This is a genomic window from Vibrio sp. 10N.286.51.B11, from assembly GCF_041469245.1.
Classification (GTDB): Bacteria; Pseudomonadota; Gammaproteobacteria; order Enterobacterales; family Vibrionaceae; genus Vibrio; species Vibrio crassostreae_C.
In genome coordinates this window covers 397217-443589 of sequence record NZ_JBFRKI010000012.1, presented here as the reverse complement: position 1 = coordinate 443589, position 46373 = coordinate 397217, and the positions used below count along the sequence as shown (strand labels likewise).

The following is a 46373-nucleotide window of genomic DNA, read 5'->3' as shown; positions in this document are numbered from 1 at the left end:
TGAACGTTCAAAGTCGTGGCCTTGATGTTGCTGTACGTAACGCGAACGACGGTATCTCAATTGCACAAACTGCTGAAGGTGCAATGAACGAGACGACTAACATCCTGCAACGTATGCGTGATTTGTCTCTACAATCTTCAAACGGCTCAAACTCAAAATCTGAGCGTGTAGCGATTCAAGAAGAAGTAACAGCACTGAACGACGAACTGAACCGTATCGCGGAAACGACGTCTTTTGGTGGTAACAAGCTGCTTAACGGTACTCACGGTACTAAATCATTCCAAATCGGTGCGGATAACGGTGAAGCTGTAATGCTTCAACTGAAAGACATGCGCTCTGATAACGCTCAGATGGGTGGTAAGAGCTACCAAACTGAGAACGCGAAAGACAAAGACTGGAACGTTCAAGCGGGCTCTAACGACCTAAAACTGTCGTTCACTGACAACTTCGGCCAAGCACAAGAAATCGACATCAGCGCAAAAGCGGGTGATGACATCGAAGAGCTAGCGACTTACATCAACGGTCAACAAGATTCTGTTAAAGCGTCTGTTACTGAAGACGGCAAGCTACAAATGTTCACAGGCAACAACAAAGTGAGCGGCGATGTGTCTTTCTCTGGCGGTCTTGCGGGCGAGCTAGGTATTCAAGCAGCTAAAGACGTAACGGTTGATACTATCGACGTAACATCTGTTGGCGGCGCACAAGAGTCTGTAGCAGTAATCGATGCGGCCCTTAAGTATGTAGACAGTCACCGTGCTGAGCTAGGTGCTTTCCAAAACCGTTTCGACCACGCTATCAGCAACTTAGACAACATTAACGAGAACGTTAACGCATCTAAGAGCCGTATTAAAGATACCGACTTCGCGAAAGAAACGACTCAGATGACTAAGTCTCAGATCCTTTCTCAAGCTTCAAGCTCGATTCTTGCTCAAGCGAAGCAAGCACCGAACTCGGCACTTAGCCTACTAGGTTAATCGATTGAAAAGCCACGTTGACCGATAGTGTTGACGTTAGGCTTCCACAAATTAGCTCGTGGTGAGAGATGAGCGCTAAACAGACCCAGCTTCGGCTGGGTTTTTTATTGCCTGAAATTTGGAGAAGAGAGGGGAGTTGTGGTGTTGGTAGTTGATTGGAAAGCGAGATTCCCTATCACGTTCGTGCCTCACTGTAGGGAATGACGGGAGTTGGGTATTGGTGACTCTATAGCTAACTGTATAGAAGAGGTCGGTTTGAGTAACAATCACTCAGGCTTAAACCATAGTGTTTAATCGTCATCCCAGAATCGAACCGAGCGAGATGTCAGGGATCTCTGTTCGTGAGAGGCCCAAAGAAGAAGGGGATTTGTAGTTGTTAGGTATAAGGCCAAAGCGGCTGGTAATCTGGCATTAGAACTATATAGCAGGCACAAAAAACGCCACCCTTAGGTAGCGTTTTAATTAAAGCAGATAAGTAATCGAGATTACTTAGTTACTTTAAGAACTGGAGTTTCGCCAACAGTTACAGAACCAGAAAGCTTGTTCAGCTCTTTGATTTCGTCCATGTTAGAGATAACAACTGGAGTAAGCGTAGATTTTGCTTTCTCTTCTAGAAGCGCTAGGTCGAAAGTGATGATAGTGTCACCAGCTTTAACAGATTGACCTTCTTCAGCTACACGAGTGAAGCCTTCGCCTTTAAGTTCAACAGTATCGATACCGAAGTGAACGAAAAGCTCAACACCGTCGTCAGACTCGATAGAGAATGCGTGGTTAGTTTCGAAGATCTTACCGATAGTACCGTTAACTGGAGCTACCATTTTGTCGCCAGCTGGTTTGATCGCGATGCCGTCACCAACGATTTTTTCAGCGAAAACTACATCTGGCACATCTTCGATGTTTACGATTTCACCAGAAAGAGGTGCGATGATTTCGATTGCACCAGCATCAGCGCTGTCATCAGATACAAGCTTTTTCAGTTTGTCAAACAGACCCATTGTGTCATGCTCCTAACGTTTAGTTTTATTCTGTAGAATATACTATACCAATCTAACAAATTAGACGACTATTTTTAGCCGTCTAACGTTATTAAGCGATTGGCGATTACTGAGTTTTCTCAGCGATGAACTTTTCTACGCAAGCTTCAATTTCAGCAGCTGTTGGTAGAGATAGTGCTTCGTCAGCCATAGCTTTAACTTCAGCGAAGTTAGAGTTACGGATTACTTTCTTAACTTTAGGGATAGAGATACCGCTCATAGAGAACTCATCTAGACCCATACCTAGAAGAAGTAGCGTTGCACGCTCATCACCAGCAAGCTCACCACACATACCAGTCCACTTACCTTCAGCGTGTGATGCGTCGATCACTTGCTTGATTACTGTAAGAACAGCAGGAGATAGTGGGTTGTATAGGTGAGAAATCATTTCGTTACCACGGTCTACCGCAAGAGTGTATTGCGTTAGGTCGTTAGTACCGATAGAGAAGAAAGATACTTCTTTCGCTAGGTGGTGTGCGATTGCAGCAGCTGCTGGAGTCTCAACCATTACGCCGATTTCGATTTCTTCATCGAAAGCTAGGCCTTCAGCGCGAAGTTCAACTTTGTACTCTTCGATTGCTTTTTTCAGTTCACGGATCTCTTCAACAGAAATGATCATTGGGAACATGATACGTAGTTTACCGTGTGCAGACGCACGTAGGATGCCACGTAGTTGGTCACGTAGGATTTCACGACGATCCAAGCTGATACGTACTGCACGCCAGCCTAGGAAAGGGTTCATCTCTTGTGGAAGGTCCATGTATGGTAGGTCTTTGTCGCCACCGATATCCATAGTACGGATAATCACTGACTCGCCTTCCATTGCTTCTGCTACTTCTTTGTAAGCAACGTATTGCTCTTCTTCAGTAGGAAGCGCGTCACGGTCCATAAATAGGAATTCAGTACGGTACAGACCAACGCCTTCACCGCCGTTACGCAGGATACCGTCACAGTCTTTTACTGTACCGATGTTGCCACAAACTTCTACACGGTGACCGTCTAGAGTTTCAGCGTGTAAATCTTTTAGTTTTGCTAGTTCAGCCGCTTCTGCTTCGAAATCTGCTTTGATTTTCTTAGCTTCTGCTAGTTCAGCTTCAGAAGGGTTGATGATGATCTTGTTGTTCATCGCGTCTAGCACAAGCATGTCGCCGTTCTTAACTTGCTTAGTGATATCGTTAGTACCAACGATAGCTGGAAGCTCAAGAGAACGTGCCATGATTGAAGTATGAGATGTACGACCGCCGATGTCACAAGCGAAACCAAGAACGTAGTCTAGGTTGATTTGTGCAGTTTCAGATGGCGTTAGGTCGTAAGCTACTAGGATAACTTCTTCATTGATATCTGCTAGAGATACAATGTTGATGCCTAGAGCATTTTTAACGAAACGAGTACCGATATCACGGATATCAGTTGCACGTTCTTTTAGGTACTCATCATCAAGAGACTCTAGTGCAACAGCTTGCTCTTCGATCACAGTGTGGATCGCGTTGTCTGCGTGCATCTTGTCTTTCTTGATGAGTGCTAAAATCTCTTCTTCTAGCTCTTCATCTTCAAGCAGCATGATGTGGCCTTCAAAGATTGCTTCTTTTTCTTCGCCAAAAGTTTCAAGTGCTTTTTGCTTAACAACTTCAAGTTGTTGAGAAGATTTGTTACGAGCGTCAAAGAAACGCTGTACTTCTGCTTCAACTTGGTCGTCAGAGATAGATTGAGTGTTTAGGACAATTTCATCTTCTTGAAGTAGTAGTGCTTTACCGAAAGCAATACCAGGAGATGCTAGGATGCCTGAAATCATAGCCTTACCTTAGTTGTTCAACTGTAAACGGGAGAGTGTGTGACTTTAAGTCGTCGACTAATGTCGCGCTTATTCCTATCTATTTCGAACAAAGCCACTTTGCTATGCAAAATGGCTTTGAAAGAAGGAGACCGTATTAGTGTAGTTGATCCATAAGAGCAACTAGGTGGTCTACTGCTTGCTGAGCTTGAGGACCTTCAGCTGAAATAGTAACGTTAGTACCTTTTACTAGGCCTAAAGTTTGTAGTTTGAACAGGCTTTTCGCGCTAGCGCTTTTGCCGTTAGAAGTCACTGTGATGTCAGCGTCGAAAGATTTTGCTTCTTTAACGAACTGTGCAGCTGGACGAGTGTGAAGACCGTTTTCTGCTGTGATTTCTACTTGCTTCTCGTACATTTTATATACCCCAATTAATTTATTTTTTGTAAGTTTGTAACCAGATTAGCTTAACTGCTTTAGCCCAAATGCGCTAGAGGCTAGTACGCCATGTTCGTGTTAGAACTTAGACTGGTTATAAATTTTTATCCAGCCATGGTCGTCTTTTGCTGAGTACTCATGACTTTAAGAACTTGTTTATTGCTTCTTTTATTTTGAAGCGAAAAATAAAACAGACCCGATATTACCAAAGGTGGGGCAGGGATCAACAAAAAAGCCCCTAAACGGGGCTTTTTTGGACGAAAAATTGATTTGACCACATATTATTGTTGGTTCTCTTTTTCCGTAAAGATGCCAGCAAATAGGGCTGTGCTTAGGTAACGCTCACCAGAGCTTGGTAGTACAGTAACGATAGTTTTTCCTGCAAATTCAGGTAGTTCGGCGATTCTGTTTGCTGCTACAACTGCCGCGCCAGATGAGATGCCTGCAAGAATACCTTCTTCTTTCATTAGGCGTTGAGCCATCTCAATCGCTTCTTCAGAAGTTACCGATTCAACACGGTCAATAATCTCTAAATCTAGGTTTCCAGGGATGAAACCTGCACCGATACCTTGAATTTTGTGTGGAGCTGGTTTGATTTCTTCACCTGCAAGTGCCTGTGCAATCACTGGAGACTCAGCCGGCTCAACCGCGACTGAAGTAATCGCTTTGCCTTTTTCACCTTTAATGTAACGACTCGTACCAGTGATAGTACCGCCCGTACCAACACCCGCTACAAACACGTCGATTTCGCCGTCTGTTGCTTCCCAAATTTCAGGACCAGTCGTCTGCTCGTGAATCTGTGGGTTAGCAGGGTTGTTGAACTGTTGAAGTAGTAGGTACTTGTCTGGGTCTGAAGCAACAATCTCTTCTGCTTTAGCAATCGCGCCGTTCATGCCTTTTGGTGCTTCAGTTAGCACAAGGTTTGCGCCAAGCGCTTTAAGCAGCTTACGACGTTCTAGGCTCATTGATTCAGGCATAGTTAGCGTTAGTTTGTAACCGCGTGCTGCTGCTACGAATGCAAGTGCAACACCTGTGTTACCACTAGTCGGTTCAACAAGCTCGATACCTGGCTTAAGCGTACCTGCTTTTTCTGCTTCCCAGATCATATTAGAACCGATACGGCACTTAACACTGAAGCTTGGGTTACGAGCTTCGATCTTAGCTAGGACGTTACCTTTGCTTACTTTGTTAAGGCGGACTAGAGGTGTGTTACCAATCGTTAGGGTGTTGTCTTCGTAGATCTTGCTCATGCGATATTCCTTCATTTAATGACAGAACTAAACGTAGTATATCAATCACTTTACCGTCTAGTGTCTTTCGATGTTTGTTCAGCTTGAATTTAGATTAAACAAGTTGAAAAAAAGGTAAAAGGATTAAAAAGTTATATCATATAGATATGTAGCAGAATTGACGCCTATCTTTATTGAAATCAGAACTTCAAAAAGATAGGCGAAACTAGGAAGTGTAGAAAGGGTTAGAGACGAGAACTATAGACGAGAACGTAGAGCTTGGTCTTTAAACTCAGCAACCCACATTGCTGTCGCGCCACAAACGGCAACGGGCATCACAATCAGGTTTAAAATTGGAATAGTAGTGAACACAGAAACAAGCGCGCCAAAGCTGTAGCTCTTACCTTGTTTTTGTTTCAAATTGTTTCTCATGTCATCAAATTTGATTTTATGGTTATCGAACGGGTAGTCGGCGTATTGAATCGCTAACATCCATGCTGTGAAAATGAACCATAAAAACGGAGCAACGGTTTGCCCTAGTGCTGGAATTAACAAAAGTAGGAATAAACCGATCGCTTTTGGCAGAATGTAGACAAGCTTGCGCCATTCTCTCGCTAATATACGTGGGGTATCTTTGAGGACATCAAGTAAACCATCGTCATTAACTTTTTTACCGCTCAACAACTCTTCAACTTTTTCCGCGAGTAAACCGTTGAACGGTGCGGCAATGAAGTTAGCGAGCGTGCTAAAGAAATACGAGAATGTGGCCAAGACGGTTAACACAAGTAATGGCCATAAAATGTATGACAACCACGACAAGAAACTTGGCAATGCACCAATCCAACCTTCAATCCAAGTGTTTAGGTTGGAGAAGATATAAAACAAGGCACCACCAACGAGTAACACGTTCGCGATAAGTGGCATTAGTACAAACTTACGAATGCTCGGTGATAAAGCGATTTTTATTCCGAAAATAAAATAGCCAAAGCCGGAGCGGGGAACAGATTCAATAGTCATATTTAAATTAGGTCACATGTGAATTTGGTTAAATAGCAAACATGTCTAGTGTACTCGACCGAAATTAAGAAAAAAAGCGTGGTGAAAATCACACCATGTAAGGAACTAATTGTATTAAGTTGTTCTAAAACAGTGGCTACTTTTGATAGAGTAGTGAGATTAGCCAAATTAACCCAACTTAGTGACAGCGTGTTTATAGCTAGTTGACTAAGAAAGCTGAGAGCGAAAAATGCAGGAATTGCGATTTGTACTCATTATTGTTGGCGCATTAGCTATCGCCGCATTATTGTTCCATGGTCTATGGACGAGTAAAAAAGAAGGGAAAGCAAAGTTTGGAGATAAGCCGCTCGGTAAGCTTGATAACGACAGCTTAGATGAAGCAGAAACTATTCCAAACCGTTCATTCGCCCCAGAAGATGATTTTGAGATAATCCGAAAAGAACGTAAAGAGCCGGATTTTGCTGTTTCACCCTCTGATACTGATCCGCTGATCGACTCAGATCCGCTAACAGCGCCACAAGCGAAAGAAGCTTACGAAGATGATATCGAATTAAATGATCTTCCTTCTTTCAGCGTAGAAGACCCAATTAAGGTTGAAAGTGAACCTGAAGTGATTGAGGAAGAGAAGGACGTTGAGCCTGAAGTTCCAAGCTTTGAGTTGACTGACGAGCAAAAAGAAAACCATGCCGGCTTTAAAGTGCAGTACGGTTCGTTTGAAGAGCCTTCTGAAACAGTTGATGAGCCAGTCGTTCCAAACGAAACGCTTACTCAAAGAGAGCCCGTTGTTGCGAAAGAAGTCGTGACTCCGCAAAGTGCGACTGTTGAAGAAGCAAAACCAGATGAAGAACTTGGTTTAGAAGTGATCGTTCTTAATGTTCACTGTGCTGGAGAGATCCCATTCGTTGGGACTGAACTTTTCCGCAGCATGGAGAACAACGGTTTAACTTATGGTGAGATGTCTATTTACCACTGCTTTGCACAATCTACAGATGCACCAAAGGTTATTTTCAGCGTTGCAAACATGATGCAGCCAGGAACGCTAGAACATGATGATCCTGCTGACTTCACGACTAAAGGTATTTCGTTCTTTATGACGTTGCCTTGTTATGGTCAAGCTGATCAAAACTTCAATGTGATGCTGAGTGCGGCGCAGAAAATTGCTGACGATATGGGCGGAAACGTGTTGGATGAGTCACGCAACTTAATGACACCAAACCGTTTATCTGACTACCGCAAGCAAATCAGAGACTTTATGACGGCATCGAATGCCTAGCCGTATTGTTTAGCCTTGTAAATAATCTATATTTATAGAAAAGGGCTCCTAAGGGAGCCCTTTTTGATATTTCAATCACGATAGAGAATGATATGAAAGAATCGATTCAAGTTACCTTAGAGCAGTTAAGAGAAACTCTGCATTATCACGCCGTTCGTTATTACGTAGAAGATAGCCCTGAGATCCCTGATGTCGAGTACGATCGATTAATGCAGCAATTGCTAAAGATCGAAGAAGAGAACCCGGAACTAGTGACGGTAGATTCTCCGAGCCAACGTGTTGGTGGTCAGCCTCTCGATGGTTTCACTCAAGTGACTCATGAGATCCCAATGCTTTCTCTGGACAATGCTTTCTCTGATGAAGATTTGGATGCGTTCAATAAGCGAATGTCTGATAGAGCGCCAACCGCTAACCTCAAGACTTTCTGTTGTGAACCTAAGCTTGATGGCCTTGCCGTTAGCCTACTCTATGTGAATGGTATTTTAGTTCAGGCTGCGACACGTGGTGACGGTGCGACGGGTGAAAACATCACTGAAAACGTGCGTACGATCAGCTCTATCCCACTTAAGTTACAAGGTGAAGGCTGGCCGCAGCGTATTGAAGTTCGTGGCGAAGTGTTTATGCCAAAAGCGGGTTTCGATAAGTTGAATGAGATGGCGTTGAAGAAAGGCGAGAAAGTATTTGTTAACCCACGTAATGCCGCCGCAGGTAGCCTGCGTCAGCTTGATTCTCGTATTACTGCGAAACGTCCGCTAGCTTTCTACGCATACAGTGTCGGTGTTGTACAAGGCGCTGAGCTATCAAATAGTCACTACCAACGCTTTTTACAGCTTAAAGGTTGGGGCTTACCTATGTGCCCCGAGACTAAGCAACTGAGCTCTCTCGAAGGCGTGAAAGCCTATTACCAAGATATTATGACTCGTCGTGATGCTCTGGCTTACGAGATTGATGGCGTTGTTATCAAAGTCGACGATATCGCGGCTCAAGAAGTACTTGGCTTTGTTGCACGAGCGCCACGTTGGGCAATTGCTTATAAGTTCCCAGCTCAAGAAGAGATTACACTGCTCAATGACGTTGAATTTCAGGTGGGCCGTACTGGCGCTATTACGCCGGTTGCTAAACTGGAACCTATCTTCGTTGGTGGCGTGACAGTCAGCAATGCCACTTTACACAATGCCGATGAGATTGCGCGTTTAGGCGTGAAGGTAGGCGACAGCGTTATTATTCGCCGTGCAGGTGATGTTATTCCGCAAATTGTGGCTGTTGTACTAGATCGTCGCCCTGAAACGGCTAGAGACATTGTTTTCCCTGATGCTTGCCCTGTATGTAACTCTGCAGTAGAACGCGTTGAAGGCGAGGCTGTAGCGCGTTGTACAGGCGGTTTGGTGTGTCAGGCTCAACGTAAAGAAGCGCTTAAGCACTTTGTGTCGAGAAAGGCGTTGGATGTTGATGGTCTTGGCGTAAAGGTGATAGAGCAGCTTGTAGACCGTGAAATGGTAGAAACGCCCGCTGACTTGTTCAAGCTCAGCGCGGGAGTGATTACAGTTCTTGACCGCATGGGGCCAAAATCGGCGCAAAATGTAGTTAGTGCACTTAATAAAGCCAAAGACACAACATTGGCACGTTTCCTTTATTCGTTAGGTATTCGTGAAGTGGGTGAAGCAACTGCGATGAACTTGGCGCAACACTTCAAGACGTTGGAGTTGGTTCAAGCAGCAACCCATGAACAGTTAGTTGAAGTGTCAGATATTGGTGACATCGTCGCTAGCCACATCACAAGCTTCTTTTCGCAAGAGAAAAACAGAGCTGTAGTCGAGCAGTTGCTAGAGCTTGGTGTTAACTGGCCTGCAATCGAAGCTGTTGCGGATGACCAAGAGCTACCGTTAGAAGGTAAAGTCGTTGTGTTGACGGGTTCATTGTCGCAATTAGGTCGTAGTGAAGCGAAAGCCGCTTTGCAGGCTTTAGGTGCAAAAGTAACCGGTAGCGTGTCTAAGAAAACGGATATCTTATTCGCGGGTGAAGCCGCTGGTTCTAAACTGACTAAAGCACAAGATTTAGGTATCGAAATAAGAACAGAAGAAGATCTAATTGCACTTATTTCGTAAGTAAAACAAGGTAAAAAAAGCTCAAAGGCACTCCTTTCAAGGGAGTGCCTTTTTTGTTTCTGATATAAAAATGAGGGCTTTTTAATTGTTGAGAATTTTGTTCCTATACGAACTCTAAAATCAGGACAGTGACGCTGCTCAACATTAATGAAATACCATTGTAGTTGTATCAAAAATGCGAGTCATATCTATTTTTACAAAGTGATAATTACCTCAAGTTGTTGAATTTATTGGTATTGATTTTGTTTTGGTGAGGATTTTTCTATTTATCGATCTGGATCACTAAGTACCTATTAAATTTGCACCAACTCATATTTTTTTAGATGAAAATTAAGTTCTCATTGATCTTTTTGAGGGCGAAGTTAGTCTTAATGCCATGGATGCACATGATGTGTATAACCAGAAAGGAAATAGAGAATTCAGAGTTTAGGGTTCTCAAACAAGAAAAGGTATTTCTCTCTACGGCGGCCAACTTTAGGCGGGGAATATTCAAACAGCTATATCCATTTTTAGGAGTTTTATTCCATGGAAAACAAAATTTTCAAACGTACTCTACTAGGTGCATCCGTTGCACTTTTATCGACAGGCGTAATGGCGAAAGAAGTTGGTATCAACTCTGATTTCAACGTTGACGTATACGGTGTTGCAGCTATCTCTCTAGTTAACTACAACACAACTGACAACAACGACTCTAGTACTGGTTACGCTGTAGAGAATGAATCTCGTATCGGCTTCCGTGCTCATAAAGAGATGTTTGATGACGTATTAATCACAATGCAGATTGAATCTGGCTACGTAGATAGCACAGACTGGGGTCATGGCGGCGTTTCAGGCGGTGTGCTTGGTTTCCGTGATACGTTCGTTGGTGCTTCTGGCTCTTGGGGTAACCTGCGTGTGGGTCGTGTTCTTACTCCACTATACGAAATCGTCGACTGGCCATTCTCTAACCCTGGTCTAGGTTCTGTATTCGATTGGGGCGGCATCAACGGTCACTACGATCGTCAATCTAACCAAGTTCGTTACGATTCAGCTAAATTTGGCGGTTTCTCTTTTGCAGCTTCTGTTGGTCGTGACGATAACGACAACGGTGGTGGTGCAGCAACTCGTGACGCAAACTTTGTTGGCGCAAGTGCTAAGTACAGCTTCGAGAAAGTAACATTAATGGGTGCGGTTGAATCTGGTACTCGTGTCGTTGCCGCGTCTGGTGGTGATTGGTCTTTTGATGAAAACGGTAACCCAGAACAGGCTCCTGAAGTAGCTGGTTACGATGATGATACATTCGCATACATTGTTGGTTTCGAAGCTAGCCTACCAGCAGGTTTCGGTTTCGCTGCAGCATATAAAGGCGAAGAGCTAGATAACGGCATCCGTAAGCAAACACAAGATTCTTACTCAATTATTGGTCAATACTGGAACGGTCCAATCGGCTTTAAACTGGGTTACGCAGCGAACTTAGAATCTGAACTTAACGGTAATAAAGAAGCTAACTCAGATAGCAACACTATCTCTGGTCAGCTAATGGCTGTTCACAACGGTTTCGTACCTTACCTACGTGTTGCGGGTCGTACTGTTGGTGACGCTGATACAGATATCGTAACTCGCGTTGGTCTTGAGTACGGTTTCTAAGCTAAAGTTATCAGCTTAAAAATAGTTAAATAAAATCAAAACGCTGGTAAATTATTTTGCCAGCGTTTTTCCATAGTGAACATAAGGAATTAGTCATAATGAATAAAGTTAGTGTAGTTGTATTATCATTATTTTTGGGAGCTTGTAGTTCACTCGATTCAAAAAGTAATTTTGCAGATTCAGTGGCGGATGTGCAGCCCAAAGGTGGTTACATTAAAGTAACCGGTCAATCTTACGTAGCAGAAAATAGAGCAAATGTAGGCGCAGACATTCTCAAGTCGTCGCTTTACTTTACATACAATAAAGAAGTAACACCAAATACTGCCCCAGAATCTTCAATTACTATGGACGTGAGTTACTTCCAAAGTTACAAAGAGTACGAAACGGTTAGTTTTTTTGGTAAAACGATAGAATTAGAAGATAGACAAGTACCAAGAGAAAGCTGCAGCGAGCACTGTACTAAGACTCAATATATTAAGTTTCCATTAAGTGACGCTGATATTCAGCAAGCAAGACAAAAGAATTTAGAATTTACGCTTGAAGGCCAAAACTCAGTCATGAGCACGACTTTTATCGTACCAAAGGCGTATATCGACACAATTTATAACGGTGCAAATAATCATACAGCTATCGCGGTTGCTCCAGTCGCGGCTGTTCCAGTAGCAGCAGTAGTTGCTGAAGAGCCAAAAGCATCACAAGCACAAGAGATGGTGAATTACTGGTATGGTGAAGCAACCAAAGAAGAGCAATCTGCAGTAACAGATTGGGCATTCAAGAACCGTAAGAACGCTAACCCAGCATTACTAGAAGGCTCAAAAGAGATCGAAATGGTTTCATACTGGTTCAATAAGCTAGACAGTGAAGAAAAATCTCAAACTATGATTTGGTTGTTAGAACAAGAGTAAGTTTCTAACGCTACACCCTAGCTATGTTTTTCAGCCGCAGTATTGTATAACAGCAGTACTGCGGTTTTTCATTTTAGGCTTACAGGTAAGATTGTGAATATTGGTGAAGTAGCGAAGCGTGTTGGTACAACAGCGAAATCCATTCGTTTTTACGAAAGTAAAGGCATGATGAGCCCACCGCACCGATCAGAAAATGGTTACAGGCAATATGGCGAGATTCATATCGAACAGTTAGAGTTCGTTTTGAGAGCTAAAATGGTTGGTTTCACTCTCGATGAGTGTAAGTCACTGGTTGAGTTGGCAATGAATCCCAACAGACAAAGCTACGAAGTAAAGAAGAAGGCTACTCAGAAGTTAGATGAAATAGAGTTGAAGCTTGCGGAGTTAAACAAGATGAAGGTGCAGCTACAATCTTGGGTACATGACTGCCCTGGAGATACTTCAACGGAATGTCCTATCTTGAATAATCTATCTGGCCGCAGTTAGGTTATTCCAGTTCTAAATAATCGTCAGGCAGCAATTTCATTACTAGCCTGACTTTAATCACCTATCACAGTACCTATCACAGCACCTTTCCGCCGTAATGTTTACAGATCAACAGTGGTACATGAGTGACTGCGTTACCATCTGAACACTTAACGATAGGCCCCATGTTTCCGTTACCAGGAGACTGACTGCTCGCTAGAGCGCTTCCAAATGACAAGCTGAAAATAGCCGTTAGAATTATTAAAAAATGTCTCATACAAACTCCATTAGGTTTATCTCTAATTGAGATAATTGAAAGTATGGACAAGGAAAAGAAAATTTCAAAAATTGGACGGACTTAACATTTTTAATGATTATAAATAAGCGAGAGTAAGGTTAACTATTCATATATATATTGGGTAAGAAATCTGGCTTTCTTATACCTTTTTAGCTCAATCAAACTTTTTAGCTTTACGAAATAAGAACTTATTTTTTTTTCAATTCAATCTATCGCAATGATAATTCGAATATTATTAAGGTTCAAAAATAGAAAAAGCCTGCATTTATTGAAAATGCAGGCTTCATATAGCTCTTGTTTATAAAGGTTCTATTATTAGAACGATTCCGTCTAAAGCGACAATCTTAATTTCGGTTCCAGATGGAATATCTTGACTGGCCTTTGCTGACCAAGAAGAGTCACCGAACTTAATTCGACAGCTACCTTTCTTTACGTCTTCACTTAAAATAACGGTTTGACCTACCAATTGCTTTTCTCTTTGGTTTAACTCTCGCCCTGCATCCGATTGCTTGTCATTCGAGAGTTGTCTTCTCCACCACAACCAAGTGGTAATAAGAGAGAAGCTAGCAAAGGACAGCCATTGCATCTGCCAACCAATTGGTAATGCTCCTAATAGGGCACCGACCAGCATGGCAGATATGCCTATCCATAAAAAGTAACCAGCGGTTCCAATTAGCTCAAGCGCTAACAATGCTAGACCAAACGCTAACCAATGCCAGTGGTTTACTTGTTCTAGTAATTCGACCATAAGTTAGTCCTTACTACCTTTGTCATTCTTATGTGCAAACATCTCCGCGATACCCGCTACAGAACCCATAAGGCCAGTTGCTTCGAGTGGTAGCATGATGATCTTGCCGTTTTCAGCTTGGCCTATAGATTTCAATGCGTCGGTGTAACCTTGTGCAATGAAGTAATTGACCGCTTGCATGTCACCTTGAGCAATTGCCGTTGATACCATTTCTGTCGCTTTAGCTTCTGCTTCTGCGGCACGCTCACGGGCTTCTGCTTGCAATATTGCCGCTTGCTTCTCACCTTCTGCTTTCAGGATCTCTGATTGCTTGTGGCCTTCTGCTTTCAAGATCTCAGCTTGTCGTACACCTTCTGCTTCTAAGATATCAGCACGTTTATTACGCTCGGCTTTCATCTGGGCATTCATCGCAGCAGTAAGGTCTGCTGGTGGCTGTACGTCTTTAATTTCGATACGGGTGACTTTTACGCCCCAAGGGTTTGTCGCTTCATCAACGATGTTCAGTAGCTTGGTATTGATCATGTCACGCTGACTCAGCATCTCATCCAGTTCCATCGAGCCAAGCACAGTACGGATATTGGTGAGGGTTAAGTTACGGATCGCATGTTCAAGGTCATTCACTTCATAAGCTGCCTTAGGCGCGTCGATAACTTGAACAAAACAAACCGCATCGATAACCACATTTGCATTATCTTTGGAGATGACTTCTTGTGCTGGGATGTCGAGAACACGCTCCATCATGCTGATGCGCTGTCCAACTTTATCAATAAATGGAATGATTAAGTTAAGACCCGGTTTAAGGGTGTGTGTGTATCGCCCGAAGCGTTCAACGGTCCAGTTGTTGCCTTGTGGAACGGTTTTTACGCCAGCGAAGATAAATAACAGTGCGACGGCAGTAAAGACGCCGATAGTAATCAAGGTATCAATAGGCATACAAAATCCTTTGCAAGTTTGAGTTTTTGATAGTTCAGTATTGATACTGGCTCATATTTAAATTCTGAGCAAATTTATAAACGAGAAATGGGCCATAAAGCATTGATTTTATGGCCCATTTTACATTCTATTATGCGATAAACTAATTGATTGAATTGTCAATTTTCGATGTTTAATCTACGGCTTTTTAGGTTTAACTAGTAAAGCAGAGAGTACAGTTGTCGACGGTACTTACTGGCAACTGGGTTACCTTGTCCAAGCGCACTCAAGATGTCCATGAACTCTTTCTTCATGTCACCATCGAGAGCATTAAGATCTTTGGCTAGGAAAGACCATAATAGATCCATAGCTTCTTCACTGCGGTTCACTTGGTGATATTGCAATGCTAATTCAGATGCTGTTTTAGCGTCGCTCGGATTTTGCTGAAGAGCGGCTTCTAATGCTTGTATTTCAGGGCTGTCTGCTGCTTGTTTATGAAGTTCAAGCTTTGCAACTAAGCCTTTGTAGTAGTTGTCTTGGTACTCAAGAGGGATAGTTGCTAGCTGAGTTTCAGCAAGGTCAAATTGTTGTGTTTCTAACAAACACTCTGCGATCGCCAGTTTTACTTCACCTTTATTCGTCAGCTCTGCTGGAAGTTGCTGCATTGCTGCTAGTGCCTGTGTGTGCTCGCCAGCTTGCATTTGCTCAAGAGCCTGACGCAAAGCAAGTTCATCTTGGCTAGGAAGGTGTTTGCTGAGCATATCGACAATAGCTTCTATGCTTTGAGGGCCACCGAGCCCATCGACTGGCTGACCATTAACAAACAGTGCAATAGTGGGCAGTGCTTGAACACCAAACTGGCTAGCAATAGCTTGCTCTTGTTCGCAATTGAGCAGGGCTAAGGTGAAGGCACCGTTGTATTGCTGAGTTAAAGTTTGCAGTTCAGGAATGACTTGGGCGCTCTCTTGGCTCATTGGTGCCCAAAAATGGATGAGTACAGGGGTCTGCATCGAACCTTCTAATACTTGACGAAAGTTCTGCTCATTAAGTTCAACAATATGCGGAGATTGCATTTACGTTCCTTGAGGTTTGTTTTGTGGATACGTTGCAAATATGGGGGGGTTAGTCGGTAACTTCAAGATCTAACTCGGTTATCTCGGATAAAAAGAACCAAAAATAGAAAAACGCTATGCTTCGATGTTGATAGAGTTGTTATCTCAACATGGAAGGCATAGCGTTATCATCGAGGTAGTCAGTGAGGCGTTGCGTGAGATACTCAAAACAGTATAAACAGCGTAATTGCCAGACCCACACCTACCCAATTAAGGCGGTTTAAAGTCATGAGATTTCCAGAGTAGAACCATCAATTGGGAATAACTGATGGGATAGGATAATCATGACATCTTATTGTTACGGAAAAATTACATCGTTACATTAAAGTTTGCGACTCTGCATTCAAAGTTAGTAATTTATGCAGCTTTTCTCAAAATAGGGTCTAGCAAGCGACTCGGTAGAATCCTTTTCAATACCGCGAACACTTTAGTCGGGGTCGTAACTCGGTATCTTAGCTTGGGTTTGTCGGCGGTGAGAGCATGGAATACCGGCTCAATACAACTTTCTGGAGGCAGGACAAAAGCGTTATTCGATGATTCTTTCTCGAGTCGATCTTTTTGTTGTTGGTAAGCGTCTTGGTGGGCGCTGCCAGAAATGTTGATCCATTTATTGAACGCTTTCAAGGCATTGGTTCTAAATTGAGTCTCAATTGGCCCTGGTTGCAGTAATGAGATCTGTATACCGCTGCCATGCAGTTCTAATCGTAAGGTATCTGTCCAACCCTCAATCGCGAATTTAGAAGCATTATAAGCACCACGATACTTCATGGCTGCAAAACCTAATACGGAACTGTTTTGTACGATTCGACCTTCGCCACGCTCGCGCATGTGCGGAAGGATCTGACAGACGAGATGATGCCAACCAAAGAAGTTGGTTTCGAATTGTTCTCTGAGTCCTTGGGTCGGTAAGTCTTCTAGTGCCCCTGCTTGACCGTAAGCACCGTTATTGAATAATCCATACAATCCATTAGGTGCGAGATCAATAGCAAGCTTGGCGCCATGCTCAATACTTTCTTGGTTGGAAAGATCTAATTGAATACAGGTGAGGCCTTCATCTTGAAGGCGTTGAACATCTTGTGGATCACGACAAGATGCAATGACATGAAAACCACGCTTTTGAAGTGCATGAGCACATGTATAGCCAATACCTGTTGAGCAACCGGTAATCAGAATCGACTTGTTCACACTTAATCCTTTATTAGAGTCTCTATCGCTCTAGGGTAAAGAATTAGTCTTGATGTTGTAACAAGTTTTTTAGTGCTGGCTCGATTCTTGAGTAACTAAAGATGAATCCCATCTCAGTGAGTTTCTTCGGCTTGGAGCGAATGCTGTCAAATAGCAAACAAGATGATTCCCCCATGAGAATCGACATTGCCCATTTCGGCGTGAATAAGAAATGCGGTCGGCCTAATTGTTTCGCTAACGTGCTGCTGAACAGTTTGTTGGTCACAGGGTGAGGGGCACACATATTGAATTCCCCTTGAGCGTGGGGGAGTGACAACAAGTGATTGATGGCTCTCACCATATCGAGAATGTGAATCCATGGCATGTACTGCTCACCTGAACCTATTGGACCACCGACGCCGAGTTTATAAGGCAATAGCATCTTCTTGAGTGCGCCGCCATTCTCGCCAAGTACAACCCCTGTTCGCAGTAGTATCACGCGTGTGCTTTCTGATTGTGCTCGCTTGGCTATCTCTTCCCAGTGGGCACAGACTTTATGAGGAAAGCTTTCATCTTCTACTTGCAGTGACTCGTCAAACGGGTGCTGCTGTTGATCGCCATAGTAACCCACGGCTGAACCGCTAATAAAAGCGTGTGGCGGGTTGCTACTGGCATGAATTAATTCGACCAGCTTTTCAGTGATGTGCCAGCGGCTGTTACAGATCCTCTCTTTTTGTTCTGTACTCCAACGCTTATCGGCAATCGGCTCACCCGCGAGGTTGACCACCACATCAAAGTCATTGAGATCACTGAGCTCATCAAGGGATTGAATGTAATGAAGGTTGTTCTGGTTGAGGTGATTTAGGTTTTGCTTCGCATTTTCAGGACTCCGCGTCAGCAATGTCACGTCGTCAGTGTTCCAACTCTTGACCAATTCAGAGCCAATAAATCCAGTACCACCCGTTAACAATATCTTCATACCAATCTCCCTATTAAACATAATTATAGACATGGCTTGTTTTTAGTCGCCAATCAATACGAAAAAATCACTATAACGATCATAAGGTTTCAATCGTGTGATGCCCAAATTACGCCTTTTTCAATTTACAAAGGAGTGAAATTAAATTCATCAAGTCAGGATGTGTACCGTCATCACACTTATGCACTTTACTCGGATATGTTACCAACTGCGTAATATTTGTCACATAAGCAATGATAAGGATTTGCCATGATTATTATTAATTCATAATCAGCGACAAGGAATTGCGATGACGGCGGTGCTTGCTTTGTTTCGATCCATGTTAGGTAGCCTGAGGGATCTATTGCCAATCGTGGCGGTAATCGCTTTCTTCCAGCTTGCTGTCTTACAAGAGCCACTTCCTCATCTTTTATCTATTCTGACTGGCTTAGTGCTCGTCGTTTTTGGACTCACTTTCTTTATCTTTGGCCTTGAAATGGGGTTGTTTCCAATTGGCGAATCGATGGCTCAAGCATTTGCCAGAAAGGGGAGTGTGTTCTGGTTATTGATCTTCGCTTTTTGTTTGGGTTTTGGTACCACCATAGCCGAGCCAGCGTTAACCGCAGTCGCTGCCGAAGCCGCAGAAGTGGCAGCTGAGGGAGGTGTAATCCCCAATACGTTAGATGAAATGGAGCAGTATGCCAATGGCCTGCGCTTTACTGTGGCACTGTCAGTCGGTATCGCTATTTTACTCGGTGTGCTGAGAATCTTAAAAGGTTGGCCAATCCAGTACATGATCATCGGTGGATATATTGGAGTGGTCGTGCTCACTGCATTTGCTCCGGAAAACATCATTGGAATTGCGTATGACTCTGGTGGAGTAACGACATCGACGATCACCGTCCCATTAGTAACTGCGTTAGGGGTGGGTTTAGCCTCGGCAATTAAAGGGCGTAATCCGATGATAGATGGTTTTGGGTTGATCGCGTTTGCTTCGTTGCTGCCGATGATGTTTGTCATGGTGTACGGGATGGTGGTGACATGATCAGTGTTCAACAATTTATCGACACCTTTCTCGGCACTGTGATGGATGTGATCCCGATTGCGATCATCATCTTCGGTTTTCAGTTGGCGGTATTACGAAAGCCAGTCAATAACCTAGCCAAAGTGCTGATCGGTTTCTTCTACGTCATTCTTGGCTTATCACTCTTTTTGATGGGATTGGAACTCGCGTTATTCCCTCTAGGGGAGACGATGGCAATGCAACTCACCGAGCCGAGTTTTTTGACTGAGTTTAAGATCAGTTCTGGTCTTGCTTTGGCTTGGTTTGATTATTACTGGGTCTATCTTTTCGCGTTTTGTATTGGTTTCAGCACCACGATAGCCGAGCCCTCTTTGATTGCTGTAGCGATTAAGGCGAACCAAGTTTCCGGTGGCAGTATCAGCGTCAATGGGCTGAGGATCGCCGTGGCATTGGGCGTTGCTATCGGTATCTCACTGGGCAGCTACCGTATCGTTGCGGGTGACCCGATCCACTACTACATCATTTTTGGTTATGTCGTCGTGGTCATTCAAACCTTTTACGCCCCAAAACTCATTATTCCATTGGCCTACGATTCGGGTGGCGTCACTACATCAACGGTGACAGTCCCTTTAGTGACGGCGCTCGGGCTTGGACTCGCTTCAACCGTACCAGGAAGAAACCCTGTTATTGATGGCTTTGGGTTGATCGCCTTTGCCAGCTTATTTCCCATCATTTCAGTGATGGGCTATGCCCAAATAACACAATGGTTAAACCGTTTACACACCTCTAAGGAGAGCAAAGATGCGCTTTAAACTTATCTTAGCGTTTGTAGAAGAGAGCAAGACCGACACTGTGCTCGATGCCGCGCGTGATGCGGGCGCGACTGGAGCAACGGTGATTAACAACGCCAGAGGGCAAGGCTTAAACCAAAAAACCACCTTCTTTGGCCTAACGCTAGAGGTACAAAAAGATGTGTTGCTGTTTGTGGTTGAGGAACACTTAGCGAGGCATATTCTTGAAACTATTGGCGAAGTCGGTGAGTTTGACCAGGAGTCAGGACAAGGTATAGCGGTGCAGATCGATATCGAAGACGCAGTCGGGGTTGCGCATCAAGTCGAGACGTTAACAAAGGTTGTGGAGGATGAGCTATGAGTACCAGTGAAAAGATCCGAGTAGGCGATGTCATGGCCAATACGTATGTGATTATCGATGGGCTAACCACAGTGTTAGAAGCGATAGAGATGGCTAAAAAGCACAAAGTGAAGGCAATCATTGTCGATAAACGCCACGAAGATGACGAATACGGCATCGTATTGATGAATGACATTGCCAAGAAAGTACTGGCTAAGAACCGATCTCCAAAGCGAACCAATGTTTATGAGATCATGACCAAGCCAGCGCTAAGCGTGTCTGCTGAGATGAACGTAAAGTATTGCGCTCGCCTGTTTGAACGCTTTGGTATCAGTCGTGCGCCAGTAGTTCGTGATAACAAGATAGTCGGTATGGTTAGTTACAATAATATCGTGATCAATGGTATGGCGAGAGATGACGTGTAGCATTTAGATACGTACAATAGGCTCATAAATTTTATGGAGAAGTACGTGTGAAATTATTTTTTGCTTCAGACCTACACGGTTCGCTGCCAGCAACAGAAAAGGTATTAGAACTCTACCAAGCATCTGGTGCGCAATATTTAGTTCTATTGGGTGACATTCTGAATCATGGACCAAGAAATCCGATTCCAGAAGGATACAACCCGCCGGCGGTTGCAGATAAGTTGAATGCGTTTTCTCAAGAGATCATTGCCGTTCGTGGTAACTGCGATAGCGAAGTGGATCAGATGTTGTTGTCTTTTCCAATGATGATGGATTACTCGTGGGTGCTATTAGAATCAGGCCAGCGTATCTTCCTAACGCATGGCCATTTGTACAACACCAATAAACGCCCTGCGTTGAAGGCGGGCGATATCATTGCACACGGTCATACCCATATTCCTGTCGCCGAATACCAAAATGACATCTTTATCTTTAATCCTAGCTCGGTGACATTCCCACGAGAGGGACACGCGGCGAGCTATGGCATCTATGAAAACAATACCTTCAAAGTCATTAGCCTTGAAGGTGATGTTCTCGTGAGTGGCCAGCTTTAAACCATTAGATCGGCGGTGAAAGGGCTTATTTTGAGTCTACGTGGCCAAGGTCTCTGTCTGGAGCAATGATGTTTCGCACTCTTTGCTTCAGAACTTTCGCCTCAGGAAAGCCGTCATCTGCTTTTCTTTCCCAAATCTGCATACCATTACAAAAGATTTCGAACCGACCTCCTGTGTCTGGGTGCAAGCTCACTTGCTCAATTTCTTCGCTGAAGGTATGCAGTAGCTCTTGGCATAACCAACTAGAACGAAGCATCCAATTGCATTGACGGCAATAGTGTATGGTGATTGTTGCTTTAGCGATGGGGGAAGCTGTTTGATCTGACTCTGTACTCATGGGTAATCCTTTTAAACGCGAGTAAATTCTTAATACCAATATCACTGTATCAATGAAAATACAGATGCTAAGGGTAATAAAAAAGGAGCATCATGCTCCTTTTTTATTGCTATGCAGTAAATAGCTATTCGATCTTAGTTCGAAAACAATACGGTAGAACCATGATTTAAGCTAGTCAGTAGCAGTGCCTTCGGGTTAACAATGTCTATGCGGCGGCTTTGCTCTGCGTCCATCTTAATGACTTGAGTGATAAGCTCTAGTTGCTCTTCTGAAAAGTCTTGGCGCTGAGCCGAAGTCACATCTTTAAACTCCGTTGGCGAAACCAGTAAGTAGTTGTCGTTAATATCCCACTGACCCGTTTCAGAGATGTTGATGACATTCGCAGGCTCAGTTTGATTACCGTAAAGTCTAACCACTGACATTCTCAAATATGTACCATTTGGCAGGTACTTCGCATTCGATGATAGTTCAACTCTACGAAGTGGGCCGATTGAGTCAGCTTGCTTGTTATCGCTAATCAGCGTCACCATCTTAGATTGCCATTCATGCTGAGTGAGCAAGCGCTCTACTTTTGCATCGCTGCCCCAATACAACCAACCACTCAAAAATGCAGATAGAACCAGTAAAATAATCGATACTTTTAATTTCATGTTACTGACCACCGTTACAAATGTCGTTTACATCCGACTGGTTTGCGTAAATTCTTAGAGTTACATTTTCGCTTGAGTATTCTTGCGGGTGAATGTAGTTGAGGGCAAGGTTATTGGTTTGCCCACCTGTTGCAATCACTTCAGTCGGCTTTAGCATGCCAGTGTGATTCGTGTTGTAACGTAATACACACTTCTCTATCGCTGGCAGCCAACTGCTAAGATCTGGGTGGTTAATCGGTGATTGAACCTTTACGCCATCTATTTCAGCCAATGTTTTGAACTCGGACTCTGCCGGGTTGGTAAACGTCAAAACGAGAATCGGCATGATGAAGGCGGCAAGCAGTAACCAAAATGTTAGCCACTTATTGGTGTTTTTAGCGGGAGCCGTAACAGGAGCGGTTGCTGGTTCTACTGCCACTTTAGTTTGTTGAACTTTTGTAATTGGCTCAGGTTCAAATGTGTCAGTGATTGCTTGTTCAGTCGCTGCAGGCGTTGCAAACGTTAGGATAGGTTCAACGTCATTTTCTGCAATTTCAGCGGCTACTGGCTGATCATTTGATGACAGTGGCGCAGAGCGCTCAACGGTCGCAATAAATTGGTAACCGCGCTTCGGTACTGTCTTTACGAATTCAGGAGATTTAGTCGAGTCTTTGAGCATCTTTCTCAGAGTCGATACGGCTTGCGTTAAGCTTGAGTCATCCACCTCAAAGCCTTGGTCTCGCCAAACATACTCATGCAATTCATTACGAGTGATAACTTCATTAGGCCTTTCTGACAGCATCAAGAGAATACGGCTTTCATTGCTACCAAGACGTACGACTTCACCGTCGCTCATTTGATCGACAAGTGAATTGCTGTTTGGGTCGAATACGAACCGTTGTGCGAGAATAAACTTTGTGCCGATATTACTCATTGAATTCTTCTATTTTGGATTGTTTTGGGGGGCGAAATAGACAAATCTCAGGTGAAGTTCCGTTAATTCTTCACCAAATCATGGCTTATTTTATGTTCTTTTATATTTATCAGGCTCAAGGATAATAAAAACAGATAAAAAAAACAGTGTTTTTATGATTTTTGACCTTGAATTTACATTTGTCATCCTCATGTTAATGAACAGAAGAGTGGCATCAAGTGTTACGCCCCTATGATTATTCAACATAAAGTATAGATGTTTTGGAGTAAAAATGAGCGAAACGGCAACGCAAAATAAAGAGACTCGTGGCTTTCAATCTGAAGTAAAACAACTACTTCATCTAATGATTCACTCACTGTATTCAAATAAAGAAATCTTTCTACGTGAGCTGATCTCTAACGCATCTGACGCGGCTGATAAGCTTCGTTTTCAAGCTCTATCGAACGGTGACCTTTACCAAGGTGATGCAGATCTAGGTGTAAAACTTTCTTTCAACGCGGAAGCAAACACGTTAACCATTTCTGATAACGGTATCGGTATGAGCCGCGACAACGTTATTGAGCATTTAGGTACGATTGCTAAGTCAGGCACTGCAGACTTTTTCTCAAAGCTGTCTGAAGACCAAAGCAAAGACTCTCAACTGATTGGTCAATTTGGTGTGGGTTTCTATTCTGCATTCATCGTCGCAGACGCGGTAACGGTTCGCACACGTGCAGCTGGCCTGCCGAACAATGAAGCTGTTCAGTGGCACTCTGCAGGTGAAGGCGATTACACAATCGAAGACATCACTAAAGAGTCTCGTGGTACTGACATCGTTCTGCACATGCGTGAAGACGGTAAAGAGTTCTTAAATGAGTGGCGTCTGCGTGAAGTGATTGGTAAATATTCTGACCACATCGGTATTCCTGTTTCTATCTTCACAGCAGTGAAAGATGACGAAGGTAAAGACACCGAAGAGAAACATTGGGAACAGATCAATAAGGCGCAAGCGCTTTGGACTCGCAACAAATCTGATATCGAGAAAGAAGAGTACCAAGAGTTTTACAAGCACGTATCTCACGACTTTGCTGATCCACTAACCTGGAGCCACAACAAGGTTGAAGGTAAGAACGATTACACAAGCCTGCTTTACATCCCAGCGAAAGCACCTTGGGACATGATGAACCGTGACCACAAGAGTGGCTTGAAACTTTACGTGCAGCGTGTATTCATCATGGATGACGCAGAGCAGTTCATGCCATCTTACATGCGTTTCGTTCGTGGCTTGATTGACTCAAACGATCTGCCATTGAACGTGTCTCGTGAAATCCTGCAAGACAACAAGGTAACTCAGTCTCTTCGTGGCGCATGTACCAAGCGTGTACTGACTATGCTTGAGCGCATGGCGAAGAATGACAATGATAAGTACCTAGAGTTTTGGAAAGAGTTCGGCCTAGTATTGAAAGAAGGCCCGGCTGAAGATATGGCGAACAAAGAGAAGATCGCTGGTCTACTTCGTTTCTCGTCAACGGAAGTGGATTCTGCTGAACAAACCATCAGCCTAGAATCTTACGTTGAGCGCATGAAAGAAGGCCAAGATAAGATTTACTACCTGACAGCAGATAGCTACGCTGCCGCTAAGAACAGCCCACACTTGGAGCAGTTCAAAGCTAAAGGTATTGAAGTGGTTCTAATGTACGATCGTATTGATGAGTACGTAATGAACTACCTGACTGACTTCGACGGTAAACAGTTCCAATCGATCACTAAAGCAGGCTTAGACCTAAGCAAGTTTGAAGGTGAAGAAGAGAAAGAGAAGCAAAAAGAGACAGAAGAAGAGTTCAAATCTGTTGTTGAGCGTACTCAATCTTACCTAGGTGGTCGTGTTAAAGAAGTTCGTACGACCTTCAAGCTAGCAACGACACCTGCGGTTGTTGTGACTGACGACTTCGAAATGGGCACGCAAATGGCGAAGCTTCTTGAAGCTGCGGGTCAAGCGGCACCGGAAGTGAAGTACATCTTCGAGATTAACCCTGAGCACGCACTGGTTAAACAGATGGCTGACGAAGCAGACGAGCAAGCGTTTGGTCGTTGGGTTGAGTTGCTACTTGGTCAAGCGATGCTGGCTGAAAAGGGCTCAATGGAAGATCCGTCACAATTCTTGGGTGCAATCAACGAGCTACTAACAAAGCGTTAGTCTTTCGACTTTAGGTTAAGCCAACAATTACAATAAAAAGCTCGCAAATGCGGGCTTTTTTTATGAACGTCGTTGAAAATTGACCTAACGTGGTCAACGTCACCGTTATCGTCACAACAAATGTTGTCGATGCATTCTTTAGTCGTAAATTCAGCCAAATTGAATATTAATGTGATAGAATGCTCGACCTAATCAGCTGGGGCTAAGAAGCGACTATCTCCAGTTGTATGATTTTTAAACGTTATACCGAAACTTACCGTTTTGCTTCTGTTCACAGTTTTGCTTAGCCTCAATGGTTACTTAACGCTTTCTGTTCATCCTAAAAATGAGCAAGAATGGAGGGATAGTGAGCTTCGGTATAAATCATAATTTTATAAGAGGATTAAACATGCGCATCATTCTTCTAGGTGCTCCTGGCGCGGGTAAAGGTACTCAAGCTAACTTCATCATGAACAAATTTGGTATCCCTCAAATTTCAACTGGTGACATGCTACGTGCTGCTATCAAAGCGGGTACTGAGCTTGGTAAGCAAGCAAAATCAGTAATCGACGCTGGTCAGCTAGTTTCTGATGAAATTATCCTTGGTCTTATCAAAGAGCGTATCGCTCAAGATGACTGTGAGAAAGGTTTCCTACTAGACGGTTTCCCACGCACAATCCCACAAGCTGATGGCCTAAAAGAAATGGGCATCGCTGTTGATTACGTTGTTGAATTTGACGTAGCTGACGATGTGATTGTTGAGCGTATGGCTGGTCGTCGTGCTCACCTTCCTTCTGGTCGTACATACCACACTGTGTACAATCCGCCTAAAGAAGAAGGTAAAGATGACGTAACGGGTGAAGACCTAGTGGTACGTGATGACGACAAAGAAGAAACAGTTCGTGCACGTCTAGGTGTATACCACGATCAAACAGCTCCGCTAATCTCTTACTACGGTAAAGAAGCTGAAGCAGGTAACACTCAGTACCTTAAGTTTGACGGTACTAAGCAAGTTGCTGAAGTTAGTGCAGAACTTGAGAAAGCACTAGCATAATTGGCTAACAGCCAGTTTTAGAATTTGATATATTGGAAGCGACCTTAAGGGTCGCTTTTTTTGTTTCAATTTTTAGTACGATACCAATCTATATAACTTGATTGCACATGATTCAGAACGGTTCAGACCCGACGGCAGTGGCTAGCAATTGAGAGTGGATGTTGTGTATCTCATATGAAGAATGATTATTCAGACTTTCATTGAGGCGCAATGATCTTAAACTTATGCAGATTAGTATATTACTTTCCAGAAAATCACATATTGGTCTCAGGTATCTATGGAAAATAATAAAAAGCAGGGCGTTTTACTGGTGAACTTAGGAACGCCAGATGCGGCGACCCCCGCTGGCGTTCGTCGATTTTTGAGTGAATTCTTACACGACAAGCGAGTTGTAAACCTAACGCGTTGGCTTTGGTGTCCTATATTACATGGCGTGATTTTACCGATTCGCTCGCCTAAAGTTGCTAAGCTGTATCAGTCTGTCTGGATGGATGAGGGCTCACCACTGCTTGTGTACTCTCAAAGACAAGCTGAAAAGCTCCAGAAAAAACTAGAGATGCCTGTTGCACTGGGTATGACCTATGGCAACCCAAGCCTAAAGACTGGTGTTGAGCAACTGATGGAGCAGGGCGTTGAGGACATCATCGTACTGCCTCTGTATCCGCAGTACTCTGGCACAACCACAGCGGCGGTTTCTGATGGTTTAACCAAAGCCTTTAAGCAGATGCCAGTTATCCCGAGCTATCGCTTTATTCGCGACTACTACGCGCACCCAAGCTATGCAAAAGCATTGGCTGAAAGCGTCCGCAGTCATTGGGATAAAAATGGCAGAGCCGATCATTTAGTGTGTTCTTTCCACGGTATTCCGAAGCGACTGGCTGATGAAGGCGATATCTACCCTCAGCATTGTGAAGCGACAACAAAGCTGCTTGCGGCAGAGTTAGGTTTGTTAGCGGACGATATCACCATGACATACCAATCGCGATTTGGTCGAGAAGAGTGGTTGAAGCCATACACTGACGAGACACTTGAGTCACTGCCGAGTAAAGGCATCAAGAAGATCGACATCATGGCACCTGCCTTTTCGGTTGACTGTTTGGAAACGTTGGAAGAGATTTCAGACCAGTGTAAAGAGACGTTCATTGACGCTGGTGGTTCGGACTTTAGCTACATTATGTGTCTGAACGACAGAGACTCACACATCGACATGATGGCTGAACTAGTGGCGTTTCATCGCTAACTGATATGGCGATTGAATAGATAACAAAAGGGCTGCTCATTGAGCAGCCCTTTTTGATCTTGATGTTTCTTCTTGAAATCGATCTAGCTATTAAGCGACCGAAGTTTCTGCTTTTGGTTCTGCTTCAAGCGTCATGTTGGTTTCTACACCATGCATCCATGATACAAGCTTACCAGCACAAAGCAGCAGTAATATGGCACTCACCGTTGCTGTGATAGCAATACCACTGAAGATTGACATAGCACCAAGCTCACCAACGTGAGAACCGACCAGGCCTGCCACGTAGTTTGCCACCGCATTGAAGCCAAACCATGCACCCATCATCAATGATGCTAGGCGAAGCGGAGCTAACTTAGTGACCAACGACAGGCCAATAGGCGATAGACAAAGCTCACCAAGGGTATGGAAGAAGAAAGCACCGACTAGCCATAGCATTGATGTTTTCACGGTTAGGTCACCGCCTTGCTCCATTACCGCGCCCATCATGCACACAAAGCCCAGTGCTAAGAAGAACAATGCCATTGCAAACTTAACAGGAGAGTTGGGTTCACGCTTACCCAGTTTCACCCAGAACGCAGCAATGATTGGAGCAAGTGTAATGATGAAGAATGGGTTCAAAGATTGGAACCACGCAGCAGGAACTTCAAAGCCACCAATCATACGGTCAGTATATTGTTGAGTGTAGATGTTCATTAGGCCGCCAGCTTGTTCAAAGCCCGCCCAGAAAACAATCACGAACAGACCCATGATAAGAATCACTTTTAGTCTGTCGAACTCTTCTTTGGTCAGTGGCGCTTTTTCTTCAGATTTGTTTAGTGCTTTCGCTCTTGCAGCAGCAGGTACAGAACCGATGTTGCCCAACCAAGACTGAGCCATTGTCACTTGCATGATCAAGCTAATAACCATACCAATACCAGCGGCTAGGAAACCTGCTTTCCAACCGAATGAATCGACAGCAGCACCTGAAATTAAGCCACCAAGCAGCGCACCTAAGTTGATGCCCATGTAGAAAATGGTGAAAGCACCGTCACGGCGGTTATCGCCTTCTTGGTACAGATCGCCAACCATGGTTGAGATGTTCGGCTTAAACATACCGTTACCACTGATTAGCAGAGCTAAACCAAGGTACAGCGCGTTCACTTGGTCTAAACCGATGAAGCCGTTAGGTAGAGCCAGTGTAAATTGGCCAAGTGCCATCAATACACCGCCAATCATAATTGATTTACGCTGACCTAGGTAGTTATCGGCAATCCAGCCACCAATTAATGGTGTGATGTAGACTAAGCCGGTGTAAATACCGTAGAGATCGAGTGCGTCTTTCGTTGACCAACCCAGTCCACCGTTGAGGGTAGTGTCAGTCAAAAATAAGACAAGGATGGCACGCATCGCATAGTAAGAGAAACGTTCCCATAGCTCTGTGCTAAAAAGTAGAAATAGGCCTCTAGGGTGGCCAAAGATGTTGTGGTTGCTTGGCATAAGTTTTACTAATTTTAGGTATTAAAAGATTTTATAGTCATTCATGTATACACAGTGGGATAAAAGTCTGCAATAGACTTATTTTATGGTCACGATAACTTGGTTTAACTAAGATGTTGATATTAAATATCTTTATTTTTAATGTTGCCCATTTTAGATGTGCTGCAAACTAATTTTCCAGATTTGAGTTGGTTGGTTAATAACCTTCATTAAAGTTGTGTTGAATTAAAATCTTTAGATATATTGCTCTGGTGTATCATTTTGAGTTTGAAGGGAGTGGCATGCGCATTAGGTGGGGCATACATATGCTTACAACAATGAGTCTTTTGATCTCTAAATGATCTCTGTACAATGCTTAACCATTCCGACACCTATAACTTTTTGTTGATAAATTGGTCTGCTACGCATTATTTTTCGTTAGCAACGATTCATTTTATTAATGGTGATTTAACCGTTTTAGGCATGTGGTAAAATATCTAAAAATATAAAATGGCTAGTCAAATGAAACGTTGGTATTTGCTTTACTGTAAGCGTGGTGATCAAAAACGCGCTCAGCAGCACTTAGAGAATCAGGGGGTAGAGTGCTTTTACCCTCAAATAGAAGTCGAAAAGGTGGTGAGAGGGAAAGAAAAGCAGGTCAAAGAACCGCTGTTTCCGTCTTACATCTTTGTTCGCTTCGACTATGAGCAAGGTCCTAGCTTCACGACCGTTCGTTCAACACGTGGCGTTGTGGACTTTATTAAGTTCGGTTCACTGCCGCACGAGGTCCAAGGAGACTTGGTGTTTGAACTTAAAGAGTTTGAGAAGTGCTGCAGTAACGAAGTGGAAGATTGTTGTGTTGAGTTTGAATCTGGACAGGTAGTTAAGATTCAGAGTGGCCAATTTGCTGGGGTTGAAGCTATTTTCGATCAGAAAGACGGTGAGGCTCGATCGATTATGCTGGTGAAAATGATCAGCCAAGTCGTTCCAATCAGTATTGAGAACGAAGTACTACAAGCTCGCGCATAACTGCAGTAATAAAAATAGGCTTAAAACAAAAGGCGCATAATGCGCCTTTTTTAGTCTTTAGGATTTGTTCAAAACGCTCTAAGCGTTGTAAGCATCGTTGTGAACGGCTTGTACTGCACGGCCTGATGGGTCGACACAGTTTTTGAATGACTCATCCCACTCAATCGCTTTCGCTGATGAACAAGCAACTGAAGGACCACCAGGTACACACTCTGCCGCAGATTCTAGAGGGAATAGCTCCTCAAAGATTTCACGGTAAGCATAACCTTCTTTGGTTGTTGGCGTGTTGTAAGGGAAACGGAACTTAGCAGCTTCCATTTGTTGATCCGTTACTTTTGCTTCAGCCGTTGCTTTCAATGTATCAATCCAATCGTAGCCAACACCATCAGAGAACTGCTCTTTTTGACGCCATGCGATTGAATCTGGTAGGTAGTCTTCAAAACACTCACGCAGGATGTGTTTCTCCATCTTACCGTTACCGCACATCTTATCTTCAGGGTTCAGACGCATTGCGACATCGATGAACTCTTTATCCAAGAATGGTACACGGCCTTCAACACCCCATGCCGCTAGCGATTTGTTTGCACGAGCACAGTCGAACATGCTTAGAGCAAGCAGTTTACGTACTGTCTCTTCGTGGAACTCTTTCGCGTTTGGCGCTTTATGGAAGTACAGGTAACCACCAAAGATTTCATCAGCACCTTCACCTGAAAGTACCATCTTGATGCCCATCGCTTTGATCTTACGAGCCAGCAAGTACATTGGCGTTGATGCACGAATCGTCGTTACATCGTAAGTTTCGATATGGTAGATAACGTCACGGATTGCGTCTAGGCCTTCCTGAATAGTGTAAGTCATCTCATGGTGCACAGTTCCGATCTTGTCCGCAACTTCACGAGCAGCGATAAGGTCTGGTGCGCCTTCAAGACCAACAGCGAACGAGTGCAGTTGTGGCCACCAAGCTTCAGATTGCTCATCATCTTCGATACGCATTGCCGCAAAGCGTTTTGCAACTGCTGAAGTAATTGATGAATCCAGGCCACCAGATAGAAGTACACCGTAAGGAACGTCAGTCATTAGTTGACGTTTAACGGCTGCTTCTAGCGCTTCAGTCAGTTCTTCTTTGCTTGTGCTGTTGCCTTGTACCGCAGCGTACTCGTTCCAATCGCGGATGTAGTAGCGTTGAGGTTCAGCATCTTTCGAAGAGTAGAAGCTACCTGGAGGGAATTCACTGATCGTCTTACATACTTCAACCAATGCTTTCATCTCTGAAGCCACGTAGTAGTTGCCGTGCTCATCGTAACCTTGGTAAAGCGGGATGATACCAATATGGTCGCGGCCCACTAGGTACTCGTCTTTCTCTTCGTCGTATAAAACGAATGCGAAAATACCGTTAAGCTCTTCTAGAAGGTCTGCACCCATCTCTTGGTATAGCGCTAGGATAACTTCACAGTCAGAATCAGTCTGGAACTGGTACTTATCTTCATAGCGTGCACGAAGTTCTTTGTGGTTATAAATTTCACCGTTTACTGCAAGAATGTGCTTTTTGTCTTGACTGTATAGTGGTTGAGCACCACTGTTCAAGCCAACAATAGCAAGACGTTCATGAGCAAGGATTGCTTTTTCACCAGCATAGATACCAGACCAGTCTGGACCACGGTGACGAAGCTTCTTAGACATTTCTAAAGCAATAGGGCGAAGTGTTGCGGCATCACTTTTAATGTCGAGAATGCCAAATACTGAACACATAGAACTTCCTTTTAAATAATTTCCAAATCAACTGCATTCAATTTGCCATTCTGGCTAAAAAAAGCAACCGGATGTGAGCAAAAAAATAATATAAAGGGTGTTCTGTTAGAAATTATCTAATTTTTATGTGCTTTTGGTGTGTGATGTTTAATTGCGGTTGGTTTTTTAAACAAAAACCTCTCAAAAGTGCGAAAAATAGGCAGTTTTGAGAGGTTTAGTTGAACACTGTCTAATACTAGATTTTATTGATATTTGGATTTAACTGTTCGCAAACGTGGCGAGCAAAACCACTACCAGCCTCGCTGTAAATGTTAAATGCCGCATCAACGCCATTCTCTTTCAGTGTTTCGAGTTGATCGGGATATTCAGCAATAGCCGCAATTTGGCCTTTAAAGTTACGTGACTTTAATTGTTCTAAAGCGGTTTGATTACCTTGGTGGTGAGGCATTGCCAAAATCACCAGCTTTACGTTTGCTGTATCTAGAATTCGCTCCCAGAAATCTGGGTCAGTCGCGTCGCCAGAAATCACGTTTCTGCCTTGGCTTTTGTGGTTGTGCGCGGCTTCTTCACGCACTTCTACACCTAGGCTGACCTTGCCATAGCGAGTACGTAATTCGTCATAAGCACCGGTACCAATTCGGCCCATACCTAGAATAAGCACTTGGGCACGACCAGGGTCAATTCGCTTATCACGTCGGTGAAGCTTTTCTGACGCATGCTCTTTTAGCCATTTACCTGACTGCTGATAAAGCTTATGACCAGCTCGGTTTAAAGGAGCAGCGATTAGAAAAGACAGTGAAACTGCAATGGCAACGGCAACTAAGATATCACCCGACATCCAACCCATCTTGAAGGCGAGACCACCAACGATGAGGCCAAACTCGCTATAGTTAAACAGTGATAGCGAGGCAAGTAGAGACGTTCGAACACGGAACTTGAAGCGGTTGAGTACCAAGAAGTAGAGAACACCTTTCACAGGCAGCATCAGCAAGAACAAGATTGCGAGCATAAAGCCTTGAATGGTTGGTTGCTCTGACAGACCAATATTCAAGAAGAAACAGACAAGGAAAAGTTCTTTAAGGTTAAACAGCGACTTTGATAATTCTGAGGCTTTTGGGTGACCAGCAAGTAACATACCTAGAACAAGAGCCCCCAAATCTGGTTTCACACCAACCAAATGGAATAAACCAGCACCGACGACTAATGCGAAGAAGATGCCGGAAAGAACCAGCATCTCACCGTGACCAACCCAATCGAGCACTTTGTAGAACAGTGGGCGTAATAAGGGTAGGGCAAACAGAGCAATTGCATACCACTCAGGTATTTTGCCCGTAGAAGCCGTTAAGAATACTACGGCGAAGATATCCTGCATGACCAAGATACCAATCGCTAACGTTCCGTAGGTCGCATTCATTTCGCCTTTCTCTTGCAGAGTCTTAACCGCAAATACAGTACTAGAGAATGAAAGAGCAAAACCGAGCAGAACGATCTGTTCTACCGACATGGCAGCTAGCGATGAAATACCTAAGAACTTAAAGCCAAACAGGGCGACGGCGAAAAACAGAGTGGACAAAAGGTTGTGGATTGTCGCGCCAGCCCAGATCTCTTTAGAGAGTAGGGTTTTGATATCGAGCTTTAAGCCGATAGTAAATAGAAGCAGCGTGACACCAAGGTCAGCTAAAGTAATGATGGTGTCATTGGTTTCAAAGCCAAAGGCAAAAAGCCCAAAGCCTGCAACCAAAAAACCAACTAATGGGGGAAGGTGACACTTTAAAGCAATAAATCCTGCGATAAACGCAGTGGATATTAATATAAGTTCCATAACTTGTTGTTGTAGTTCCCTAGCTTAAAAAAACGGGCCGTGTTTATACAAACACGGCCCGCGGAAAATCAGAATTGTTTTCTCTAGTCTTCGAGAAGCTTCTGCAGTAACACGCCGTTAAGCATGGCGCGCTTAATCATAGCAAAAGCTCCCATCGTAGGATGTTTATCGATCTGTGATGCTACAATAGGCAGGCCGCTATGGAAAGTCGTTAACGACTGATTCTCTACATTGCGCTTAATTGCAGGAAAAACAATCTCTTGTGCCTTGGTAATATCACCAGCAATGATAACTTTTTGAGGGTTAAATAAGTTAATCGTCATCGCGATAGCCTTACCTAACTGGTTTCCTACTCGAACTAAGCTTTGCTTGGCTAGCTCATCACCATTAATCGCGTGGTCACAAACGTCTTGAATCGTAATATGCTCAAGCTCTGTTAAAGAAGACTCATAGCCTTGTTTAATCAGCTTCTGCACGCGTTCAACGATAGCTGGGTTTGCCGCTACTGTTTCAAGACAGCCGAAGTTACCACATTGGCATTGCTCGCCTAGCGGATCAATTTGGATATGACCAATTTCACCCACATTACGGTTATGACCTAGGAAAACCTGACCATTAACGATAATACCTGCACCTGTACCACGGTGAACACTGACCAAAATAGAATCTTGGCTATCTTTACTTGCACCGAAGTAGTGCTCAGCAAGCGCCATTCCACGAACATCGTTACCAACAAAACAAGCAACATGGAATGTATCGCGAATAATGTCGCTTAATGCGAGGTTATCGATGTCGGTATTCGGCATGTACTCAACAACACCGGTCGTTGGGTTAACCAAGCCTGGAAGCGTGACACCAATAGCAATCAGTTGATCGATCTTTGGTTGATGCTCAGCAATGAAAGCTTTGAGGTTATTGACCAAGCCTTGGGTAAGGTCTGATTGGTCTGAATAATTCAGGTCTTGCTGTTGGAAAGCCAATTCACGACCACCAAGGTCATGCAGGCTTATTTGAATGTAGTCTCGACCCAAACGCACAGCAACAGAATGAAAAGGCTCTACTTCTGTGGTTAGGGAGATAGCGCGTCTACCGCCAGTAGACGCTTGCTGCGCAACCTCTTTAATTAGGCCGCGCTCTAAAAGTTGGCGGGTAATTTTTGTAACACTTGCCGGTGCGAGTTGGCTTACATCAGCCACTTGTATACGACTGATAGGCCCCTGTTGGTCTATAAGTCGGTATACCGCCGCACTGTTTAGTTGTTTAACTAAGTCTACGTTACCTATTTGTCCGCCATTCATACTTAATTGTGCTCGTATTGTCCGTTAACAACAGTCGCTTTAACGTTAAAGTCTCGGTCAAATACAGCTAGGTTTGCAACCATGCCTTTTTTGATTCGACCTAGCTTGCTTTCTACACCGATAGCCGTAGCTGGGTATAGCGTAGCCATGCGAAGAGCTTCGTCTAAAGCGATACCAGCGTGCTCAACTGTATTCTGAACTGCTTCAATCATAGTCAGAGCTGAGCCGCCCAGTGTGCCGTTTTCATCAACACACTTACCATCACGGTAATATACTTTCTTACCGACAAAAATAAAGTATTCCATGTCAGCACCTGCAGGAGCTGTGGCATCCGTCACTAATACCAACTTTTCTCCCTTGATTTTATGCGCAATTCTGATGTTTGCGTAATCAACGTGGAAGCCGTCGGCAATAATGCCAGCGTAAACCTCAGGAGTATCGTAAATCGCGCCAACAACGCCAGGCTCACGACCAACCATCGGCGTCATTGCATTGAACAGGTGAGTGGCGAACGTGATACCAGATTCGAAACCTTGACGCGCTTCTGCGTAAGTTGCGTTGGTGTGGCCGATAGAAACGACAACGCCAGCTTTGTGCAGGCGTTCGATGTGTTCAGGGTCGTTAAGCTCTGGAGCCAATGTTACTTTTGCAACAAGGTCACGGTTCTCACAGATAAGCTCAATCATTTCGTTGTCAGATTTACGAATGTGATCGACGCTATGGATGCCTTTTTTCGCAACGTTTAGGTAAGGGCCTTCAAGGTGCAGACCTAAAGATTGGTTTTGGTACTGGTTATGGTATTCACGAGCTGCCGTAATAACCGCACGCATATCTTCGTCTGAAGAGGTGATAAGCGTTGGTAGGAAGCTAGTACAGCCAGATTTCAGGTTTGCTTTGTGCATGATCTGCATGGTTTCTGCAGTGATCTCATCGTTAAGCATTACACCGCCACAACCATTCAGTTGTAGGTCAATGAAACCTGGGCTTAGGTTTGCTCCGTCTAGGTCGCGAAGCTCGATTCCTTCTGGCAATTCAGAGATAGGACAGACTTTTTTGATCAGTTCGTTTTCGATTACAACAGCATGATCGGTTAGAACATCACTACCAGTGTAAATTTTACAGTTACTTAGCGCGTACATAGTCAGCTAATCCTTATTTCGTGAGATCTTTTAAATTCGTTCGTTACCTAAATGCGGACTTAGTTTGCGAGCATCATTTACGTAACGATTTATCTTTTATGGGCAAACGGCTTCAAAATGAGAAGCGATTTAAGTTGTTGAAAAACATATGAACAATTGATTTTTATTATACATTTAGGTCCATCAATAATGATTATTCACGGTGCTCTATAAGCCCGGAGTTACCATCCTTTTGCCCAATGATTAGATTTGGATTTTATCCATAAATGTTCATTTTTTTGAATGATAAAATAAGTTTTATGATCTCGCTAGCAAAAACCTCTGGATTTGGTAAAAACTGGTGATTAGGATCACAAATGGTAAGGTTTTAATTTGCGGAGCAAAATTAATTGAATACACTGAATAGGACTAAATTGAGCGACTAAAATAAGTTTCTCAAACGAATTCTAAAAAATCCTATAGGGGGAAACAACTGGTGAATATTCTAGGATATGCGCAGAAGCTTGGTAAGGCGTTAATGCTACCAATCGCAACGCTTCCGATTGCGGCATTGCTGCTACGTCTGGGTCAACCAGACTTACTCGATATCGCATTCATGGCATCTGCTGGTAACGCAATCTTCAGTCAACTACCATTATTGTTTGGTTTGGGTATAGCTATTGGTCTTTCTAAAGACGGTAACGGCGCAGCAGGTCTTGCTGGTGCAGTTGCTTACTTTGTTCTGACAGCAACCGCAACAAACATCGATGCTAGTGTAAATATGTCATTCTTCGGCGGTATCTTTGCAGGTATCATCGCAGGTCACTCTTACAATGCATTCCACGCGACTCGTCTTCCAGAGTGGCTAGCATTCTTCTCTGGCAAACGTCTAGTTCCTATTATGGCTGGTCTATTTGCTCTAGTTGCTGGCGCAATCTTTGGTGTTGTATGGCCTGCTGTTCAATCTGGTCTAGATGCACTTGCTCACGCAGTTTCAACGTCTGGCGCTATCGGTCAATTTGTTTACGGTACTCTTAACCGTGCACTTATCCCAGTAGGTCTACACCATGTACTGAACTCGTACTTCTGGTTCGGTATGGGCTCTTGTCAAGAGATCGTAGTTGCTGCAGAAGGCTTCTCTCAACTTTGTGTTGACCCTGCACTAGCTAAAACTTTAGTTGTTGGTCAAGAGTACACATTTGAATTTGCTAACTCAGTTAACCCAGAAATTGTTGCAACTGTTAAAGAAGTAACTGAAACAGTTAAATCTGGCGACCTACACCGTTTCTTCGGCGGCGATAAAGGCGCTGGCGTATTCATGAACGGTTTCTTCCCAGTAATGATGTTCGGTCTACCAGGTGCTGCACTTGCAATGTACCTAGCTGCTCCTGCTGAAAAACGTAGCCAAGTTGGTGGCGCACTATTCTCAGTTGCATTCTGTTCATTCCTAACAGGTATCACAGAGCCGCTAGAATTCATGTTCGTATTCCTAGCTCCTGCTCTATACGCAATGCACGCTGTATTTACAGGTTTGTCTCTAGTAGTTGCTAACATGTTTGGTACTCTGCACGGTTTCGGTTTCTCTGCTGGTCTTATCGACTTCGTATTGAACTGGGGTCTAGCAACTAAACCATTCGTACTACTACTAATCGGTCTTGGCTTCGGTGCTCTATACTTCTTCACTTTCTCTTTCGCAATCCGCGCTTTCAACTTGAAATCGCCAGGTCGTGAAGATGATGACGAAGCTGTTGCAGCTCCTGCTGGCGAAGCACCAAAGGGCGACCTTGCACGTCAATACCTGAAAGCTCTAGGTGGTCACGACAACCTAACTTCAATCGACGCTTGTATCACTCGTCTACGTCTAACTCTTAAAGACCGCTCTGTTGCAGATGAAGTTGTTCTTAAGAAACTTGGTGCTAAAGGTGTGGTTAAACTAGGTGAAAACAACCTACAGGTTATCCTAGGCCCACTAGCTGAAATCGTAGCTGGCGAAATGAAAGCTATTGGTGCAGGCGAAGACCTATCTGATGTAAAACTTCCACAGTAAGGGAAGTACTTAATTAAGACGTAAAGTTACTCTTAAGTAAGTGTCAAATTGAAAGCCTCCCACACGGGAGGCTTTTTTGTGCCTGCAGTTTAAGACCAGCGAACACGGTTCGTTCTATTCTTCATCGAATAGCAGAAATAATCGCAATTAACGGACGGTTCTTATTGTGCAAAGGCTAAGAATTGTGGATGATTAGCAACAATGATCTTTCTATCTTTGACTGGCGCTATAAGCGACCGTTTTCTTGGGGACGAAAGATAACTTTCTCTGACAATACTAAATACATAGAGGTGCTATAGATGAGTGAAGCTGAGGCTCGTCCATCGAATTTCATTCGCCAAATTATTGATAAAGATTTAGCGGATGGTACACACAGTAGCGTGCATACTCGTTTCCCGCCGGAGCCAAATGGCTACCTGCACATTGGTCACGCTAAATCTATTTGCTTGAACTTTGGTATTGCTCAGGACTACCAGGGACAATGTAATCTTCGTTTCGATGATACAAACCCTGAAAAAGAAGACGTTGAATACGTTGAGTCAATTAAGAATGATGTAAGCTGGTTAGGCTTCGAATGGTCTGGTGATATTTGTTACTCATCAAACTACTTCGATACGCTTTACGCTTATGCTGTGGAATTAATTAATAAAGGCTTAGCGTATGTTGACGAGCTAAGTCCTGATCAAATCCGTGAGTACCGTGGCACGCTAAAAGAGCCTGGTAAAGCGAGCCCATACCGTGACCGCAGCCCTGAAGAGAACCTAGCGTTGTTTGAAAAAATGCGTGACGGTGGCTTTGAAGAAGGTAAAGCGTGTCTACGTGCTAAGATCGACATGAGCTCTTCGTTCATGGTTATGCGCGATCCTGTTATCTACCGTGTTCGTTTTGCTCACCACCATCAAACGGCTGACAAGTGGTGCATTTACCCAATGTACGACTTTACTCACTGTATCTCTGATGCGCTGGAAGGTATTACGCACTCTATCTGTACGCTTGAATTCCAAGATAACCGTCGTTTGTACGATTGGGTTCTAGATAACATCACGATTGACTGCCAACCTCGTCAGTACGAGTTTAGCCGCCTGAATCTTGAATATACAGTGATGTCTAAGCGTAAGCTGAACCAACTTGTGGTTGAAAACCTAGTTCAAGGTTGGGATGACCCACGCATGCCTACTATTTCTGGCCTACGTCGTCGTGGTTTTACTTCAAGCTCGATTCGTGAATTCTGTAAGCGTATTGGTGTAACTAAGCAAGAGAACATGATTGAGTTCGGTTCACTTGAATCTTGCATCCGTGATGATCTGAACGAAAATGCACCTCGTGCAATGGCTGTTCTGGATCCAGTTAAGATCGTTATCGAAAACTACGAAGCAGATACAGTAGAAACGTTAACGGTTGCAAATCACCCAAACAAGCCAGAAATGGGCACTCGTGAAGTACCATTTACACGTGAAGTTTGGATTGAGCGTGATGACTTCCGTGAAGAAGCAAACAAAAAGTACAAGCGTTTGGTTCTAGGTAAAGAAGTTCGCCTGCGTGGTGCTTACGTGATCAAAGCTGAACGTATCGAAAAAGATGCAGAAGGCAACATTACGACTATCTTCTGTTCTTACGACAATGAAACATTGGGTAAGAACCCTGCAGATGGCCGCAAAGTGAAAGGCGTTATCCACTGGGTATCTGCTGATAAAGCACTGCCTGCTGAGATTCGTTTGTACGATCGTCTATTCACAGTGCCAAACCCAGCCGCTGCTGATGACTTCGCTGCAACGCTAAACCCTGAATCTCTTGTTACGCTAAATGGTTTTGTTGAACCTAGCCTAGCTGAAGGTGTAGCAGAGCAAGCGTACCAGTTTGAACGAACAGGTTACTTCTGTGTAGATTCGAAAGATTCTAAAGCAGCTGCACTAGTATTCAACCGTACGGTTGGTCTACGCGATACTTGGGGAAAAACTGAAGCTTAATCGCTAAAGTGATTCGCTTTCGATAAGCACCCTAATAAAAAACCGGCTTAGAGCCGGTTTTTTGTATCTGAATAAAGTCGTCAATTATAGAATAAGTTGCGATTAATCGTCTTATGTAGTGACCATATAAAAAACGCCGGCCTAAGCCAGCGTTCTGTATTACTACTTCGCTTTATGCGCGTCTGGATTGCCTTTGCAATCTCCGTTAATGCTTTTGCCGTACAAGTACAAACTGTGGTTTGTTAGTTGCACGTTGTAACGCTGAGCAATCTCTTTCTGTCTTTCTTCGATGATGTCATCAGAGAATTCGATCACTTCGCCACAATCTAAACATACAAGGTGGTCGTGGTGGTGCTGTGTAGAAAGTTCAAATACAGACTTGCCGCCTTCGAAGTGGTGACGAGTTACAATGCCAGCGTCATCGAATTGGTTAAGTACTCGATAAACGGTTGCAAGACCGATTTCTTCACCTAGGTCGATCAGCTTCTTATATAAATCTTCAGCACTAATATGTTGGCAGTCTGGCTGTTGTAATACTTCTAAAATTTTGAGCCGTGGAAGGGTCACTTTAAGACCTGCATCTTTTAGCGCTTGATTATTGTCTGACATATACTTTCCTGTTGATGATCTGCAGCAATTAACAGAATTCAATATTAATACCATTATAGTTTAGTCAGGCATAACAATAAACCACGAACTTCAAAGGGTTACTTACTGACATCACAATCTGTTTTGTAAATTGGAAGTATCTCACTTATAGTGGAGGTACGACCAGTCAAGGTGACGGTGTTTCTGATATGAACATGGAATGTTGTTATGAATAAGCAACTCGCAAAAATATATAAACCCAACATTGTAAAATTTGCTCTTAATATTTGGCCTCCCTTTTGGGGAGCGGGTATTCGAATAGCCCACATTAGCACTGACTTTAGGGTTGTTAAGACAGTACTTAAGCTACGCTGGTGGAATAAGAACGCCAATCGTACTCAATATGGCGGCAGTATCTTTTCTCTTACCGATCCCGTTTACTCATTGATGTTAATGGGAATTTTAGGTGAACGATATTATGTTTGGGATAAAGAAGCGAGCATTAACTTCATCAAGCCGGGGCAATCGGACTTGTATGCAGATTTTGAGATAAGGCAAGGGCAGCTTGACGATATCTATCGTCAGACGCAACTCGGTGAAAAGTGCTTCCCCGAATTTATTATTCACGTGAAAGATAAGCAGGGTAATGTGGTTTCAGAAATTCAACGCACCCTCTATGTAAGAAAGAAGCCGCAATTTAGAGATGATGATGAAGCATTAGAGGCTGAGTGCTAATTAATAGATTTTAAATAGCAAAAAACCTCCTATAAGGAGGTTTTTTCATATCTACATAATGGTTATTAACTGTAACAATTAACAACCACTAGAGAATTAGTCTTCTAGCTCTGCTAGGCACATCTCTTCGTGGATTTGTTTAACCCAGTTAGATACGCGCTCATCAGTTAGCTCAGGTTGACGGTCTTCATCGATACATAGACCAACGAATTGGCTGTCATCGCCTTCAACTAAACCTTTCGATGCTTCGAATTCGTAGCCTTCAGTTGATGTGTGACCTAGGATAGTACCGCCTTTCGCTTCAACGATGTCACGGATAGTACCCATAGCATCACAGAAGTATTCTGCGTAATCTTCTTGGTCGCCACAACCAAAGATAGCAACAAGCTTAGTTGAGAAATCAATAGCTTCTAGCTCTGGGAAAAAGTCATCCCAATCACATTGTGCTTCGCCGTAGTACCACGTAGGGATACCAAGCAGCAGTAGATCGAAGTTATCGATATCTTCTTTGCTGCTTTTTGCAATGTCTTGAACGTGAACGAGCTGTTTGCTCAATTGCTTTTGAATCATCTTAGCAACAGCTTCAGTGTTACCTGTATCGCTACCAAAGAAGAGACCTACACTTGCCATAGAATCATTACCTTTCATTTTGTCTGTTGTCGGTGTAATAAAGTTCGGAAGAGAATCGTTAGATCCCAGTTCCTTCCCAGCTTAGTTGGATTATCCCTTTGGCGATAAAACCCGCACAGCCAAGGAAAAGTACTAACCATACGATGCGACGACCAAATGGAGGAACATTTCCCTGCTTGAGAACGTCCTTAATTGCCATACCGATTAAAAAGAAAATCGCGGCAAACAGGAGATCTAAACCAACAGATTCGATGATGTTCATGTAGTCGTAAAGCATGGGAACCTTATATACCAATTTTGCTTGGGCGCACTATATCACTGTTGTGAGATAAAGTTAATCTGCAGTAATTACACAGCTCTCATTTATCTGCACGAAAAAGCGCAGTTAAGCGATGAATTTTCTAATTGCTCTAAGTACTTCTGCTGGTTTTTCAGCATGCAGCCAGTGACCTGTGTTGGCAATGACATGCGCTTTTGCGTTAGAAAATTGCTGCTGAACGGCTGCTTGATGTTCTGCGGTGAGGTAATCTGAATCCCCACCTTTAATGAGCAAGGTTTTGACCGAGGTTTTCTCGATCGGTTCCCAACCAATAATATGTGGGTAGTTGCTCAATAACGAAGCAACATTGAAGCGCCATTCCATGATGCCTTGCTCTGTTTTGAACAAAGATTTGGTTAAAAACTGGCGAACGCCATCGATCTCGATATGTTTTGCGAGAACCTTGAGTGCATCTGAGCGTGAAGTCGGCTCTTCTTCTATCACGGCTTGCAGGCCTGCGAATACGTTGTCGTGGCGACTCTGAGTGTACGCGACCGGAGCCATATCCAAGACAATCAATTTATGCAGCGCAAGATGTTGTGTCAGTGCCATCGCTACTTTGCCACCCATCGAGTGACCAATCACAGTGACGTCTTCTGACTTAAGATCATGCAGCAGTTGAGCCACGTCTTGTGCCATCGCTTGATAGTTATGAGTGTCACTATGGAAGGATTGACCGTGGTTGCGGAGATCGATACTAAGTACCTGATGATCGGCTTTTAGATCCCTAGCGAGCAAGCCAAGGTTGTCCAGATTACCGAATAATCCATGGATCAAAACAATGGTGTGACCCTCACCTTCAATTTTATAGTTGAGCTGTACTGACATTTTTATCTTATTCATGGTGGGTTTGACGTAGAGTATCCGCGCGGATCTCGCTATAATCCCCCAGAGTTTAAACATTGAGATTGTGAAAAGCGAATGAAAACAATTGAGGTTGATGAGGACCTATACCGTTTTATTGCGGGTCAGACAGAACGTATTGGCGAAAGCGCTTCAGATATTCTGCGCCGCTTGTTACAGGTTGATAGCCAAGGCATGGCTCCGATCGAAGAGATCGTTGAGCCAAAAGGTATCGTTGTTAGCAAAGAGGTAGGCTTTACTCCAGAGAAGTTCGATGGCGTTAAAGAAATGCGCTCACTACTAATATCAGATGAGTTTGCATCACTAAAGAAAGCCATTGATCGTTTCATGCTTGTGTTATCAACACTGCATAAAATCGACCCTTTAAGCTTTTCAGAAGCAACTCAAGTAAAAGGCCGTAAGCGCGTTTACTTTGCAGATAACGAAGCGACGTTGCTAGCAAACGGCAACACGACTAAGCCTAAAGCTATTCCACAAAGTCCTTTTTGGGTTATTACTAATAACAATACAAGCCGAAAAAGACAGATGGTTGAGCAGCTTATGAGCCGCATGAATTTCCAAGCAGAATTGATAGAAAAAGTAACAGGTTCAATTTAACGAAATCTGATTTAAACCTCATAATATCCATGGATAAGAAGATATTATGAGGTTTTTTTGTTTTAAAATTTTATATATAAGGATGTCGAAAAATGGCTATGCACCCTCGTGCTGGGCAGAAAGCTCAGCAGGAAGATCTTCATAATATCCCGGCTTTAGTTGCTAACTATTTCTTACAGCAACCGGATGCTACGAACCCAGATCATAAAGTACTTTTCGGTACTTCAGGTCACCGCGGTACAGCAGACAAATCAACATTTAACGAAAACCACATTCTAGCAATTGCACAAGCGGTTGCTGAAGTTCGTGCCGAGCAAGGTACAACTGGCCCTCTTTTCTTAGGTAAAGATACTCACGCTCTATCTGAGCCTGCGTTCTCTACGGTTATCGAAGTGCTTGTAGCGAACGGTGTTGAAGTTATTATTCAAGAAAACAACGGCTTTACTCCAACACCTGGTATCTCGCACGCGATTCTTACGCACAACCTAGTGAATGACAAAAAAGCCGACGGCATTGTTATCACGCCTTCACATAACCCACCTCAAGACGGCGGTATTAAATACAACCCGACACACGGTGGCCCAGCTGAAGCTGAACTGACTCAAGCGATTGAAGACCGTGCGAACGTGATCATTGCTGAGCAAATGCAAGGTGTTAAGCGTACGCCTATCGCACAGGCTAAACAGTCTGAGCTAGTAAAAGAAGTTGACCTAGTCGCGCCATACGTCGCTGATTTGGTTAACGTCGTGGATATGGAAGCGATCCAGAAAGCAAACATCAAGATTGGTGTTGATCCACTGGGTGGCAGCGGTATTGATTACTGGCGTCAAATTGGTAAAGCGTACAATCTAGATCTTACTCTGGTAAGTGAAGCGGTTGACCCTTCATTCCAATTCATGTCTCTAGATAAAGATGGCGTAGTTCGTATGGACTGTTCTTCTCCATACGCAATGGCAGGCTTACTGGCGCTTAAAGACGAGTACGCTCTAGCATTTGGTAACGACCCAGATTACGATCGCCACGGTATCGTGACACCTAAAGGTTTGATGAATCCAAACCACTTCTTAGCGGTTTGTATTGATTACCTATACCGTAACCGTGAAGGTTGGGGTAAAGACGTTGCTGTTGGTAAGACACTAGTATCAAGTGCATTAATCGATCGCGTAGTTTCTGACTTAGGTCGCGAACTTTGTGAAGTGCCAGTTGGTTTCAAATGGTTCGTTGATGGCTTATACAACGGCCAGTTTGGTTTTGGTGGCGAAGAGAGCGCAGGTGCTTCTTTCCTACGTAAAGACGGTACGCCTTGGTCAACAGATAAAGACGGCCTGATTCTTTGCTTGCTTGCGGCTGAGATCACAGCAGTGACAGGTAAGAACCCACAAGAATACTACGAAGAACTTGCCGCTAAACACGGTGAATCTAAGTACAACCGTATTCAAGCGGTAGCAAATGGTGCACAGAAAGACGTGCTGAAGAAACTATCTCCAGAGATGGTTTCTGCTGAGACGTTGGCTGGTGATGCAATTACTGCACGCTTAACACACGCTCCAGGTAACGGTGCTGCGATTGGTGGCTTGAAAGTGACAACTGAGAACGGCTGGTTTGCTGCGCGTCCATCAGGCACTGAAGACATCTACAAGATCTACTGTGAAAGCTTTAAGGGTGAAGAGCACCTGAAAGCAATCGAAGCAGAAGCTCAAGAGATTGTTAACCAAGTATTTGCAGCCGCTGGCCTATAATCGAATCTCGATTACTAGAGTTGCTAAGTAAATAGAAGAAGGGTTGATGTGAAAGCATCAACCCTTTTTGTTTGTGTTAGTTACGTATAAGCGGGAAAAGGTAACTGAGTTAGCTCAGACGACTAACCGTGTGGCCAACTTTGTGGCATCACAAACCAGAATTGCCCCGACTTTGTTTGCCCATGGACGAAGCGATCACCGAACTCGGTGATCGGCTGACTGCTGAAATCATCCGTCCCTGCTGCCCATTGCTCTTTGGTGAGTGGATACAGTGGTTCACTGATTAAATGAGCCTGATCTTGATAGCACCAAAAGCCGTTTACTTGGCTTGGGTTAATGTCATAGCCCAAGCATTTTGTCGGTATGTTTTGCTCTAAGAAAGGGTTGGTATATAGACGACCTTGCATCAGTAAGTGTTTTGAGTCGACATCGATTTCTGGATATTGCTCAACAAAGGCGGCAGAAGAGGACATTTCGAGTTGGTGGCTGAGCATCCTGTCGAGTTTCTTATCCAATTGGTCGTGAGAGTTGGGTCCAAACCATGTTTGTTCGTGGAGCAGATAAAACTTAATCGCCACTTCCCAATGTTCCAGCTTTTGGCTGCTCTCCTCTTTAAGAATAAAGTCGATTGCACCGAGAGTTCTGCCTTCCACATTGATCTGAATCTCGTCGTGCTTTATCGAGTAATTCGGTGAGGCAGCGATCACTTGCTCGCATAGATATTGGTAGAGGAAACCTAATCTAGGATTACCCTCATAAGTATGTGATGAGTCGATGGCATGGTTGCTAGAGAATGCACTGAGATCCGAAACCGGTGGCTTGATTTCTAGTAATGGCGGTGAGTCGATGACCCATTGGTAAAAACGT

General features: G+C 43.8%; 44 protein-coding genes (1 of these 44 cut by a window edge). 20 read left to right on the top strand and 24 right to left on the bottom strand.

Annotation, left to right across the window (positions count from 1 at the left end):
* The coding region (locus tag AB4154_RS08900) for a flagellin (RefSeq protein WP_372122718.1) at positions 1-974 on the top strand (974 nt) is incomplete at its 5' end.
* A gap of 485 nt (positions 975-1459) precedes the next feature.
* Here AB4154_RS08900 and crr read toward each other — a convergent pair.
* The 5 genes from crr to cysZ all read right to left on the bottom strand — a co-directional run bounded on the left by crr (position 1460) and on the right by cysZ (position 6461).
* Positions 1460-1969, bottom strand: coding sequence for a PTS glucose transporter subunit IIA (crr, locus tag AB4154_RS08895; protein ID WP_004737851.1), 510 nt, complete (start codon positions 1967-1969; stop codon positions 1460-1462).
* 106 nt (positions 1970-2075) lie between these two features.
* Complete coding sequence (ptsI, locus tag AB4154_RS08890; protein WP_048660880.1) at positions 2076-3800, bottom strand: phosphoenolpyruvate-protein phosphotransferase PtsI; 1725 nt, start codon at positions 3798-3800, stop codon at positions 2076-2078.
* A 136-nt stretch (positions 3801-3936) separates the two neighbouring features.
* Complete coding sequence (locus tag AB4154_RS08885) at positions 3937-4194, bottom strand: HPr family phosphocarrier protein (protein WP_004734263.1); 258 nt, start codon at positions 4192-4194, stop codon at positions 3937-3939.
* 302 nt (positions 4195-4496) lie between these two features.
* Positions 4497-5465, bottom strand: coding sequence for a cysteine synthase A (gene cysK / locus AB4154_RS08880; protein WP_017061934.1), 969 nt, complete (start codon positions 5463-5465; stop codon positions 4497-4499).
* A 237-nt stretch (positions 5466-5702) separates the two neighbouring features.
* Positions 5703-6461, bottom strand: coding sequence for a sulfate transporter CysZ (cysZ, locus tag AB4154_RS08875; RefSeq protein ID WP_029235129.1), 759 nt, complete (start codon positions 6459-6461; stop codon positions 5703-5705).
* A 229-nt stretch (positions 6462-6690) separates the two neighbouring features.
* Between cysZ and zipA the strand changes: the two genes are divergently transcribed.
* The 5 genes from zipA to cueR all read left to right on the top strand — a co-directional run bounded on the left by zipA (position 6691) and on the right by cueR (position 12856).
* Positions 6691-7734 carry a cell division protein ZipA gene (gene zipA, locus AB4154_RS08870; RefSeq protein WP_017061932.1) on the top strand — a complete coding sequence of 348 codons (1044 nt, stop codon included), beginning with the start codon at positions 6691-6693 and terminating at the stop codon, positions 7732-7734.
* Between the two features lie 92 nt (positions 7735-7826).
* Positions 7827-9839, top strand: a complete 2013-nt coding sequence (ligA, locus tag AB4154_RS08865) for an NAD-dependent DNA ligase LigA (RefSeq protein WP_372122716.1) — start codon at positions 7827-7829, stop codon at positions 9837-9839.
* Between the two features lie 525 nt (positions 9840-10364).
* Entirely contained in the window at positions 10365-11465 is a 1101-nt protein-coding gene (locus tag AB4154_RS08860) for a porin (protein WP_372122714.1), read from the top strand.
* A 98-nt stretch (positions 11466-11563) separates the two neighbouring features.
* Positions 11564-12370: a DUF2057 family protein gene (locus tag AB4154_RS08855; RefSeq protein WP_017068999.1), complete on the top strand. Its 807-nt coding sequence runs from the start codon at positions 11564-11566 to the stop codon at positions 12368-12370.
* A 93-nt stretch (positions 12371-12463) separates the two neighbouring features.
* Positions 12464-12856, top strand: a complete 393-nt coding sequence (cueR, locus tag AB4154_RS08850; protein ID WP_017061928.1) for a Cu(I)-responsive transcriptional regulator — start codon at positions 12464-12466, stop codon at positions 12854-12856.
* A 76-nt stretch (positions 12857-12932) separates the two neighbouring features.
* Here the strand turns inward: cueR and AB4154_RS08845 are convergent, their stop codons facing one another.
* The 6 genes from AB4154_RS08845 to AB4154_RS08820 all read right to left on the bottom strand — a co-directional run bounded on the left by AB4154_RS08845 (position 12933) and on the right by AB4154_RS08820 (position 18048).
* Complete coding sequence (locus tag AB4154_RS08845; RefSeq protein ID WP_017061927.1) at positions 12933-13112, bottom strand: hypothetical protein; 180 nt, start codon at positions 13110-13112, stop codon at positions 12933-12935.
* A 319-nt stretch (positions 13113-13431) separates the two neighbouring features.
* On the bottom strand, positions 13432-13881 hold the full coding sequence (locus AB4154_RS08840; protein ID WP_017061926.1) for an NfeD family protein: 450 nt from the start codon (positions 13879-13881) through the stop codon (positions 13432-13434).
* A 3-nt stretch (positions 13882-13884) separates the two neighbouring features.
* Positions 13885-14814, bottom strand: a complete 930-nt coding sequence (locus tag AB4154_RS08835; protein ID WP_017063395.1) for an SPFH domain-containing protein — start codon at positions 14812-14814, stop codon at positions 13885-13887.
* A gap of 197 nt (positions 14815-15011) precedes the next feature.
* Positions 15012-15866 (bottom strand): co-chaperone YbbN, encoded by an 855-nt coding sequence (locus AB4154_RS08830; protein WP_017061924.1) that lies wholly within the window; start codon positions 15864-15866, stop codon positions 15012-15014.
* Between the two features lie 396 nt (positions 15867-16262).
* Positions 16263-17090 carry an SDR family oxidoreductase gene (locus AB4154_RS08825; RefSeq protein ID WP_017061923.1) on the bottom strand — a complete coding sequence of 276 codons (828 nt, stop codon included), beginning with the start codon at positions 17088-17090 and terminating at the stop codon, positions 16263-16265.
* A 43-nt stretch (positions 17091-17133) separates the two neighbouring features.
* The gene (locus tag AB4154_RS08820; RefSeq protein WP_372056258.1) at positions 17134-18048 is read right to left on the bottom strand and encodes a TIGR01777 family oxidoreductase; all 915 of its coding nucleotides are present in this window, start codon (positions 18046-18048) and stop codon (positions 17134-17136) included.
* A 289-nt stretch (positions 18049-18337) separates the two neighbouring features.
* Here AB4154_RS08820 and AB4154_RS08815 point away from each other — a divergent pair, with 289 nt between their 5' ends.
* From AB4154_RS08815 to yfcE, 5 genes are read left to right on the top strand one after another with little or no spacing between them, the layout of a single operon-like run.
* A complete protein-coding gene (locus AB4154_RS08815) occupies positions 18338-19072 on the top strand; it encodes a DUF1538 domain-containing protein (protein WP_017072437.1) in 735 nt (244 codons plus the stop codon).
* The gene (locus tag AB4154_RS08810; RefSeq protein ID WP_017062208.1) at positions 19069-19863 is read left to right on the top strand and encodes a DUF1538 domain-containing protein; all 795 of its coding nucleotides are present in this window, start codon (positions 19069-19071) and stop codon (positions 19861-19863) included. Before AB4154_RS08815 ends, AB4154_RS08810 begins: the two co-directional genes overlap by 4 nt.
* Complete coding sequence (locus AB4154_RS08805) at positions 19853-20203, top strand: P-II family nitrogen regulator (protein WP_017062207.1); 351 nt, start codon at positions 19853-19855, stop codon at positions 20201-20203. Before AB4154_RS08810 ends, AB4154_RS08805 begins: the two co-directional genes overlap by 11 nt.
* Positions 20200-20607 carry a CBS domain-containing protein gene (locus tag AB4154_RS08800; protein ID WP_017062206.1) on the top strand — a complete coding sequence of 136 codons (408 nt, stop codon included), beginning with the start codon at positions 20200-20202 and terminating at the stop codon, positions 20605-20607. The genes AB4154_RS08805 and AB4154_RS08800 overlap by 4 nt, the downstream gene beginning before the upstream one ends.
* 47 nt (positions 20608-20654) lie before the next feature.
* Entirely contained in the window at positions 20655-21200 is a 546-nt protein-coding gene (gene yfcE, locus AB4154_RS08795) for a phosphodiesterase (RefSeq protein ID WP_108019963.1), read from the top strand.
* Positions 21201-21225: 25 nt separating this feature from the next.
* Here the strand turns inward: yfcE and AB4154_RS08790 are convergent, their stop codons facing one another.
* From AB4154_RS08790 to AB4154_RS08780, 3 genes are all read right to left on the bottom strand, one after another.
* Positions 21226-21504: a SelT/SelW/SelH family protein gene (locus AB4154_RS08790; RefSeq protein WP_108019982.1), complete on the bottom strand. Its 279-nt coding sequence runs from the start codon at positions 21502-21504 to the stop codon at positions 21226-21228.
* A 167-nt stretch (positions 21505-21671) separates the two neighbouring features.
* Positions 21672-22187, bottom strand: coding sequence for a regulatory protein ToxS (locus tag AB4154_RS08785; RefSeq protein WP_017066005.1), 516 nt, complete (start codon positions 22185-22187; stop codon positions 21672-21674).
* Position 22188: 1 nt separating this feature from the next.
* Positions 22189-23100: a winged helix-turn-helix domain-containing protein gene (locus AB4154_RS08780; protein ID WP_372122712.1), complete on the bottom strand. Its 912-nt coding sequence runs from the start codon at positions 23098-23100 to the stop codon at positions 22189-22191.
* A gap of 271 nt (positions 23101-23371) precedes the next feature.
* Between AB4154_RS08780 and htpG the strand changes: the two genes are divergently transcribed.
* From htpG to hemH, 3 genes are all read left to right on the top strand, one after another.
* On the top strand, positions 23372-25276 hold the full coding sequence (gene htpG, locus AB4154_RS08775) for a molecular chaperone HtpG (protein ID WP_017062201.1): 1905 nt from the start codon (positions 23372-23374) through the stop codon (positions 25274-25276).
* A 388-nt stretch (positions 25277-25664) separates the two neighbouring features.
* Positions 25665-26309 carry an adenylate kinase gene (gene adk, locus AB4154_RS08770; protein WP_017062200.1) on the top strand — a complete coding sequence of 215 codons (645 nt, stop codon included), beginning with the start codon at positions 25665-25667 and terminating at the stop codon, positions 26307-26309.
* Between the two features lie 277 nt (positions 26310-26586).
* On the top strand, positions 26587-27549 hold the full coding sequence (hemH, locus tag AB4154_RS08765) for a ferrochelatase (protein ID WP_372122710.1): 963 nt from the start codon (positions 26587-26589) through the stop codon (positions 27547-27549).
* Between the two features lie 90 nt (positions 27550-27639).
* On the opposite strand, the gene AB4154_RS08760 is transcribed toward hemH, so the two are convergent.
* Positions 27640-29025 carry a peptide MFS transporter gene (locus AB4154_RS08760; RefSeq protein ID WP_372122709.1) on the bottom strand — a complete coding sequence of 462 codons (1386 nt, stop codon included), beginning with the start codon at positions 29023-29025 and terminating at the stop codon, positions 27640-27642.
* Positions 29026-29526: 501 nt separating this feature from the next.
* Between AB4154_RS08760 and rfaH the strand changes: the two genes are divergently transcribed.
* Positions 29527-30033, top strand: a complete 507-nt coding sequence (rfaH, locus tag AB4154_RS08755) for a transcription/translation regulatory transformer protein RfaH (RefSeq protein ID WP_372122707.1) — start codon at positions 29527-29529, stop codon at positions 30031-30033.
* Positions 30034-30111: 78 nt separating this feature from the next.
* On the opposite strand, the gene asnB is transcribed toward rfaH, so the two are convergent.
* The 4 genes from asnB to nagA all read right to left on the bottom strand — a co-directional run bounded on the left by asnB (position 30112) and on the right by nagA (position 36041).
* Positions 30112-31782, bottom strand: a complete 1671-nt coding sequence (asnB, locus tag AB4154_RS08750; protein WP_102320162.1) for an asparagine synthase B — start codon at positions 31780-31782, stop codon at positions 30112-30114.
* Positions 31783-32017: 235 nt separating this feature from the next.
* Positions 32018-33604, bottom strand: coding sequence for a cation:proton antiporter (locus AB4154_RS08745; RefSeq protein WP_372051538.1), 1587 nt, complete (start codon positions 33602-33604; stop codon positions 32018-32020).
* 83 nt (positions 33605-33687) lie between these two features.
* Positions 33688-34902: an ROK family protein gene (locus tag AB4154_RS08740; RefSeq protein WP_017062194.1), complete on the bottom strand. Its 1215-nt coding sequence runs from the start codon at positions 34900-34902 to the stop codon at positions 33688-33690.
* Between the two features lie 2 nt (positions 34903-34904).
* Entirely contained in the window at positions 34905-36041 is a 1137-nt protein-coding gene (gene nagA, locus AB4154_RS08735) for an N-acetylglucosamine-6-phosphate deacetylase (protein WP_017062193.1), read from the bottom strand.
* A 475-nt stretch (positions 36042-36516) separates the two neighbouring features.
* On the opposite strand from nagA, the gene nagE reads away from it, so the two are divergent.
* Positions 36517-38067 carry an N-acetylglucosamine-specific PTS transporter subunit IIBC gene (nagE, locus tag AB4154_RS08730; RefSeq protein WP_032545860.1) on the top strand — a complete coding sequence of 517 codons (1551 nt, stop codon included), beginning with the start codon at positions 36517-36519 and terminating at the stop codon, positions 38065-38067.
* Positions 38068-38366: 299 nt separating this feature from the next.
* Positions 38367-40034 (top strand): glutamine--tRNA ligase, encoded by a 1668-nt coding sequence (gene glnS, locus AB4154_RS08725; RefSeq protein ID WP_065583828.1) that lies wholly within the window; start codon positions 38367-38369, stop codon positions 40032-40034.
* Positions 40035-40196: 162 nt separating this feature from the next.
* On the opposite strand, the gene fcrX is transcribed toward glnS, so the two are convergent.
* Positions 40197-40643 (bottom strand): ferric iron uptake transcriptional regulator FcrX, encoded by a 447-nt coding sequence (gene fcrX, locus AB4154_RS08720; RefSeq protein WP_017061956.1) that lies wholly within the window; start codon positions 40641-40643, stop codon positions 40197-40199.
* 207 nt (positions 40644-40850) lie between these two features.
* Between fcrX and AB4154_RS08715 the strand changes: the two genes are divergently transcribed.
* Complete coding sequence (locus tag AB4154_RS08715) at positions 40851-41357, top strand: DUF4442 domain-containing protein (protein WP_017061955.1); 507 nt, start codon at positions 40851-40853, stop codon at positions 41355-41357.
* Between the two features lie 96 nt (positions 41358-41453).
* Here AB4154_RS08715 and fldA read toward each other — a convergent pair whose 3' ends face one another.
* From fldA to AB4154_RS08700, 3 genes are all read right to left on the bottom strand, one after another.
* Positions 41454-41987, bottom strand: coding sequence for a flavodoxin FldA (gene fldA, locus AB4154_RS08710; RefSeq protein WP_010436745.1), 534 nt, complete (start codon positions 41985-41987; stop codon positions 41454-41456).
* A 58-nt stretch (positions 41988-42045) separates the two neighbouring features.
* Positions 42046-42264 (bottom strand): DUF2788 domain-containing protein, encoded by a 219-nt coding sequence (locus tag AB4154_RS08705; protein WP_004737900.1) that lies wholly within the window; start codon positions 42262-42264, stop codon positions 42046-42048.
* A 108-nt stretch (positions 42265-42372) separates the two neighbouring features.
* Positions 42373-43134: an alpha/beta fold hydrolase gene (locus AB4154_RS08700; RefSeq protein WP_017061954.1), complete on the bottom strand. Its 762-nt coding sequence runs from the start codon at positions 43132-43134 to the stop codon at positions 42373-42375.
* 93 nt (positions 43135-43227) lie between these two features.
* On the opposite strand from AB4154_RS08700, the gene seqA reads away from it, so the two are divergent.
* Complete coding sequence (gene seqA / locus AB4154_RS08695; RefSeq protein WP_017061953.1) at positions 43228-43767, top strand: replication initiation negative regulator SeqA; 540 nt, start codon at positions 43228-43230, stop codon at positions 43765-43767.
* Between the two features lie 92 nt (positions 43768-43859).
* A complete protein-coding gene (gene pgm / locus AB4154_RS08690) occupies positions 43860-45506 on the top strand; it encodes a phosphoglucomutase (alpha-D-glucose-1,6-bisphosphate-dependent) (RefSeq protein ID WP_017061952.1) in 1647 nt (548 codons plus the stop codon).
* A gap of 122 nt (positions 45507-45628) precedes the next feature.
* Here the strand turns inward: pgm and AB4154_RS08685 are convergent, their stop codons facing one another.
* A protein-coding gene (locus AB4154_RS08685) for a DUF1853 family protein (RefSeq protein ID WP_017061951.1) crosses the window boundary here: on the bottom strand, positions 45629-46373 show its 3' portion. The gene runs 14 nt beyond the window's last position; 745 of the gene's 759 nt are visible here — the last part of the coding sequence; its start codon lies beyond the right edge, outside the window — the gene reads right to left on this strand; the stop codon is at positions 45629-45631.

Coding starts and splice junctions, on each gene's coding strand:
- crr (WP_004737851.1), bottom strand. CDS start 1,969: ATGGGTCTGTTTGACAAACTGAAAAAGCTTGTATCTGATGACAGCGCT.
- ptsI (WP_048660880.1), bottom strand. CDS start 3,800: ATGATTTCAGGCATCCTAGCATCTCCTGGTATTGCTTTCGGTAAAGCA.
- AB4154_RS08885 (WP_004734263.1), bottom strand. CDS start 4,194: ATGTACGAGAAGCAAGTAGAAATCACAGCAGAAAACGGTCTTCACACT.
- cysK (WP_017061934.1), bottom strand. CDS start 5,465: ATGAGCAAGATCTACGAAGACAACACCCTAACGATTGGTAACACACCT.
- cysZ (WP_029235129.1), bottom strand. CDS start 6,461: ATGACTATTGAATCTGTTCCCCGCTCCGGCTTTGGCTATTTTATTTTC.
- zipA (WP_017061932.1), top strand. CDS start 6,691: ATGCAGGAATTGCGATTTGTACTCATTATTGTTGGCGCATTAGCTATC.
- ligA (WP_372122716.1), top strand. CDS start 7,827: ATGAAAGAATCGATTCAAGTTACCTTAGAGCAGTTAAGAGAAACTCTG.
- AB4154_RS08860 (WP_372122714.1), top strand. CDS start 10,365: ATGGAAAACAAAATTTTCAAACGTACTCTACTAGGTGCATCCGTTGCA.
- AB4154_RS08855 (WP_017068999.1), top strand. CDS start 11,564: ATGAATAAAGTTAGTGTAGTTGTATTATCATTATTTTTGGGAGCTTGT.
- AB4154_RS08845 (WP_017061927.1), bottom strand. CDS start 13,112: ATGAGACATTTTTTAATAATTCTAACGGCTATTTTCAGCTTGTCATTT.
- AB4154_RS08840 (WP_017061926.1), bottom strand. CDS start 13,881: ATGGTCGAATTACTAGAACAAGTAAACCACTGGCATTGGTTAGCGTTT.
- AB4154_RS08835 (WP_017063395.1), bottom strand. CDS start 14,814: ATGCCTATTGATACCTTGATTACTATCGGCGTCTTTACTGCCGTCGCA.
- AB4154_RS08830 (WP_017061924.1), bottom strand. CDS start 15,866: ATGCAATCTCCGCATATTGTTGAACTTAATGAGCAGAACTTTCGTCAA.
- AB4154_RS08820 (WP_372056258.1), bottom strand. CDS start 18,048: ATGAAGATATTGTTAACGGGTGGTACTGGATTTATTGGCTCTGAATTG.
- AB4154_RS08815 (WP_017072437.1), top strand. CDS start 18,338: ATGACGGCGGTGCTTGCTTTGTTTCGATCCATGTTAGGTAGCCTGAGG.
- AB4154_RS08810 (WP_017062208.1), top strand. CDS start 19,069: ATGATCAGTGTTCAACAATTTATCGACACCTTTCTCGGCACTGTGATG.
- AB4154_RS08805 (WP_017062207.1), top strand. CDS start 19,853: ATGCGCTTTAAACTTATCTTAGCGTTTGTAGAAGAGAGCAAGACCGAC.
- AB4154_RS08800 (WP_017062206.1), top strand. CDS start 20,200: ATGAGTACCAGTGAAAAGATCCGAGTAGGCGATGTCATGGCCAATACG.
- AB4154_RS08785 (WP_017066005.1), bottom strand. CDS start 22,187: ATGAAATTAAAAGTATCGATTATTTTACTGGTTCTATCTGCATTTTTG.
- AB4154_RS08780 (WP_372122712.1), bottom strand. CDS start 23,100: ATGAGTAATATCGGCACAAAGTTTATTCTCGCACAACGGTTCGTATTC.
- htpG (WP_017062201.1), top strand. CDS start 23,372: ATGAGCGAAACGGCAACGCAAAATAAAGAGACTCGTGGCTTTCAATCT.
- adk (WP_017062200.1), top strand. CDS start 25,665: ATGCGCATCATTCTTCTAGGTGCTCCTGGCGCGGGTAAAGGTACTCAA.
- hemH (WP_372122710.1), top strand. CDS start 26,587: ATGGAAAATAATAAAAAGCAGGGCGTTTTACTGGTGAACTTAGGAACG.
- AB4154_RS08760 (WP_372122709.1), bottom strand. CDS start 29,025: ATGCCAAGCAACCACAACATCTTTGGCCACCCTAGAGGCCTATTTCTA.
- rfaH (WP_372122707.1), top strand. CDS start 29,527: ATGAAACGTTGGTATTTGCTTTACTGTAAGCGTGGTGATCAAAAACGC.
- asnB (WP_102320162.1), bottom strand. CDS start 31,782: ATGTGTTCAGTATTTGGCATTCTCGACATTAAAAGTGATGCCGCAACA.
- AB4154_RS08745 (WP_372051538.1), bottom strand. CDS start 33,604: ATGGAACTTATATTAATATCCACTGCGTTTATCGCAGGATTTATTGCT.
- AB4154_RS08740 (WP_017062194.1), bottom strand. CDS start 34,902: ATGAATGGCGGACAAATAGGTAACGTAGACTTAGTTAAACAACTAAAC.
- nagA (WP_017062193.1), bottom strand. CDS start 36,041: ATGTACGCGCTAAGTAACTGTAAAATTTACACTGGTAGTGATGTTCTA.
- glnS (WP_065583828.1), top strand. CDS start 38,367: ATGAGTGAAGCTGAGGCTCGTCCATCGAATTTCATTCGCCAAATTATT.
- fcrX (WP_017061956.1), bottom strand. CDS start 40,643: ATGTCAGACAATAATCAAGCGCTAAAAGATGCAGGTCTTAAAGTGACC.
- AB4154_RS08715 (WP_017061955.1), top strand. CDS start 40,851: ATGAATAAGCAACTCGCAAAAATATATAAACCCAACATTGTAAAATTT.
- fldA (WP_010436745.1), bottom strand. CDS start 41,987: ATGGCAAGTGTAGGTCTCTTCTTTGGTAGCGATACAGGTAACACTGAA.
- AB4154_RS08705 (WP_004737900.1), bottom strand. CDS start 42,264: ATGCTTTACGACTACATGAACATCATCGAATCTGTTGGTTTAGATCTC.
- AB4154_RS08700 (WP_017061954.1), bottom strand. CDS start 43,134: ATGTCAGTACAGCTCAACTATAAAATTGAAGGTGAGGGTCACACCATT.
- seqA (WP_017061953.1), top strand. CDS start 43,228: ATGAAAACAATTGAGGTTGATGAGGACCTATACCGTTTTATTGCGGGT.
- pgm (WP_017061952.1), top strand. CDS start 43,860: ATGGCTATGCACCCTCGTGCTGGGCAGAAAGCTCAGCAGGAAGATCTT.